At 73.5% G+C, this 55,517-nt stretch carries 53 protein-coding genes (2 of these 53 only partly in view); 22 read left to right on the top strand and 31 right to left on the bottom strand.

Annotated elements, in window-relative coordinates:
- The 5 genes from ACJ9NR_RS33810 to ACJ9NR_RS33790 form a co-directional block, all read right to left on the bottom strand.
- Nucleotides 1-391 carry the 5' portion of a NeuD/PglB/VioB family sugar acetyltransferase gene (locus ACJ9NR_RS33810; RefSeq protein ID WP_412490871.1) on the bottom strand. 323 nt of this gene lie to the left of the window's left edge, so only the first 391 of its 714 coding nucleotides appear in the window; its start codon is at nt 389-391; its stop codon lies off the left edge, out of view.
- A complete protein-coding gene (locus tag ACJ9NR_RS33805; RefSeq protein WP_412490872.1) occupies nt 388-1,527 on the bottom strand; it encodes a DegT/DnrJ/EryC1/StrS family aminotransferase in 1,140 nt (379 codons plus the stop codon). The genes ACJ9NR_RS33810 and ACJ9NR_RS33805 overlap by 4 nt, the downstream gene beginning before the upstream one ends.
- Entirely contained in the window at nt 1,524-2,510 is a 987-nt protein-coding gene (locus ACJ9NR_RS33800; protein ID WP_412490873.1) for an NAD-dependent epimerase/dehydratase family protein, read from the bottom strand. The genes ACJ9NR_RS33805 and ACJ9NR_RS33800 overlap by 4 nt, the downstream gene beginning before the upstream one ends.
- A gap of 82 nt (nt 2,511-2,592) precedes the next feature.
- Nucleotides 2,593-3,648: a Gfo/Idh/MocA family protein gene (locus tag ACJ9NR_RS33795; protein ID WP_412490874.1), complete on the bottom strand. Its 1,056-nt coding sequence runs from the start codon at nt 3,646-3,648 to the stop codon at nt 2,593-2,595.
- 23 nt (nt 3,649-3,671) lie between these two features.
- Nucleotides 3,672-5,078 (bottom strand): sugar transferase, encoded by a 1,407-nt coding sequence (locus tag ACJ9NR_RS33790; RefSeq protein WP_412490875.1) that lies wholly within the window; start codon nt 5,076-5,078, stop codon nt 3,672-3,674.
- A 318-nt stretch (nt 5,079-5,396) separates the two neighbouring features.
- Here ACJ9NR_RS33790 and ACJ9NR_RS33785 point away from each other — a divergent pair, with 318 nt between their 5' ends.
- Genes ACJ9NR_RS33785 through ACJ9NR_RS33775 form a run of 3 tightly spaced genes read left to right on the top strand, consistent with a single transcriptional unit; the run spans nt 5,397 to nt 8,834 of the window.
- Nucleotides 5,397-6,248, top strand: a complete 852-nt coding sequence (locus ACJ9NR_RS33785; protein WP_412490876.1) for a glycosyltransferase family 2 protein — start codon at nt 5,397-5,399, stop codon at nt 6,246-6,248.
- A gap of 25 nt (nt 6,249-6,273) precedes the next feature.
- A complete protein-coding gene (locus ACJ9NR_RS33780; RefSeq protein WP_412490877.1) occupies nt 6,274-7,779 on the top strand; it encodes an MFS transporter in 1,506 nt (501 codons plus the stop codon).
- A gap of 32 nt (nt 7,780-7,811) precedes the next feature.
- Nucleotides 7,812-8,834 (top strand): TolB family protein, encoded by a 1,023-nt coding sequence (locus ACJ9NR_RS33775; protein ID WP_412490878.1) that lies wholly within the window; start codon nt 7,812-7,814, stop codon nt 8,832-8,834.
- 126 nt (nt 8,835-8,960) lie between these two features.
- On the opposite strand, the gene ACJ9NR_RS33770 is transcribed toward ACJ9NR_RS33775, so the two are convergent.
- Together ACJ9NR_RS33770 and ACJ9NR_RS33765 are read right to left on the bottom strand one after the other, a co-directional pair.
- On the bottom strand, nt 8,961-9,395 hold the full coding sequence (locus ACJ9NR_RS33770) for a VOC family protein (protein WP_412490879.1): 435 nt from the start codon (nt 9,393-9,395) through the stop codon (nt 8,961-8,963).
- A 155-nt stretch (nt 9,396-9,550) separates the two neighbouring features.
- Nucleotides 9,551-10,192: a TerD family protein gene (locus tag ACJ9NR_RS33765; RefSeq protein WP_412491837.1), complete on the bottom strand. Its 642-nt coding sequence runs from the start codon at nt 10,190-10,192 to the stop codon at nt 9,551-9,553.
- A gap of 218 nt (nt 10,193-10,410) precedes the next feature.
- On the opposite strand from ACJ9NR_RS33765, the gene ACJ9NR_RS33760 reads away from it, so the two are divergent.
- A complete protein-coding gene (locus ACJ9NR_RS33760; RefSeq protein ID WP_412490880.1) occupies nt 10,411-10,893 on the top strand; it encodes a CBS domain-containing protein in 483 nt (160 codons plus the stop codon).
- 50 nt (nt 10,894-10,943) lie between these two features.
- Here the strand turns inward: ACJ9NR_RS33760 and ACJ9NR_RS33755 are convergent, their stop codons facing one another.
- The 6 genes from ACJ9NR_RS33755 to ACJ9NR_RS33730 all read right to left on the bottom strand — a co-directional run bounded on the left by ACJ9NR_RS33755 (nt 10,944) and on the right by ACJ9NR_RS33730 (nt 21,445).
- Entirely contained in the window at nt 10,944-12,242 is a 1,299-nt protein-coding gene (locus tag ACJ9NR_RS33755; protein WP_412490881.1) for an ArsB/NhaD family transporter, read from the bottom strand.
- Entirely contained in the window at nt 12,239-13,522 is a 1,284-nt protein-coding gene (locus ACJ9NR_RS33750) for a cation:proton antiporter (protein WP_412490882.1), read from the bottom strand. Before ACJ9NR_RS33750 ends, ACJ9NR_RS33755 begins: the two co-directional genes overlap by 4 nt.
- Before the next feature lie 166 nt (nt 13,523-13,688).
- A complete protein-coding gene (locus tag ACJ9NR_RS33745) occupies nt 13,689-13,889 on the bottom strand; it encodes a hypothetical protein (protein WP_412490883.1) in 201 nt (66 codons plus the stop codon).
- Nucleotides 13,886-18,766: a DNA repair ATPase gene (locus tag ACJ9NR_RS33740; RefSeq protein WP_412490884.1), complete on the bottom strand. Its 4,881-nt coding sequence runs from the start codon at nt 18,764-18,766 to the stop codon at nt 13,886-13,888. Before ACJ9NR_RS33740 ends, ACJ9NR_RS33745 begins: the two co-directional genes overlap by 4 nt.
- Nucleotides 18,767-18,840: 74 nt before the next feature.
- Nucleotides 18,841-20,874, bottom strand: a complete 2,034-nt coding sequence (locus tag ACJ9NR_RS33735; protein ID WP_412490885.1) for a flotillin family protein — start codon at nt 20,872-20,874, stop codon at nt 18,841-18,843.
- Nucleotides 20,875-20,965: 91 nt separating this feature from the next.
- Complete coding sequence (locus ACJ9NR_RS33730; protein WP_412490886.1) at nt 20,966-21,445, bottom strand: hypothetical protein; 480 nt, start codon at nt 21,443-21,445, stop codon at nt 20,966-20,968.
- Between the two features lie 238 nt (nt 21,446-21,683).
- Between ACJ9NR_RS33730 and ACJ9NR_RS33725 the strand changes: the two genes are divergently transcribed.
- Complete coding sequence (locus ACJ9NR_RS33725; RefSeq protein ID WP_412490887.1) at nt 21,684-22,742, top strand: PucR family transcriptional regulator; 1,059 nt, start codon at nt 21,684-21,686, stop codon at nt 22,740-22,742.
- Between the two features lie 147 nt (nt 22,743-22,889).
- Here ACJ9NR_RS33725 and ACJ9NR_RS33720 read toward each other — a convergent pair whose 3' ends face one another.
- Nucleotides 22,890-23,570: a DUF2202 domain-containing protein gene (locus tag ACJ9NR_RS33720; RefSeq protein WP_412490888.1), complete on the bottom strand. Its 681-nt coding sequence runs from the start codon at nt 23,568-23,570 to the stop codon at nt 22,890-22,892.
- A gap of 239 nt (nt 23,571-23,809) precedes the next feature.
- Between ACJ9NR_RS33720 and ACJ9NR_RS33715 the strand changes: the two genes are divergently transcribed.
- The 5 genes from ACJ9NR_RS33715 (at nt 23,810) to ACJ9NR_RS33695 (ending at nt 28,076) form a co-directional block, all read left to right on the top strand.
- On the top strand, nt 23,810-24,136 hold the full coding sequence (locus ACJ9NR_RS33715; RefSeq protein ID WP_412490889.1) for a rhodanese-like domain-containing protein: 327 nt from the start codon (nt 23,810-23,812) through the stop codon (nt 24,134-24,136).
- Between the two features lie 92 nt (nt 24,137-24,228).
- Nucleotides 24,229-25,458 carry an NAD(P)/FAD-dependent oxidoreductase gene (locus tag ACJ9NR_RS33710; protein WP_412490890.1) on the top strand — a complete coding sequence of 410 codons (1,230 nt, stop codon included), beginning with the start codon at nt 24,229-24,231 and terminating at the stop codon, nt 25,456-25,458.
- A 120-nt stretch (nt 25,459-25,578) separates the two neighbouring features.
- Nucleotides 25,579-26,964, top strand: coding sequence for an MBL fold metallo-hydrolase (locus ACJ9NR_RS33705; protein ID WP_412490891.1), 1,386 nt, complete (start codon nt 25,579-25,581; stop codon nt 26,962-26,964).
- 103 nt (nt 26,965-27,067) lie between these two features.
- Nucleotides 27,068-27,355, top strand: a complete 288-nt coding sequence (locus tag ACJ9NR_RS33700; RefSeq protein WP_412491838.1) for a metal-sensitive transcriptional regulator — start codon at nt 27,068-27,070, stop codon at nt 27,353-27,355.
- Between the two features lie 115 nt (nt 27,356-27,470).
- Entirely contained in the window at nt 27,471-28,076 is a 606-nt protein-coding gene (locus ACJ9NR_RS33695; RefSeq protein WP_412490892.1) for a class I SAM-dependent methyltransferase, read from the top strand.
- A gap of 12 nt (nt 28,077-28,088) precedes the next feature.
- Here ACJ9NR_RS33695 and ACJ9NR_RS33690 read toward each other — a convergent pair whose 3' ends face one another.
- The 4 genes from ACJ9NR_RS33690 to sqr are packed head-to-tail and all read right to left on the bottom strand — an operon-like array spanning nt 28,089 to nt 30,875.
- Entirely contained in the window at nt 28,089-28,772 is a 684-nt protein-coding gene (locus tag ACJ9NR_RS33690) for a PIG-L deacetylase family protein (RefSeq protein ID WP_412490893.1), read from the bottom strand.
- Between the two features lies 1 nt (nt 28,773).
- Entirely contained in the window at nt 28,774-29,247 is a 474-nt protein-coding gene (locus ACJ9NR_RS33685) for a DsrE/DsrF/DrsH-like family protein (RefSeq protein WP_412490894.1), read from the bottom strand.
- A gap of 34 nt (nt 29,248-29,281) precedes the next feature.
- Entirely contained in the window at nt 29,282-29,599 is a 318-nt protein-coding gene (locus ACJ9NR_RS33680) for a TusE/DsrC/DsvC family sulfur relay protein (protein WP_412490895.1), read from the bottom strand.
- A gap of 34 nt (nt 29,600-29,633) precedes the next feature.
- Nucleotides 29,634-30,875, bottom strand: a complete 1,242-nt coding sequence (gene sqr, locus ACJ9NR_RS33675) for a type III sulfide quinone reductase, selenoprotein subtype (protein ID WP_412490896.1) — start codon at nt 30,873-30,875, stop codon at nt 29,634-29,636.
- Between the two features lie 277 nt (nt 30,876-31,152).
- On the opposite strand from sqr, the gene ACJ9NR_RS33670 reads away from it, so the two are divergent.
- The 5 genes from ACJ9NR_RS33670 to ACJ9NR_RS33650 all read left to right on the top strand — a co-directional run bounded on the left by ACJ9NR_RS33670 (nt 31,153) and on the right by ACJ9NR_RS33650 (nt 34,739).
- On the top strand, nt 31,153-31,605 hold the full coding sequence (locus tag ACJ9NR_RS33670; protein WP_412490897.1) for an OsmC family protein: 453 nt from the start codon (nt 31,153-31,155) through the stop codon (nt 31,603-31,605).
- Nucleotides 31,602-33,296: an aminotransferase class V-fold PLP-dependent enzyme gene (locus tag ACJ9NR_RS33665; protein ID WP_412490898.1), complete on the top strand. Its 1,695-nt coding sequence runs from the start codon at nt 31,602-31,604 to the stop codon at nt 33,294-33,296. The genes ACJ9NR_RS33670 and ACJ9NR_RS33665 overlap by 4 nt, the downstream gene beginning before the upstream one ends.
- Nucleotides 33,297-33,343: 47 nt before the next feature.
- The gene (gene trxA / locus ACJ9NR_RS33660) at nt 33,344-33,715 is read left to right on the top strand and encodes a thioredoxin (protein WP_412490899.1); all 372 of its coding nucleotides are present in this window, start codon (nt 33,344-33,346) and stop codon (nt 33,713-33,715) included.
- 126 nt (nt 33,716-33,841) lie between these two features.
- Nucleotides 33,842-34,138: a metal-sensitive transcriptional regulator gene (locus ACJ9NR_RS33655; protein ID WP_412490900.1), complete on the top strand. Its 297-nt coding sequence runs from the start codon at nt 33,842-33,844 to the stop codon at nt 34,136-34,138.
- Nucleotides 34,139-34,334: 196 nt separating this feature from the next.
- Complete coding sequence (locus tag ACJ9NR_RS33650; RefSeq protein ID WP_412490901.1) at nt 34,335-34,739, top strand: DUF302 domain-containing protein; 405 nt, start codon at nt 34,335-34,337, stop codon at nt 34,737-34,739.
- A gap of 71 nt (nt 34,740-34,810) precedes the next feature.
- On the opposite strand, the gene ACJ9NR_RS33645 is transcribed toward ACJ9NR_RS33650, so the two are convergent.
- Nucleotides 34,811-35,317: a MarR family winged helix-turn-helix transcriptional regulator gene (locus ACJ9NR_RS33645; RefSeq protein WP_412490902.1), complete on the bottom strand. Its 507-nt coding sequence runs from the start codon at nt 35,315-35,317 to the stop codon at nt 34,811-34,813.
- Nucleotides 35,318-35,465: 148 nt separating this feature from the next.
- On the opposite strand from ACJ9NR_RS33645, the gene lgt reads away from it, so the two are divergent.
- A complete protein-coding gene (lgt, locus tag ACJ9NR_RS33640; protein ID WP_412490903.1) occupies nt 35,466-36,371 on the top strand; it encodes a prolipoprotein diacylglyceryl transferase in 906 nt (301 codons plus the stop codon).
- Nucleotides 36,372-36,634: 263 nt separating this feature from the next.
- On the opposite strand, the gene ACJ9NR_RS33635 is transcribed toward lgt, so the two are convergent.
- From ACJ9NR_RS33635 to ACJ9NR_RS33600, 8 genes are all read right to left on the bottom strand, one after another.
- Entirely contained in the window at nt 36,635-38,092 is a 1,458-nt protein-coding gene (locus ACJ9NR_RS33635) for an MFS transporter (protein WP_412490904.1), read from the bottom strand.
- 122 nt (nt 38,093-38,214) lie between these two features.
- Nucleotides 38,215-39,636 (bottom strand): NADH-quinone oxidoreductase subunit N, encoded by a 1,422-nt coding sequence (locus ACJ9NR_RS33630; protein WP_412490905.1) that lies wholly within the window; start codon nt 39,634-39,636, stop codon nt 38,215-38,217.
- Nucleotides 39,633-41,138, bottom strand: coding sequence for a complex I subunit 4 family protein (locus ACJ9NR_RS33625; protein ID WP_412490906.1), 1,506 nt, complete (start codon nt 41,136-41,138; stop codon nt 39,633-39,635). Before ACJ9NR_RS33625 ends, ACJ9NR_RS33630 begins: the two co-directional genes overlap by 4 nt.
- Nucleotides 41,139-41,143: 5 nt before the next feature.
- Nucleotides 41,144-43,018, bottom strand: coding sequence for a proton-conducting transporter transmembrane domain-containing protein (locus ACJ9NR_RS33620; RefSeq protein WP_412490907.1), 1,875 nt, complete (start codon nt 43,016-43,018; stop codon nt 41,144-41,146).
- Nucleotides 43,015-43,320, bottom strand: coding sequence for an NADH-quinone oxidoreductase subunit NuoK (locus ACJ9NR_RS33615; protein WP_412490908.1), 306 nt, complete (start codon nt 43,318-43,320; stop codon nt 43,015-43,017). The genes ACJ9NR_RS33620 and ACJ9NR_RS33615 overlap by 4 nt, the downstream gene beginning before the upstream one ends.
- Nucleotides 43,317-43,886: an NADH-quinone oxidoreductase subunit J gene (locus tag ACJ9NR_RS33610; RefSeq protein WP_412490909.1), complete on the bottom strand. Its 570-nt coding sequence runs from the start codon at nt 43,884-43,886 to the stop codon at nt 43,317-43,319. Before ACJ9NR_RS33610 ends, ACJ9NR_RS33615 begins: the two co-directional genes overlap by 4 nt.
- 19 nt (nt 43,887-43,905) lie before the next feature.
- On the bottom strand, nt 43,906-44,835 hold the full coding sequence (locus tag ACJ9NR_RS33605) for an NADH-quinone oxidoreductase subunit H (RefSeq protein ID WP_412490910.1): 930 nt from the start codon (nt 44,833-44,835) through the stop codon (nt 43,906-43,908).
- On the bottom strand, nt 44,828-45,631 hold the full coding sequence (locus tag ACJ9NR_RS33600; protein WP_412490911.1) for a hypothetical protein: 804 nt from the start codon (nt 45,629-45,631) through the stop codon (nt 44,828-44,830). Before ACJ9NR_RS33600 ends, ACJ9NR_RS33605 begins: the two co-directional genes overlap by 8 nt.
- A gap of 21 nt (nt 45,632-45,652) precedes the next feature.
- Between ACJ9NR_RS33600 and ACJ9NR_RS33595 the strand changes: the two genes are divergently transcribed.
- Nucleotides 45,653-45,997 carry a hypothetical protein gene (locus ACJ9NR_RS33595; RefSeq protein WP_412490912.1) on the top strand — a complete coding sequence of 115 codons (345 nt, stop codon included), beginning with the start codon at nt 45,653-45,655 and terminating at the stop codon, nt 45,995-45,997.
- A 293-nt stretch (nt 45,998-46,290) separates the two neighbouring features.
- Here the strand turns inward: ACJ9NR_RS33595 and ACJ9NR_RS33590 are convergent, their stop codons facing one another.
- Both ACJ9NR_RS33590 and ACJ9NR_RS33585 read right to left on the bottom strand, forming a co-directional pair.
- Nucleotides 46,291-46,641, bottom strand: coding sequence for an NADH-quinone oxidoreductase subunit A (locus tag ACJ9NR_RS33590; RefSeq protein ID WP_412490913.1), 351 nt, complete (start codon nt 46,639-46,641; stop codon nt 46,291-46,293).
- Nucleotides 46,642-47,504: 863 nt separating this feature from the next.
- A complete protein-coding gene (locus ACJ9NR_RS33585; protein WP_412490914.1) occupies nt 47,505-48,725 on the bottom strand; it encodes a S53 family peptidase in 1,221 nt (406 codons plus the stop codon).
- A 375-nt stretch (nt 48,726-49,100) separates the two neighbouring features.
- On the opposite strand from ACJ9NR_RS33585, the gene ACJ9NR_RS33580 reads away from it, so the two are divergent.
- From ACJ9NR_RS33580 to ACJ9NR_RS33570, 3 genes are all read left to right on the top strand, one after another.
- Nucleotides 49,101-50,525, top strand: a complete 1,425-nt coding sequence (locus ACJ9NR_RS33580; protein WP_412490915.1) for an amidase — start codon at nt 49,101-49,103, stop codon at nt 50,523-50,525.
- 109 nt (nt 50,526-50,634) lie between these two features.
- Complete coding sequence (locus ACJ9NR_RS33575; RefSeq protein WP_412491839.1) at nt 50,635-51,948, top strand: MFS transporter; 1,314 nt, start codon at nt 50,635-50,637, stop codon at nt 51,946-51,948.
- A 342-nt stretch (nt 51,949-52,290) separates the two neighbouring features.
- Nucleotides 52,291-52,737: a type II toxin-antitoxin system PemK/MazF family toxin gene (locus ACJ9NR_RS33570; protein WP_412490916.1), complete on the top strand. Its 447-nt coding sequence runs from the start codon at nt 52,291-52,293 to the stop codon at nt 52,735-52,737.
- A 208-nt stretch (nt 52,738-52,945) separates the two neighbouring features.
- Here the strand turns inward: ACJ9NR_RS33570 and ACJ9NR_RS33565 are convergent, their stop codons facing one another.
- Both ACJ9NR_RS33565 and ACJ9NR_RS33560 read right to left on the bottom strand, forming a co-directional pair.
- The gene (locus ACJ9NR_RS33565) at nt 52,946-53,377 is read right to left on the bottom strand and encodes a hypothetical protein (RefSeq protein ID WP_412490917.1); all 432 of its coding nucleotides are present in this window, start codon (nt 53,375-53,377) and stop codon (nt 52,946-52,948) included.
- Entirely contained in the window at nt 53,377-54,072 is a 696-nt protein-coding gene (locus ACJ9NR_RS33560; RefSeq protein ID WP_412490918.1) for a helix-turn-helix transcriptional regulator, read from the bottom strand. Before ACJ9NR_RS33560 ends, ACJ9NR_RS33565 begins: the two co-directional genes overlap by 1 nt.
- 106 nt (nt 54,073-54,178) lie before the next feature.
- Between ACJ9NR_RS33560 and ACJ9NR_RS33555 the strand changes: the two genes are divergently transcribed.
- Nucleotides 54,179-54,580 (top strand): hypothetical protein, encoded by a 402-nt coding sequence (locus ACJ9NR_RS33555; protein WP_412490919.1) that lies wholly within the window; start codon nt 54,179-54,181, stop codon nt 54,578-54,580.
- Between the two features lie 701 nt (nt 54,581-55,281).
- A protein-coding gene (gene egtA / locus ACJ9NR_RS33550) for an ergothioneine biosynthesis glutamate--cysteine ligase EgtA (RefSeq protein WP_412490920.1) crosses the window boundary here: on the top strand, nt 55,282-55,517 show its 5' end (the start). It continues 1,117 nt past the right edge of the window; the window shows 236 of its 1,353 coding nt (coding positions 1-236); its start codon is at nt 55,282-55,284; its stop codon lies off the right edge, out of view.

Raw genomic sequence — 55,517 nt, 5'->3', positions numbered from 1 at the left:
TCACGGCCACGTGCGCGCCCACCCGCACGGCGGCGGTCAGCACGCAGTGCGCGAGCAGCACCGAGCCGCGGCCGACCCGCGAGGTCGCCGACACCGCCGCCGTCGGATGGACGACGGTGGCGTAGCGGTCCTCCGGCAGGGCGAGCCGGCTCACCAGGCGGGCGCGGGCCGCGTAGTCCCGCGGGTTGCCGACGCAGACCACCACCCGGGCGGCGGGCAGTTCGCGGACCAGGTCGCAGCCGCCGAGCACGGGCACGCCGTCCACCTCGGTGCCGTGCAGGGCGGGGTTGTCGTCGAGGTGGCCGAGCAGCCGGAACCGGCCCGCGTCGGCCACGGCCTGAGCGGTCTCCCGGGCGAAGCCGCCCGCCCCGACGATCACGAGTTCGTTCATCCACCGGCCTGTTCGCGCAGTACGGCCACGACGCGGTCCTGCTGGGCCTCGGTCATGGTGTGGAACAGCGGCAGGATCAGCGAGTCGCGGCTGATGCGCTCGGTGACCGGCAGCGGCGCGCTCGGGTGGCCCGCGTAGGCGGGTTCGAGGTGCGCGGCCATGATCCCGCGCCGGGCGGAGACGCCGGCGTCGGCGAGTGCGGCGAGCAGGTCGTCCCGGCCGACGGGGAAGTCCTCGGCCGGCAGCACCCAGTACGACTGGAAGTTGCCCTGCCCGTACGCGGGATCACGGACGGGGGTGAGGCCGGGCACGTCGCCCAGCAACCGCTCGTAGCGGGCGGCCAGTTCGCGGCGGCGGGCGATCATCGCGTCGAGCTTGCCGAGCTGGACCAGGCCGATCGCGGCCTGGACGTCCGTCATGCGGTAGTTGAAGCCGACCTCCAGGTAGCTCTCCAGGACGGGCTTGTCGCTGGCGTGGCGCTCGGCCGCCGAGGCGTTCATGCCGTGCTCGCGCAACCGGCGCAGGCGGGCCGCCCATTCGGCGTCGTCGGTGGTGACCATGCCGCCCTCACCCGTGGTGAGGAGCTTGCGGGGGTGGAAGGACCAGGCGGCCAGGAGCGCGCCGTGCCCGACGGGCTTGCCGCCCACGGTCGAGCCGATGGCGCAGGCCGCGTCCTCCACCAGCGGCAGGTCCCACTCGGCGCAGGCGGCGCGCAGCGCGTGCACGTCGGCCGGTACGCCGCCCTGGTGGACGGCGAGGACGGCCTCGGTGCGCGGGGTGCGCACCGCCTCCACGGTGGCCGGCGTCAGGTTGCCGGTGACGGGGTCGACGTCGGCGAACACCGGCTCGGCGCCGACGTGGCGGACGGCGTTGGCGGTGGCGATGAACGACAGCGAGGGCACCACGACCTCGTCGCCGGGCCCGATGCCGAGCGCGACGAGCGAGAGGTGCAGGGCGGTGGTGCAGGAGCTGACGGCGACGGCGTGCTCGGCGCCCACGCGTTCGGCGAAGGCCTTCTCGAAGGCGGCCACCCTCGGGCCCTGCGCGACCCACCCCGAGAGCACGGCGTCGGAGGCGGCCTTGGCCTCCTCCTCGCCGAGCCAGGGGATCATCACCGGGATGCGGTCGGTGCTCACCGGGCCGCCTCCTCGGTGGCGGACCGCTCCGCGCGCCACCAGTCGACCAGGTCCTTCAGCCCCGTACGCAGGTCGATCCGCGCCGTGAAGCCGAGCCGGTCGGCGGCCCGCGAGGTGTCGGCGAGGCGGCGGGTCACGCCGTTGACGGCGCGGGCGGGCCCGTGCACCGGCTCCAGACCCGTCGCGCCCATCGCCTCCAGCAGGCCCTCGGCCAGCTCCTTCAGGGAGGTCTCCGTACCGCTGGCGATGTTGAACACCTCGTCGGTCAGGTCCGATTCGGCGGCCAGGACGTTGGCGCGGGCGATGTCGCGGACGTCGACGAAGTCCATGGTCTGCGTGCCGTCGCCGAGGATCAGCGGCGGCTCGCCCGCCTCGATGCGCTCCATCCAGCGGATCAGCACCTCGGTGTACAGGCCGTGGATGTCCATGCGGGGGCCGTAGACGTTGAAGTAGCGCAGCGCCACGTAGTCCAGGCCGTACATGGCGTGGAAGCTGCGCAGCATGCCCTCGTTGAAGGCCTTCGCCGCGCCGTAGAAGGTGTCGTTGTTGTAGGGGTGGTGGCGTTCGGTGGTCGGGAAGTCCTCGGCCATGCCGTACACGGACGCCGAGGAGGAGGCGATCACCTTGGCCACGCCGGCCTCGGCCGCCGCCTCCAGGACGTTGAAGGTGCCGTCGACCAGGACCTCGTTGGCCAGCCGGGGCTCCTCCGCGCACTGGGTGATGCGGATCGCGGCCAGGTGGAACACCAGGTCGGCGCCCTCGGTGACCTTCCGTACGGTGCCGGCGTCCCGGACGTCGCCCTCGACGACCTCCACGACCCCGCTGGGCAGGGCCCGGGCGAGGTTGGCGCGCCGTCCGCGCACGAAGTTGTCCAGGACGACGACCTCACGGGCGCCGCCCTCGGCCAGGAGGTCGACGAGGTTGGAGCCGATGGTGCCCGCTCCCCCGGTGACCAGGATCTTCTTGCCACGTACGCTGCTCAACTGCTGTGCCCTCTCAGGGAATCGCATCGCTGACTCGGCTCGTCGGCCCGGCTCGCCGGCCGGCTCGCCGATGTGGTTCCGCTCAACGTCCGGCGCGCAGGCCGACGACCGCGCCCTTGAACTCGAGGCTGCGGGAGGCCGCTTCGAGGATGTCCAGCACCCGCAGGCCCGCCCGGCCGTCGGTCAGCGGGGCCCGGCCCTGCCGGATCGCGTCGCCGAACTCGTCGACCATGCTGCGCAGCGCCTCCTTCTCGCCGATCGCGGGCGCGACCATGTCGCCGGAGCGGTAGGAGATGAGCATGTCCCGGCGCTCGTCGGCGCCGATCTCCTGCGGCGAGGCCAGGTCCACGCCCCGGTCGAAGATCGCCACTCGCTGGGCGGGGTTGAGGTCGTCCCAGACGAGGGTGCGCTTGGAGCCGCCCACCATGGTGGTGCGCACCTTGGTCGGCGACAGCCAGTTGACGTGCACGTGGGCGATGGCCCCGGTGTTGAGCTGAAGCGTCAGATAGGCCACGCAGGCCTGGCCGGCGCCGATCGGGTCGGCCCCGTGGGCGGCGACGGCGACCGGCTCGACGCTGTCGGGGAGGATGAAGTCCAGGATGGACAGGTCGTGCGGGGCCAGGTCCCACATCACGTCGATGTCCTTCTGGACCAGCCCGAGGTTGATGCGGACCGAGTCGACGAAGTGGATCTCGCCGAGTTCGCCGTCGCGGACCAGCTCCCTGATGCGGCCCACGGCGGGCGTGTAGCAGTAGGTGTGGTCGCACATCAGGGTGAGGCCGCGCTCCTCCGCCTCGGTCACCAGGCGCTGCCCGTCGGCATAGGTCGCCGCGAGCGGCTTCTCCACCAGGACGTGCTTGCCGGCGCGCAGGGCGGCCAGCGCGATGTCGAGGTGGGTGCCGGCCGGGGTGGCCACGGCGACGGCGGCCACCTCGGGGTCGGCGAGTACGGACGTGTAGTCCGAGGTGGCCTCGACCGTCGAGTAGGCGCCGAGCACCCGCTCGGCCCGCCGGACGTCGAGGTCGCACAGCCACCGCAGCCGGAAGCGGTCGCTGGCCTGGAAGTTGCGCACCAGATTGGGGCCCCAGTAGCCGGCCCCGACGACCGCGACCCCCAACGGCTGCGTGGTCTGCGTCACGTGCTTCCTCTTTCCTCGGTCCATCAGTAGGCCCCCGTTCCCCGCACCACCGCGGACCCGGTGCGCGCCAGGATCGACAGGTCCAGGCCCATCGACCAGTTGTCCACGTATCCGAGATCGAGCCGGACCGCCTCGTCCCAGGGCAGGTCGGAGCGTCCGCTGACCTGCCACAGCCCGGTGAGGCCGGGCTTGACGAGCAGCCGGCGCTTGATGTCCGGGGTGTACTCCTCGACCTCCTCGGGCAGCGAAGGGCGCGGGCCGACGAGCGACATGTGCCCCTTGACGACGTTGATGAGCTGCGGCAGTTCGTCCAGCGAGCTGCGCCGCAGGAACGAGCCGACACGGGTGACGCGCGGGTCCTTCTTCACCTTGAACAGCAGGCCGTCGCTGTTCTCGTTGAGGTGCTCCAGTTCCGCCCGCAGGGCCTCGGAGTCCACCCGCATGGTGCGGAACTTCAGCATGGTGAAGTGGTCGCCGAAGCGTCCCACGCGCTCCTGCCGGAACAGGGCCGGGCCGGAGCTGTCCAGCCGCACGATCAGGGCGATCAGGAGCATGGGCAGCGAGAGGAGCAGCAGCAGGCCCGCGGCGAGGGAGCGGTCCAGCACCTCCTTGGGCAGCCGGGAGAGCCGGGACAGGTCGGGCGCCTTGATGCGCACGAGCGGCACCCCGTTGGTGGGCCGTACCGCCAGCCGCGGGGCGGACACGTCGGTCAGCACCGGGGCGAGCAGGAAGTCGACGCCCTGGGCGGCCGCGCTCCAGGACATCCGGCGCAGCACCGTGGGGTCGGCTCCGGGAACCGGCAGCGCCACCAGGGTGTTGATGCCCAGGGCGTGGATGACGTCGTTCATGCCGCCGATGCCGCCGAGGAAGGGCAGGCCCAACTTCCGTATCTCCGCGGCGTTCTCCGGGTCGCTCAGGCAGACGCCGGCGACCTGGAGTTCCTGTGCGCCGGCGCGCCGCAGCACGGAGACCAGTTCCACGATGCCGCGCGAGGGCCCGATCAGGAGCGTCACGCTGCGGTCCCGGTCCCGCCCCCAGCGGCTGTGCAGCCGGCGGCGGAGCGCGCAGCGAACCAGCACCGCCGCGGCGGCCAGCGGTACCGCCGCCATGATCATGTCATGAAGGAGGTCCGAATCGCGGGCGAACAGCCCGTACGCGACCGCCGCCAGCGCCGGCAGTGCGACGGCCCCGCGCAGCACTCTGCGGTACTCCTCGCCCCCCAGCCCCAGGGCGCTGCGTTCGTAGCAGCGGTGGGCGAGCAGGGCGACGATCCAGGCCGGCGGCAGCACCAGGGCCACCGCCCACCGGCCGTAGACCGCGTGGATCAGGAAGGCCGCGGCAGCTGCCGCGCAGCCGTCCGCGACCAGCAGTGCAATCCGGTACTTGTGCTCCCAGCGTCTTCGGCGAGCTCGTGGACGCCTGTGTTCCACTTGCACTCGCTCATGCGTGACCTCAATGGCCATGCCCCCCCCACCATGTGCGCGGCTACCCCTGACCGAAGTGCCCTGGACCGAGCGGCACCGGAAAGCGACGGGAGCGTCAGCGGTTCCCCAACCGCCTCATGCCCCAGCACGCCGGCTACAGACTGATCAGAATTGTTCACCATGCCGCACCGTGACACGCAATCAAGAACTCGTTCCCCACCCAAACCGGTCCGGCGAAGCTCAATCTAGACCACGGCCCGCAGTCTCGGGAACAGTTGGACGAAACACATGTCGCAATAACGACACCGGCGGCATACTGCCCGCGTGACCAGCATCGTGATCCCGGCCCACAATGAGGCGTCCGTCATCGGGAGACTCCTTGACGCACTGTTGGCCGATTCCGACCCCGGAGACGACACCGACATCCTGGTCGTGTGCAACGGCTGCACGGATTCGACCGCGGACGTCGCGGCCGGCCGTGGCCCACGCGTGCGGGTGGTGGAGACCCCGGTCCCGTCCAAACACGCCGCGCTGCGCGCGGGCGACGACCACGCGCGCGGCTTCCCGCGGGTCTACGTGGACGCCGACGTCGTGATCACGGGTGCCGCGGTGCGGGCGCTGGCCGAGCCGCTCCGGGACGAGGCCTCGGGCATCCTCGCCACCGCCCCGGAGCGGCGGATTCCGCTCGATTCGTGCGCCTGGCGGGTCCGCGCCTACTACCGGATCTGGCAGCGGCTGCCCGCCGTACGCGAGGGGTTGTTCGGACGGGGCGTCATCGCGGTCTCCAAGACCGGACACGAGCGCATCGCGGCGCTGCCGCCGCTGATGGCGGACGACCTGGCGGCGTCCCTGGCCTTCGGGCCCGCGGAGCGCCGGGTGGTCGACGCGGCCGCGGTCGTCGTCCAGCCGCCCCGAACCTGGCCGGATCTGATCAGAAGGCGCATCCGGGCGGCCGTGTCCACCGCACAGATGGAACAGAATCAGGGGCCGGACGAAGCATCGGCGCGCACGAGCACGGCGGACCTGAAAGCCATGCTCCGGGAGGAGCCGAGGCTCCTGCCCGGCGTCGTGGTCTTCCTCGCGGCAGCGGTCAGCGCCCGGCGCAGGGCCCGCAAGGCCGTCCGCGCCCAGGACTTCGGCACCTGGCTGCGGGACGAGAGCAGCCGGCGGAACTGACCGCACCACACCTGGAGTTCCCGACGTGTACCTCACCGACCGATCCGCGCCCGTCCGGGCGGGGACCGACCAGGGTCCGAGACGCGGGCCGGGGCGCGGGGTCGCCCCGGTCGTCCTCGTCCTGGGCACGGTCAGCCTCATCACCGACATCTCCTCGGAGATGGTCACCGCCGTACTGCCGCTCTACCTCGTCACCACGCTCGGCTTCAGCCCCCTGGGGTTCGGCACCCTCGACGGCGTCTACAACGGCGTCAGCGCGCTGGTCCAGCTGACCGGCGGCCACCTCGCCGACCGGGTTCGCAACCACAAACTCATGGCCGGTCTCGGCTACGGCCTGTCCGCGCTGTGCAAGCCCCTGCTCCTGCTCGCCGGCAGCGTCGGCACGCTCGGCACGGTCCTCGCCCTGGAGCGGACCGGCAAGGGCCTGCGCACCGCCCCGCGCGACGCGATGATCTCCCTGTCCACGCCACCCGGGAAGCAGGGCCGCGCCTTCGGCGTGCACCGCGCGATGGACACCACCGGCGCGATGCTCGGCCCGCTCGCGGCCTTCCTCATCCTGCGTGCGGCGGTCGACGGCTACGACGCGGTGTTCGGGGTGAGCGCGTGTGTCGCCGCGCTCGGGGTGCTGGTGCTGGTGCTGTTCGTGCCGGGCCGGCGGCGGGGACCGGACCGCCGGCAGCCACCGGGCGGGCGGCTGCGCCCGGCGAGCGACGAAGCGGCCCCGGCGGAGCGAGCGGCCGATTCGGAGGGTGCCGGCGGTCCGGACGGGGCCGCCGCGCCGGAGGCCGTCGCGATCGCGGAACACGCCGCGGTTCTGCGGCAGGCCGCGGTTGCGGACGGAGGAGGTGCGGGAGAGGAGGGGGCCACGGCGGAGGGAGGAGCCGTGGCCGACGCGGACGCCACGGCCGATACGGAAGCCGCGCCGGGCGGCCGGCAGCCCGTTCGCCTCCGTGAAGCGCTGGCGCTCCTGCGGGTGCCCCGGATGAGGGCGCTCGCGGGGTGCGCCGCCCTGCTCGGCCTGACGACCGTGAGCGACGCCTTCGTCTACCTGCTCCTGCAACGGCGGGCGGGCATCGCCGAGGAGTGGTTCCCGCTGCTGCCGCTGGGCACCGCCGCGGTCTTCCTGCTCCTGGCCGTGCCCTTCGGCGCCCTGGCCGACCGGATCGGCCGCCGTACCGTGTTCCTCGCCGGGCACGCGGTACTGCTCAGCGCCTACGCCCTCCTGCTGTGGGCCCCGGCCGCGCCGGCCCTGCCCTGTCTCGTCCTCGCCCTGCACGGCACGTTCTACGCGGCCACCGACGGCGTGCTTCCCGCCGCCCTCGCCGGCATCGTCCCCGCCCATCTGCGCGCCAGCGGCCTGGCCATCGTCGGCACCGGCCAGGCACTGGCCCGGTTCTGCTGCTCGCTGGCCTTCGGCGCCGCCTGGACGATGTGGGGAGACGGCCCGGCACTGGCCGGCTCGGCGGCCGGCCTGCTGTGCTGCGCGGCCGTCGCGGGCGTCGTCCTGCGGCCGGCCGACGGACCCCGATGACCACCTCAGCGACCAGAACCACAAGGATCCGGATGACCTCCATGCGCCGCCGCCTGCTCGTACTCGTCGCGGCGGTCCTGGTGCTCGCCGGCGTCGGCACCGGCGTCGTCCTGCACGCCGCCGCCCGCGCCGACCGCGCGAACCGGCCCCAGGCGGGCGGTCCCGCGGTGGGCGAGGGCACCCTGACGCTCCGCCAGAAGCACCGCATCGCCTTCGTCAACGGGGCCGCCGGTCCGCACCGCACCGCGGTCGCCGCCGTCCCGTCCACCGACCCCGGGGCCACGCGGACCGCCACGCACCTGAAGTGCGCGCGGTTCTACGCGGCGGGCGGCACGGGCATCTGCCTCCAGTCCACGACCGGCGTCCTCAAGCAGAGCAACCGCGCCCTGCTGCTGGACGCCGACCTCCGCACGCGGCGCACCTTCGCGCTCGCGGGCACGCCCAGCCGGGCCCGGATCTCGCCCAGCGGCCGCCTGGCCGCCTGGACCGTCTTCGTCTCCGGCGAGTCCTACTCCTCGGCCTTCTTCTCCACCCGCACGTCGATCCTGGACACCCGCACCATGCGGCTGATCCCGAGCCTGGAGACCTTCTCGGTCATCCGGGACGGCAAGCCCTACCACGCCTCGGACATCAACTTCTGGGGTGTCACCTTCGCCCACGACGACGACACCTTCTACGCCACCCTCAACACCGCCGGCAAGACCTACCTGGTGCGGGGTTCGCTCTCCCGCCGTACGGTCACGACGCTGGCGGAGAACGTGGAGTGCCCGTCCCTCTCCCCCGACGAGACCCGCGTCGCCTTCAAGAAGCGGATCCTCTCCCGTACCGATCTCTGGCACGAATACGTCCTCGATCTCAGGACGTCGAAGCAGACACCGCTGGCGGAACGCCACAGCGTCGACGACCAGGCCACCTGGCTGGACAACCGCACCGTCGCCTACGCGCTGCCGTCCCAGGGCAAGGTCGGCACCAGCGACTTGTGGAGCGTGCCCGCGGACGGCACGGGCGCGCCCCGCCTGCTGATCACCGGCGCCTCCTCGCCCGCGCCGTTGTAGCACCGGTTCAGCGGTCGTAGCACCTCCGCCCGGGACAAGAGCGGCTTCCGGCCGTGAGCGGAGTCCGACCCGCGCGCCCGGTGGTGATCAGCCGGGTGGAGCCGCCGGGCTCCTGCCGGCAGGAGGTCAGCCGCCGACGGCGCCCGGCACCTCTTCCGTGACGCCGTTCAGCGGTGAGCGCGGATCGCTGCCGTACGGGCGGGTGATGACCTCCATGCCGTGGCCGGCGGGGTCGAGGAAGTACACGCCGCGCCCGCCGTCGTTGCGGTTGATCCGGCGCGGGTGCCGGCCGTGCGGGTCGGCCTGGATCGGTACCCCGTCGGCCACGAGCCGGGCGAGGACCTGCGTGAACTCCTCCTCGGAGACGAGGAACGCGTAGTGCTGGACGGGAATGTCGATGTCGACGGTGGCGAAGTCCAGGGTGACGCCGTTGGCGGTGGTCACGGGCAGGAACATGCCGGCCGGTTCCCCGACCTCCAGGCCGAGGACCCCGGCGAGGAAACGAGCGGACTTCTCCCGGTCGGGGGTGAGCACGATGGTGTGGTTGAACTCTACTGACACGGGTCAATGCCTCCACGGGCATCTCCGCGGCGCCTCCATGCCTCACCCGGCCGGTGACCGGCACGCGATGCCGCGCGGGAGAGCGTAGAAGCACTCCCGCGCCCGCGTCGAGCGGTTTTCGGCCGCCCGGCACCGCCGACCGGGCGGGCCACCGGCTAGAGCGTCCCTCCCTGACGGGTCGGCGGGGTGTGGTCCGCTCGCACCGTGCCCATCTCCATGGCGAAGACGGCGGTGTCGCTGTCGAAGCCCCTGATCACCTCGCGCAGGTCCCACTCACCGGAGGCGTTCCGGGTGAACTCCACCACGGTCGTGGCGGTGGAGCCGGCGACCCGCGCGAAGTCGTCCGCGAGCAGCTCCGTGTACTTCTCCACGACCACGACCGCCGCGTTCGCGATGTCGCCGAAGGTCCGGTGCCCGCCGTCCTGGTGGATGCTCACGCCCACCACGACCCGGCCGAAGGACGGCGCCAGCCGGTCGAGCTCCAGCACCATCACCTCGACGAAGCCGTAGCCCTGGCCGGTCCGGCTGTGCCGGTTCATGTTGATGGTGCCGTCCGGTGACCGGCTGTCGTAATGCACGACGTACACCGGCCGCCCGTGAGGATCGTCCGCCGCGTAGGTCGCGGCGATGATGTCGAGGTGCCGTGGGGGCTCCCCGAGGGGACTCGGGTCCCACTTCAGCCGCACCTCGACCTTCCGTGGCCCCTTGTCGGCACTGCTCACCGGACGTCGCCTCCCCCGTGTCGGACCGCGGCGGGACCGACGTGGCCCCGCTCGACAAGTATCGCCCCTGACCAGCCACTTGATTCCTTCTTGACGCGCTTCTTGCCGAACCGGGCGCCGGCGGCGGCGCCGGCCGGCACCGCGCGCGCCGGCGCCGCGCCGGTGAGCGGGCCGCCTCCCGTCGCGCCCCCGGCCGCACCGGTCGCGTATGTTTCCCCCCGGTGACCTGGCGCGCGGGGCGGGAACGTACGACGCTGGGCGCGGGGACGATTCAGACGGACGGGAGCCGGACGGTGCGGGCACGTGACCTGGCGGTGGAGTACGAGTCGGTGAGCGTCGACAGCGACGCTCTGGACGCGGCGCGGCTGATGGCCGAGCACAAGCTGCCGGCCCTGCTGGTGCTGGACGAGCGCGGCGAGCCGAAGGCTGTTCTGCCCGCCTCCCAGATGATCAAGGTGCTGGTTCCGGCCTACGTCATCGACGATCCCACGCTGGCCGCGGTGGTGGACGAGCGGCACGCGGACCGGCTGTGCCAGGCGCTGGCCGGCCGCCGGGTCGGCGAGTGCCTGTCCCATACGGCCGCGCCGCCGCCGATCGCCGACCCGGACGACACCGCGCTCGAGGTCGCCGCGCTGATGGCGCGGGTGCGCAGTCCGCTGGTCGCGGTCGCCCGCAAGGACAAGGCCGGCACCCGTCTGCTCGGCGTCATCACCGCCTCGCACCTGCTGCACGAGCTGTTGAGCAGGGCGGGAGCACCGGACACGCCGACCACCTGAAATCCCGTGCACCCGGGCACACCCGGGCACCCGGGAGCGGGCGCCCCGCCTCACGCCAGCGCGAAGTACCGCAGCCACACGTAGCCGAGCGCGACGGTCACCGTCGCCGCCGTCACGACCAGCCCGTACTTGGTGAACTGCCAGAAGGAGATGGGCTGGCGGCTGCGCTCGGCGATGCCGAGGACGACGACGTTCGCGGAGGCGCCGATGGCGGTGGCGTTGCCGCCCAGGTCGGCGCCGAGGGCGAGGGCCCACCACAGGACGTGATCGCTCGCCCCGCCCATGTCGTGCACGAGGTCGGCGGTGATGGGGGCCATGGTGGCGACGTACGGGATGTTGTCGACGATGCCGGACAGCACCGCCGAGCCGCCGAGCAGGGTCAGGGAGCCGCCGAGTTCGTTGCCGCCGATCGCGTCCGCCAGCCGCTGGGAGATCTGGTCGACGACGCCGGTGTCGATGAGGCCGCCGATCATGACGAACAGGCCGGCGAAGAAGGCCAGGGTGGGCCACTCCACCTCGGTCAGGACCTCCTGGGTGTCGACCTGGGAGACGGCGACGAGGAGTCCCGCGCCGAGCAGGGCGACGATGCTGGGCTCGTAGTGCAGCACCGGGTGGAGGACGAAGCCGGCCACGACCAGGGCCAGGACGACGAGTCCCTGGACGAGCAGGCGCGGGTTCCTGATGGCCTCGCCCTCCTCCAGCGCCATGATCTCGGCGGCGCGGTCCCCGTCGTAGACGAAGGACTTGCGGAACATCACCCGGCACAGGGCGATCAGGACGAGCACCAGGACGGTGGCCAGCGGGGCGAGGTGGACGAGGAAGTCGTTGAAGGTGAGGCCGGCCCGGCTGGCGATGATGATGTTGGGCGGGTCGCCGACCAGGGTGGCCGTGCCGCCGATGTTGGACGCCATCACCTCGGCGATGAGGAACGGCGCGGCGGGCAGCGCGAGGCGCTCGCAGACCAGCAGGGTCACCGGGGCGATCAGCAGGACGGTGGTGACGTTGTCGAGCAGCGCCGACGCCACCGCGGTGATCACGACGAGCATGACCATGACCCGGAAGGGTTTGGCCCGGGCGCGCTTGACCGCCCAGATCGCCAGGTACTCGAACAGGCCGGTCTTCTTCAGCACGCCGACGATCATCATCATGCCCATGAGCAGGAAGATGACGTTCCAGTCGACCCCGGAGTCCTCGGAGTAGAACGCCGAGACGTCGTCGGTCGCCCCGATCGCCAGCATCAGCCCCGCGCCGCCGAGGGCCACGGCGACGCGGTGGATCTTCTCGCTGATGATCAGGGCGTACGCGCCGACGAAGACGGCGATCGCTGCCCAGCTGTGCCAGTCGTTCACGTTCCTCCGGTCTTGCCGTGGGCCCGCGAGGCCGCGGGTCGGGGGGTTCGGGGGGCGTCCGTGCCGCCGGGGCCGCCGGGCCCGTCGGGTCCGTCGTCGGGGATGCCCGCCAGGTCCTCGACGTCGAAGGCGCGGGCGATCGGCACGTCCGTGGAGCTGTGCGCGACGATCGAGAAGGCGATGCAGACGGCGATCAGCGTGAACGCCTCCTCGGCCCGCGGGATGCCGGACTGCAGCACCAGCAGCCCGTACACCACCGACGCGAAGCCCTTCGGGCCGAACCAGGCGGCGACGAGCTTCTCCCGCCGGGAGATGCCGGTGCCCAGCAGGGACAGCAGCAGCGATGCCGGGCGGATCAGCAGGATCGCCAGGACGACGGCCGCGTATCCGCCGAGCGACAGGTCGCCGAAGAGGCTCGGGGTCAGCAGCGCGCCGAAGACCAGCAGCGCCGCGAACTTCGCCAGTTCGGCCAGTGCCTCGCCCAGCGGCTCGAAGGACGCCTTGGCCTCGGGCGAGACGTGCCCGAGGACCGCGCCCGCCGAGAAGGCCGCCAGGTACGGGTTGGCGTGCGTGAGGTGACAGGTGGCGTAGAGGATGATCCCGGTGGCCAGCGGCAGCAGCGGCTGCAGCTTGGGCTCCGCGCCCAGCAGCGGCAGCCGCACCAGCCCGTTGACGAGCAGGGGGAGCACGACGCCGAGCAGCAGCCCGAGCAGCAGCTCCAGCGCGATCTTCCCGGGCGACGCCTCCAGGCCCGGGGCCGTGGGACCCGCGGCGGCGATCAGGAGCATCACGACCGGCAGGGCGAGGCCGTCGTTGACGCCGCTTTCGACGTTCAGCAGCTGGCGCAGTTTGGCGGGGACCTCGGCGCGCCCGACGATCGCCGAGGCGAACACCGGGTCGGTCGGCGCCAGCACCGCGCCCACCAGGAACGACGTCGTCCAGTCCAGGCCCACCAGGTAGTGCGTGATCAGGGCCATGAAGACGAACGCGAGCGGCATGCCCAGGCCGAGGGCCCGGGCCGGGTTCTTCCAGTGCGCGCGCAGGGTCGGCAGCGACACGTGCATGCCGTCGGTGAACAGCACCGCGAAGAGGGCCAGGTCGGCCGTCACGGACACGATCCCGCTGTCCGGCGTGATGTGGATCAGCCCGAGGAATCCGTCGCTGACGAGCGCGCCGCCGGCCAGGAAGAGGAACGACGTGGACAGCACTGTTCGCGCCGCGAGGCCCGACAGCAGCACCGCCACCAGCAGCGCGACACCGAACACCACCACAAGCACCATGGCCGCAAGCCCCGATCGGAAGAGAGATCTGTCCTCGACTCGCCGACCAGGCTTCCCGGCACACCGGATGGAACCTTACCTGTTCTTGATACATCTTTGACAGGTTGCCCATACGCACCTGTCCGGCGCGTACGTTGCCGGGTCCCGGCAACGTACGGACCGTGCCTCACCCATGCCCGCGCGGGAACCGGTTCCGGTGGGCGCGGGCCCGGCGCCGGGCGGCGCGGAGACCGCGGGGGGCGGCCGCCCCGGTCCGCAGGGTGTCCGCGCCCGCGTCCATGCGGCGCCGGTCCCGCCGGACGAGCACCAGTGTGCCGGCCGCGACGATCAGCAGGGCGGCGGCCAGGGGGATCAGGAAGGACGTCACGGCTGCTCCTTCCGCCCGGCCGCGTGCCGGGCGCCCGGCTCGACGGGGACGGCCGGTGCATCGACGGCGCGGCTGATCGCCGTCTCGACGGCGGCCACCCGGTCGGCGACGAGGCCGAGGGCCGCGACGGCGCGGACCAGGGGGTCCTCCTGCGGGCCGCCGAGCGTCCGGGTGCGGACGTAGGCGGCTTTGAGCTCCGCCCAGCGCCGGGCCTGCGCGGGCGTCAGCGTGCCGCGCAGTTCGGCCAGTTTCAGCAGGTTGGCCTCGGCCCCGCCGGTCAGGGTCCGCGCCTCCGCGGTGAAGTGGTCGTCGAGGACGGCGGCGAGTTCGGCGTCGTTCATGACCGGCCGCAGCCGCTGGGCGATCCTGTTCATGGTGCGGTACGAGCCCTGGAGGCGGAACGGCGGTTCGGTGCGCGTGGCCTCGGACTGCGCGGCGGAGGCGATGTAGGCGGCGTTGACCGCGAGGACCGTCTCCCGCGCGGCGAGCAGATGGCGCAGGACGGCGACGATCTGTTCCACCTCGGCGGGCGCGCAGGGGTGGACGAGACGGTCCGGCCGGGCCGTGGAGTCGTGTGCGGCGAGCCGGACGAACAGGTCGAGGTCGGCGCGGTCGCGCCCGGCGAGCGGGGCGAGGACCGGGTTCGAGGTGAGCGCGTTCTCCAGGAAGCTGTGGGCGAAGGCGTCCTCCTTGCCGGTGAGGACGTCGCCGAGGTTCCAGACGTCGGCGCGGCTGGCGAGCATGTCGGGCACGTGGAAGCGGGCGCCGGACTCGGTGTAGGGGTTGCCGGCCATGCAGACGGCGAAGCGTTTGCCGCGCAGGTCGTAGGTGCGCGGTTCGCCGTCCCACACGCCGTCCACGCGCCGGGTGGCGTCGCACAGCGGGATGAACTTCTGCAGCAGCTCGGGCGAGGTGTGCTGGATGTCGTCGAGGTACAGGAGGGTGTTGTTGCCCGCCGCCAGGGCGAAGTTGATCTTCTCGATCTCCTGGCGGGCGGTGGCGTTCGGGGCCGCGGCGGGGTCGAGTGAGGTGACGGCGTGTCCGAGCGCCGGGCCGCTGATCCTCACCAGCAGCAGGCCGAGGCGGTCGGCGACGTACTCCATCAGCGTCGTCTTGCCGTAGCCGGGCGGGGAGACGAGCAGCAGCAGCCCGCCGGTGCCGGTGCGCCCGCTCTCGCCGGCGGTGCCGAGCTGCCGGGCCAGGCTGTCCCCGACGAGCGGCAGGTAGACCTCGTCGATGAGGCGGCCCCGCACGAACCCGGGCATGGCGCGCGGGCGGTGGTCGTCCAGGCGCAGGCGGGCGCGTTCGGCGGCCACCAGGGCGGTGCGCCGGCGCTGGTGGGCGCGGAACGCGGGAACGTCCTGTTCGGCGAAGCGCCCGGTCCGGGCGAGGAACTCGTCGAGCCGCAGGGTGAGTCGGCGGGCGGTGATCCGCGGATGCGTGCCGAGCAGGCCCTCGACCGTGGTCACCGGCACGACGGCGGACACGTGGCGGGTCAGGTCCGGGCACAGCTCGGCGGCCACCGCCTCGGCCAGGTCTCCCGGGGCGAGCTCGGTGCCGGTGGCGCGGGCGTACGCCGACAGCCACGCCTGGGCCAGCTGGCGGCGGGCGCCGAGGTCGCCGAGCGCGGCCAGGTCCTCGCGGTAGGCCGGACCTCCCGCCGTGCGGCGGAACGTGTCGAGCAGGGTGCGGGTGGTGGCGCCGAGCACGAAGCCCTCGGGACCGGTCGTCAGTTCCTCGAAGAGGTACGACGCCGCCGCCCGGCCGGGCTGCCCCGACCAGGCCCCGACCGCCTCGGCCAGCTCGCCCTCCAGGTCGGCGATCGCGCCCGCCGGGCCGAAGGTGTCGCGGGCCCGGGCGAGGGACACCGCCCGCCGGGTCCAGGCCGCGCGCTCCTCGGCCGTGGTGCCGTGGGCCCAGAACAGCTGCGCTGCGGCACGGGCGCCGGGCTCGTGGCGCAGGCATCCGGCCCGCTCGTACAGGGGCAGGAGGGCGGTGAGGATCAGCGTGGCGTCGTGGTCGTGGACGCCGCGCTCGTAGCCCTCGTCGTACGCCTCCCGTGCCGCCTCGCGCACCACGGCGGTCAGGTCGGCCTCCGCCAGGCCGGCGGGGCCGTGTGCGGCGAGCAGGCGGGCGGCGAGGTGTTCGGCGCGGTAGACCTCGGGTGACTCCGAGGGCAGGTGCCGGTCCGCGTGGGAGCCGGTGCCGGTGAGGCCGGGGTCGGTGACCGGGGAGCGGTAGTCGGTGCCGGTCAGGGCGAAGGCGAGGCCGTCGCCGTGCGGCACCAGGGTGAGGTCGGGGAGCTGGGTGGTGACGGCGAAGCGGTGGGCGCCCAGGCGGAGGGTACGGCCGTCGTCGGCGTACAGGTCGGTGCGGTCGCGCAGGGCGCGGGTGGCTTCCTGCTGTGCGGACCTCAGACGGCCGTCCAGCTCCTGCGCCCGTACCGGGTCGCCGAGCTCGCGCAGTTCACCGGCGGTGCGGCGGACCTTGGCGGTCATGGGGTCGGAGGCGAAGTACGTGGCGACGGCGTCGGCGTCGGCGAGCGTGGCCGCGCGCCGGGCGATCGTCTCCAGGACACGGTCGGCGGAGGCCGCGAGTTGCCCGGCGCGGCGGGCGCGGGCGTCCAGCAGGGCCTGCTTGCGCGCGGAGAAGGCCTCGTAGACCTCGGCGCGCTTGCCGGCGAGCTCGCCGAGGAAGTCGTCGAACTCCGCGAACCGCGCCTCCAGGTTCTCCAACCGGACCAGTAGCAGGGCGAGTTGCTCGTCGCAGGCGTCGTGGTCCGCCGCGGTCGCGAGCGCGCCGGTGACGGCCTGGCCGAGCAGGGCGAACTCGGCGGCGAACTCGGCTCGTCCCTCGCTGTCGCGCAGCGTGCGGCGGCGCGCGTCCAGAAGTGCGCGGGCCCGGTTCACGCCGCCCAGCACCTCGGCGATGTGCTCCAGGACGGACGTGCGCACGGTGGCGTCGCCGGTCTCGAGGCCGGTGACGACCTCGGTGACCGTACGCAGCGTGCCGGCGAGGTCGTCCAGCCGGGCGGCGACGGGCTCCGCCTCGGCCACGCTGCCGATCGACCCGGCGTCCGCGGCCAGCCGCTCGACGTCGGTGTGCTGCGGGGCGAAGGCGTCCTCGCGGGCGAGGAACGTGACGGCCCGCTGCCCGAACGAGGCCAGGTCCGCCTCGGCCCGGGCGGCGAGTTCGTCGATCCGGGCGGTGTCGGCACCGCGCATCTCCTTCAGGGTCAGCACATGCCCCTGTGCCTGCCGCAGTTCGCTCAGCCCGCGCACCCAGGCGGCGGCCTCGCGCGGGGTCTCGCCCCGCAGCCGGCGCACCACCGCCGCGAGCCTGCCGGCGGCCTCGTCGAGGGCGTCCTCGGCCTGCCGGGCCAGCGTCCGCACGGTCCGGAACTCGCTCAGCACCTGACGCGCGGTGTCCAGCACGGCGTCCAGCGGGGTACGCAGGTCGCCGAGTTCCCCCTCGCCCAGCCAGTGGTGGCTGTCGGCCGCCCGGACGCAGGCGGCGACCAGTGCCTCGTAGACCTCGACCGTCGGCGTGGTCCCGGCGACCGCGCGGCTGATGGCCAGGCAGTCCGCGATGCCCCGCACCAGGTCGGCGTTGCCCACACGGCCCAGGGGGCCGCTGCCCGCCAGGGTGGCATGGGTGTCGCGGACGTAGGGGGAGGACCAGAGCTGAAGCGGGTGGACCCGGGCCGGTTCCCCGTCCCCGGCCCGCAGGACCATCAGCGTGCCGTCGTCGAACAGGGCCCATCCCCGGCAGGGCAGCGGTGCGGCGGCCTCCTTGCGGATCGTGTTGTACGACAGCAGCAGGCTGCGTCCCTCGGCGCGGGCGTGGAAGGCGTACAGCACGTCCTCGCCGTACGGCGAGCGCACCTCGCGTTCGAACTCGAGCCCCGAGCAGTCGAGTTCGTAGGTCTTGTGGTCGCCCGTGGCCAGGCAGTAGCCGCCGGCGAAGACGATCCCCTGGTCCTCGGGCAGGCGGCGGCACGCCTGCCCGATGCCGTCGAGGCGGACCACGGTCCGGGTGAGGGTGCTGAGGACCAGATGGCGGCGGGTGTCCTCCTTGTAGGGGCGGATCCGCAGCAGGAGCAGGTCGCCCACCCGGGCGTGCGCGACGTCCGCGTCGGCGAGCGACTGCAGCGGCTCGTCGACGGGCTCGTCGTACAGTTCCTCGCCCTGCCGCGTGGTGACGGTGAGCCTGCCGCCCACGGTCGAGACGAAGGCCTCGCCGCCCACGGAGACGCGCGGGTGGCCCTCACCCAGGACGTGGTCCTCGCGGGTGGCCTCGGTCCAGGTGAAGTCGTGGGCGGGCGGGAGCACGTGGTCGCGTTCGCCGCGCGCGTCGAGGAAGGCCGCCCGCCCGTCCTCGGTCACCGTCCAGCGCAGCACCCGGACGTCGTCGGTGGTGTCACCGGTCTGGAAGACGGCCAGCAGCCTGCCGCCGGTGCGACGGGTGTGCAGCAGGCGCGCCTGCCGGTAGTAGCGGTGCAGGTCCGCGAACTCCCGCTGGAATGCGGGGTCGTCGAGCAGACCGGGCACGGCGTCCTGGGGCAGCCGGTTCAGGTCGCGGTCGTACAGGGCGAGGACGTCGTCCGCCCGCGGCTCGGGCCGGCCGGCGTGCCGTCCGAACAGCAGCCGGTCGCCGACCGCGACGACGTCCCGGGGCAGGCAGGGGTGCTCGGTGCGCAGCCGGCCGGTCCCGGTGAGTTCCAGGCGCGGGGCGCCGAACTCCTCGACGCGGCGGGCGTTGAGGAGTTCGGCGCCCCGCGCCAGCTCGGCGGCCCGGGCGGTGAGCCGGTCGCGCAGCACCTCGTACGTTCCGCTGTCGAGGGTGTCGCTCGACGTCTTCTCCAGGGCCGTTGCCATGGATCGTGCATCCCTTCGAAAGGCGCGGGCCGGAGCCGCCGTCCCCTGTGCGGCGGCTCCGGCACCGCGGGTCATCAGGCCCCGGCCGTGCCGTCGAGAGCGGTGAGCGGGGTGTCGGCGAGGCCCAGCTCGCCCGCGCGGTCGAGGAGTTGCTGCAGCTGCCCGGCGTCGGTGCCACCGGACTTCATGAGCTTCATCAGCAGTGCGGACACGGTCAGGTTCTGCACGTCGGCCGTGGAGAATCCGCCGAGGATGCCGCTGAGGTCGGCGGTGAAGCTCGACGCGCCGTCCAGCCAGGGCTTCGCCAGCGCCTGCACGGTCCCGGAGTGCTCCACGAAGCCGTCGACGCCCTTGCCGAGCGTGATCGCCCCGACCAGCCGGTCGAAGAAGACCGAGTCGCCGCCGACGATGTCGATGTCGGCCTTCTCCAGCCCGGTCGCCAGCACCGTGGCCTGGGCCTCGGCGACCTGGCGCTGCACGTCGAGACCGGCCAGCCGGATCTCCTTCTCCGCCTGCAGCCGCAGCCGGTACTCCTCGTGCCCGCGGGACGCCTCGTCCAGGGCGGCCATCGCGGCCGCCTTCTCGGTCAGGCCGGCCGCCTCGGCCTTCAGCTTCTCGCCGATGGCCGTCGCCTCGGCGAGCGCCCTGGCCTGCGCGCCCTCCGCCTCGGCCCGCATCCGTGCCCCGGTGGCGGCGGCCTCGGCACGTCCGGCCTTCTCGATGACGTCGGCCTCCTTGTCCCGCACCTGGACCACGGCCAGGCCCTCGGCCGCCGCCTCCGCCTGGGTTCCCTCGGCGAGCCGCAGCTTGGCCCGGGCGTCGAGGTCGGCGCACTTCAACCGGGCGTCGGCCAGGGTGAGTTCCTCGGCCGCCCGGTGGGTGGCCGCCTGCTCCGCCGCCTCCGCGGCCTTGATGTCCTTGACGAGCTTCTCCTGCGCCTCGGCCTCGGCGGCGATGACGACGGCCTGCCGCTCCCGTTCCGCCTCCTCCACCGCCCGCAGCCTCTTGATGGCCTCCTCCTGCTCGGCGACCGTCCGGTCCACGGCGACGCGCTCCCGGATGACCTCGGCGATCTCCCGCTTCTCCGCCTCGACCTCCTTGTCCTTGGCGATCCGGGTCAGTTCGGTCTCCCGCTCCCGGGCGATGACCTCCAGCAGCCGGTCCTTCTCGATGCGCTCGTTCTCCACGGCGATGACGCGCTCGCGGTTCTTCTGCGCGACGGCGACCTCACGGGCCTGGTTCTCGCGCTGCACGCCGAGCTGCTCCTCGGCGCGCAGGAAGGCGCTCTGGGCCCGCTGCCGTTCCTCCTCCACGACCCGGGCGGTCTCGGCCTCCTCGCGGGCCCGGGACGTCTCGATCTCGCGGCGCTGCTTGATCTCGGCGTCCGTCTGCCGCCGCTCCAGCTCCAGGATCGCCTCGCGGGCGTCGACGTTCTGCCGGGTGATCTCCTTCTCCTCGGTGCGCTGCGCCTCGTTGGTGCGCACGTGCTCCACGACCGTCAGCTCGGTGATCTTGCGGATGCCCTGGGCGTCGAGGACGTTGGCCGGGTCCAGCTGCGACAGCGGCGTCTGCTCCAGGTAGTCGATCGCCGCGTCCTCGAGGTGGTAGCCGTTGAGGTCGACGCCGATCAACTCGATGATCTTGTACCGCAGTTCCTCGCGCTTGGTGTAGAGGTCGGTGAAGTCCAGTTGCTTGCCGACCGTCTTCAGCGCCTCGGAGAACTTGGCGTGGAACAGATCCTGCAGCGTGCCCGGGTCGCTGGCGCGCGCCGTGCCGACGGCCTGGGCGACCTTGATGACGTCCTGCACGGTCTTGTTGACCTTGATGAAGAACGAGATCCGGATGTCCGCGCGGATGTTGTCGCGGCAGATCAGCCCGTCCCGTCCGGCCCGGGTGATCTCGATCGTCTTCACCGAGATGTCCATCACCTCGGCCCGGTGCAGCACCGGCAGGACGACCTGTCCGGTGAAGGTCACGTCGACCTTGCGCATCTTCGACACGATCAGTGCCTTGCCCTGCTCCACCTTCCGGAACAGACGCGAGACGACGAACAGCGCCGCGACGACGAGAAGCAGGCAGGCGGCGGTGAGCACGCCGATGACATTCATGGCATACGTCCTTGCTGCACAAGGCAGTTGAAGTAGGAAGGGAGAAAGGTGGAGCTGGGCGGGGCGGGCCCCCGGCCGGGAGCGGCCGGGCTCAGGTGGCGCGATCGCGCGCCGCGGCGCAGGCGGGCCCGGGTTCGTCGGGGACGGCTCGCCGCTCCCGCCGGACGGACGGGCGGGCCGGCGGCCGGCGGGAGGCGCGGAGGCGGGCCGGCGGTCGGCGGGAGACGAGCAGGCGGGAGACGAGCAGGCGGGTCAGCCACCAGCCGGCGAACAGAGCCGCCGCGGCTCCCACCGGACGCGCCAGCCCGGTCACGACTCCCGCCGGCGCGAACCAGGTGAGCAGCACCGCCGTGCCGACGCCGAGGATCCAGCAGAGCGCGGTCAGCAGGGACAGCGCGACCGCCACCGGCACCCCGCCCATCCCCCACGCGTCCAGGTCGAGGTCGGCGTCGAAGCTGCCGGAGTGCGTCACGCCGGCCGCGACCAGCAGCCAGAAGACGACGACCACGACGAGGGCGGCGGTGAACAGGATGAGCGGAAAGCCGGTGGCGGCCTCCATGAGCGTCCGCATGCTCCGCCCCCCTCCCGTGTACGCGCCGTGTCGACGAGGCACCGCCCGCGTTCGGGTTCCGGTGCCGGGGACCTGCCGGTGCCCGGCACCGGAACCGTCCGCAGTGCTCCCCGCACGGCATGATGCACGGCCGGAGCGCGTGCGCGCATTGCCGGTTCCCGGCAGCGTTGCGTAGGGTCTGCATGCCGGTGAGCCGCTAAGAAACCATCACCGGGGCATCAGGATTCCGGGGGACGGCGTGACACAGCGGGAGATACCCGATCAGTATTTGGACGGCTATGCCCGGATCCTGGCCGAGGTCTCGGCCACCGGCCGCCGCCTCACCCGTGAGGAGATCGAGTCCCGGCGCGCTCTCGGGGAGCAGGCCGCCGACGCCGGCCACGGGCTGCGCGCCCTGGTCGGCGCCCACCTGGCCGCCGCCCGGGCCGTGTGGCCCGACACCCGTGGTTCGGCCGACAGCACGCTCGCCGCGGTGCAGCAGGTCGTCGACGCCTTCGCCGAGGGATACGAACGCGCCCAGCGGCTCGCCGTGCGCCAGGAGGAGGCGGCCCGCCGGGAGTTCATCGACGACCTGCTCTACGGCCGCAGCGACCTCGGCCGGCTCTCCGAACGCGCCGAACGCTTCGGCCTGCGCCTGTCCCACGCCCACGCCGTCGCCGTGGCGCAGGGCCCGGCCGCCTACGACGAGGGCAGCCCCGTGTCACGGCAGGTGGAGCAGGCGCTGATCGCGCGCTTCGGCAACCGCAACGTCCTGCTCACCACCAAGGACGGCCGGCTGCTGTGCGTCGCGCCGGGTCACGAGAGCGAGGTCCTGCCCTACTTCGCCAAGCAGGCGTACGCCGCCACCGACGGCGGCCGGGTCGCCATCGGCCGCCCGCAGCCGGGACCCGGCGGGGTCGTTCAGTCGTACGAGGAAGCCCTGAGCGCCCTGGAGATGGCGGACCGTCTCGGTTTCGACGAGCCGGTCCTGCGCACCACCGACCTGCTCGTCTATCCCGTTCTGACCCGTGACCGGCAGGCCATGGCCGACCTCGTGGTCAACACGCTGGGCCCCCTGACGGGCGCCCGCGGCGGCGCCCAGTCCTACCTCGACACCCTCACCGCCTACTTCGACTCCGGCTGCGTCGCCACCGAGGCCGCCCGCCGCCTGTCCCTGAGCGTGCGGGCCATGACCTACCGCCTGGACCGCATCCACCAGCTCACCGGCGCCAACCCGGCCGACCCGGCCCACCGCTACATGCTCCAGACCGCGGTCATCGGCGCGCGGCTGCTGAACTGGCCGGCCGAGGAGTTGTGATCCGCCTGCCGTGAACGGGCCGGGCCGGCCCTTCCACCGGGCCGGCCCTCCGCTTCGGCCGGCGGAGCCGTGGGGGGACGCACCGCGAGCGATGGTCCCGCCCGGCACCGGGCGGGACCATCGCCTCCGGCTCGCCCTGCTCACGGTCTACTCGTCGGCGATCCAGTGCTCGAACGCCGCCAGATGGCGCTGGGAGGCGTCGAGCAGATTGCCGTACACCTGGCGGGTGTCCGGGGCGGTGAGCCCGGACAGCGCCCCGGTCAGCGCGGCGACGTCGTCCTTCTCGACCGTGCGGCCCGCCTTCAGGGCCCCGGCCAGGCTGTCCTCACCCTGGCGCAGGAGCCGGTCGTAGGTGGCCCGGACGGCCGGGTCGGTGAACTCGCCGGCCTGCTTGCCCGCGGTCGGGTCGGTGATGCCGTAGCGGTCCAGCAGGGTGCGCACGGCGCTCAGGTGCTGGGTCTCGGCCGCCGCGATCCGCTGGAAGATCCGCACGTCGTAGCGCTGGGCGAACACCGTGTAGAGGTCGTGGGCCAGCTTCTCCTCCTCGGCCATGCCGGCCAGCGTGGTCTTCTGCGCGGCCGTCAGGGTGCCCTGCGGGGCGAGCGCGGTCGCGGCGCAGTTCCCGTCGTGCCGGAAGCCGGAGCCGTCCGTGTCGCCGCCGTGGTGGCGCGCCTGGTACCGGGACTGCGTGAGCACACTCTGGGAGGCGCTCTGCGCCGCCGGAGCGGCGCCGCCCGGGTCCGCGGTCACCGGGCCGACGGCGAGCACTCCGCCGACGGCCAGGGCGCCCGCTGCGACCGCCGTCGCGATCTTGGTGTTGCGCTTCATGGCGAACCTCCTCGGTTCCGCGGGAGCCTCCCTGTGTTCCCGCACCGTCACCGTCGCGCCGGGGCCTGCAGTCGCCGTGCCGTGCGTGTGGAGACGGGATGGAGAGCACCACCGGGCGTCGGCACCGGGCCGGGTGTTGCCTCTGGGGTAAATACCCCAGGGGGTATTTGACGCTCCCCCTCGGACCGTCGTACGCTCGCCGGCAAGATACCCCCCGGGGTAATTGAGGAGGCAACGAAGTGGCTCGTGAAGTAACACAGGAGGCGTTCGCGGCGGCCTGGGCCGACGGTGCGCTCGTCGTCGACGTCAGGGAGACGGACGAATACGCGGCCGGGCACGTGCCCGGCGCACGGCTGATGCCGCTGCGCACCGTGCCCGTCCGCCACGAGGAACTGCCCTCCGGCGGGCCGGTCTTCGTGATCTGCGCCAGCGGCAACCGCAGCAGGACCGCCGCCGACTGGATGAACTCCCGCGGCATCGACGCCTACTCGGTCACCGGCGGCACCGGCGCCTGGGTCCGTGCCGGGCGGCCGATCGCAGCCGGGCGCCACGAGCGCGCGGCCTGAACCCATCCCCGTTCGGGCTCCGCCCGGCACCCGACCGCCGATCCTTCGGCCCGTACGACACCGGCAGCGACCACTTGGAAAGGAGCACCGCCATGGCCGCCACCCCCTCCCCCACCGACGCACCGATCTCCGGGCGTCACCGCGTCGCCGTCATCGGCGGCGGCAGCGCCGGAATCAGTGTCGCCGCCCGCCTGCGCCGCGCCGGCCTCACCGACATCACCCTGATCGAACCGTCCGACACCCACTGGTACCAGCCACTGTGGACCCTGGTCGGCGGCGGGCAGGCACCCCTGCGCACCACGCGCCGCCCCGAGGGGTCGGTGATACCGGACGGCGTGCGCTGGATCCGCCGCCGGGCCCTGGCCGTCGATCCCGAGGCCCGCACCGTGACCCTGTCCGGGGACGCCGAACTCGCCTATGAGTACCTGGTCGTGGCGCCCGGGATCCAGCTCGACTGGAACGGCGTGCCGGGCCTGGCCGAGGCCGTCGGCCACGACCGGGTGAGCAGCAACTACGCGCCCGAGTACGCCCCGCGCACCTGGGAGCTGATCCGCCAGATGCGCTCGGGCACGGCCGTCTTCACCCACCCGGCGACCCCGCTGAAGTGCGGCGGCGCCCCGCAGAAGATCGCCTACCTGGCCGCCGACCACTGGCGCCGGCGGGGGGTCCTCGACGACATCCGGATCGTCCTCGTCATTCCCGACCCGGCGCTGTTCAAGGTGCCCGCCTGGACGCGGGTCCTGGAGCAGGTGGCCGACCGCTACGGCATCGAGGTCCGGCTGCGCTCCGAGATGACCGGCGTCGACGGTGCGGGCCGCGAGGTCACGATCACCGACCACGCCGGCGGCACCAAGGAGACCATCGGCTACGACCTCCTGCACGCCGTGCCGCCGCAGAGCGCGCCCGACTGGATCAAGACGGGCCCGCTCGCCGATCCCGCCAGTCCGCAGGGCTTCGTCGCCGCCGACAAGCACACCCTCCAGCACCCGCACCACGACAACGTCTTCGCCCTCGGCGACGTGGCGAACCTGCCCACCTCCAAGACCGGCGCGGCCGTGCGCAAACAGGCCCCGGTCGTGGCCGCGAACCTGCTCGAGGTGATGAAGGGACGCTCCCCCTCGCACCGTTACGACGGCTACACCTCCTGCCCGCTGGTCACCGCCCGCGACCGGATGCTGCTCGCCGAGTTCGACTACGACCTCAATCCCACGCCCAGCTTCCCGCTGATCGACCCCTTCAAGGAGCGGCGCACGATGTGGGCGTTCAAGCGGTACGGCCTGCCGCCCGTGTACTGGCACGGCATGCTCACCGGCCGTCTGTGACCGTCGCCGGCCCGGGCACCCCCCGCCCGGGCCGGCCACCCCGCTCTCCGGCGAGGGCGGGCCGACCCCTTCCGCACACCCCCGCGTGACCCAACCTTCCGATACGGAGGTCTTCCGACCATGTTCTTCGCCCAGTACTACCTCGACTGCCTCTCCCAGGCGTCGTACATGATCGCCGACGAGACCACGGGCAAGGCCGTCGTCGTCGACCCGCGCCGCGACGTCTCCGAGTACCTCACCGACGCGGCCGCCCACGGCTTCACCATCGAGGCCGTCGTCAACACCCACTTCCACGCCGACTTCCTCGCCGGCCACCTCGAACTCGCCGACCGCACCGGCGCCTGGATCGGCTACGGGCAGCGCGCGGAGGCCGAATACCCCATCCACAAGCTGGTCGACGGCGAACGCATCGTCCTCGGCGACGTCCAGCTGCAGATCCTCGAGACCCCCGGCCACACACCGGAGTCGATCAGCGTGCTGGTGTACGAGCACAAGGACGACACCGTCCCCTACGGGGTCCTCACCGGCGACGCGCTCTTCATCGGCGACGTCGGCCGCCCCGACCTGCTGGCCTCGATCGGCGTGACCGCCGACGAACTCGGCAGCATGCTCTACGACACCATCCAGCACAAGCTGATGGCGCTGCCGGACGCCGTCCGCGTCTTCCCCGCCCACGGCGCCGGGTCCGCCTGCGGCAAGAACCTCTCCACCCAGCGCCAGTCCACCATCGGCGAGCAGCGCGCCACCAACTACGCCTGCCGGCCGATGAGCGAGGAGAGGTTCGTGGAACTGGTCACGGCCGGACAGCCCTCCGCGCCCGCCTACTTCGTCTACGACGCCATCCTCAACCGCAAGGAGCACGGCCTGTTCGACGCCGCCGCCGCACCCGTGCCGCTGTCCGTGGAGGAGTTCATGCGGCGCCGCGCGGCCGGGGCGGTCGTGCTCGACGCCCGTTCGCCGCAGGACTTCGCGCCGGGGCACCTGCGCGGTTCTGTCAACGTGCCCGCGGACGGCCGCTTCGCCGAGCAGGCGGGCATGGTCGTCGCCCCCGAGCAGGACGTGATCGTCATCGCTCCCCAGGACCGCGAGGAGGAGGTCGTCACCCGGCTGGCCCGGATCGGCTTCGACAAGGTCGGCGGCTATCTGCGCGAGCCCGAGGGCGCCTTCCCGGACCTGGCCGGCGAACTGGAGCCGGCCAGCCGCCTGACCGCCGAGGAACTGCGCCGGCTGCTGGACGGGGACGAACCGCCGCTGGTGCTCGACGTGCGCAACACCGCCGAGCGCGAGGAGGGCCTCATCGAGGGCTCGCTGCACATCCCGCTGGCCGAACTGGCCCGCCGCGGCGACGAGATCCCCGCCGGGCGGCCCCTGGTCGTGCACTGCGCGGGCGGTCACCGCTCCTCCATCGCCGCGAGCCTGCTGCGCCACCAGGGGCGTACCGACGTCTCCGACCTGCTCGGCGGCTACGGCGCCTGGCTCGCCGAGCCCGCGCCGGCCGGCGCCTGACCCGTCCGTCGCCGGAGCATGCGAGCCGTTCACCCGCACCACGCAGCGATCCGGCACCAGCAGGAGCGACAACCCGGCCCCGAGGAGGCATCCGGTGGACGACATGGACGTCGTGAGCGTCGTGAACGGGGAAGCGGAATCGTGGGCCGAGGTGCTCAACCGGCTGCGGCGGGCCCAGGGACAGCTCGCCGCGGTCATCACGATGATCGAGGCGGGGCGGGACCGCAAGGACGTCGTCACCCAGTTGGCCGCGGTCTCCCACGCCCTGGACCGGGCCGGCTTCAAGATAGTGGCCGAGGGCATCCGCCAGTGCCTCACCGAACGGCAGCAGGGACACGTCCCGCCGCTGAGCGAGGCCCAGCTGGAGAAGCTGTTCCTGTCGCTCGCCTGAGCCGCCCGTACCGGCTCCCGTGCGTCGCGGCCGGGTTCTGGGGGACGATGCTGAGGACCGTACGACGGCGGCAGCGGCGGTGCGGACACGCGCACGGCAGGATGAGGGGAAGAGCATGGACGCGGCGAGCTGGGACGAGCGCTACCGGGGCGGCGAACTGGTCTGGAAGGCCGAACCCAACCGGTTCGTCGCCCAGGAGCTGGCCGGTCTCGAGCCGTCCGGGCGGGCGGTGGACCTGGCCGCCGGCGAGGGACGCAACGCCGTCTGGCTCGCGGAACGGGGCTGGGACGTGGACGCCGTCGACTTCTCCGCCGTGGCGCTCGAGAAGGCGCAGCGGCTGGGCGCCGAGCGGGGCGTCCGGCTGCGCACCGTCCACGCCGACCTCACCCGCTGGGCGCCCCCGGAGGCGGCGTACGACCTGGCGGTGATCGCCTATCTGCACCTGCCGTGGCCGAGGATGGCCGAGGTGCTGCGCCGGGCCGCCCCCGCCGTGCGCGAGGGCGGGCACCTGTTGCTCGTCGGCCACGACGCGGCCAACCCCGAGCACGGCCACGGCGGACCGCAGGACCCGGGCGTGCTGTACAGCGCCGGACAGGTCGCCGACCTGTGGCGGCCGTACGCCGACATCCTGCGGGCCGAGACGGTCGTCCGGCCGGTGACCGACTCCGAGGGCGTCGGCCACGACGCCCTCGACGCTCTCGTCCACGCCGTGCGGAGGTGACGGCGGCCGGGGTCACTCCAGGGGCCGCAGGTACTCCCGGTCGCCCAGGAGCTCCAGACGGCGCCAGAGCACCGGGTTGGCGGACGACTGACTGGCGTGACAGGCGATGGCGCGGCGCTGGCGCTGCCGCGGCACCGGCTCGACGACCTGGCACTCGGCCGGGTCCCGCCCGGTGAAGGCGGTGCCGAACTCGGTGTTCAGCCGGTCCGCCACGGCCCGCGGCAGGGTCCAGCCCAGCAGGGCGACACCGGCCCGGTGGGCGGCGAGCAGCGCGGCCCGGGTGGCCTGCTGGTGATCCCGGTGCCCGGTGACGCCTCCGGTGTCGAACACGAGCAGGTGGGTGGGGTGCTGCTCGCCGATCAGGCGGGTCACCTCCGCCGCGAGGCGGGGCACCGGGACGTCGGCGAGCGCGCCGTCCGGATGTCCGGTCAGTTCCACCTGCCCGACGCCGAGTTCCCGTGCCGCGTGGGTGAGTTCGTCCACGCGTACGGTGCGCAGGTCGCCGGGCCTGCCGTGCAGGGTGGACGCCTCGCCGTGGGTGAAGCAGAGGACGGCCGTCGGCACTCCGGAGTCGGACAGCATGGCCAGGAGGCCGCCCAGCCCGAACGACTCGTCGTCGGGATGGGCGACCACCGCCAGCACGCGCCCGATGCCGTCCGGCAGACCGCCTCCGGCGCCTGTGCCTGTGCCGGTCATCTCAGGTGTAGATGATCTGGCTGCCGGCCGCGCGCTCGTAGAACTCGCCGACCGTGATGATGCCCTGGACCTGCTCGACGAGGTCGTCCTTGTCGAGTTCGAAGAGGTCGACGGACGCCTTGCAGGCGTAGATGCCCGCGCCGGTGTCGGCGATCATCTCGATGAACTCGGGGATGGGCGGGATGTCGAGCTTGTCCATCTTGCGTTCCATGTAGTGGGTGACCAGGTCCGGCACGCCGGGCAGACCGCCCAGCAGGGTGGGCAGGTGCAGACCGGGGTTGCCCACGGTGGCCAGCTTGATGTGCTCCCAGTGCTTCTTCGTGATCGCCTCCAGGCCGAAGAAGGTGAAGAACAGATCGGCTTCGATGCCCTCGGCGCGGGCCCCGTTGGCCATGATCAGGGCCGGGTAGATGCCCTCCAGCGAACCCTTGGAGACGACGATCGAGACCTTCTCGATGGTTGCGGTGTCGGCCATGACGGCTCGTACTCCTTCTGGTTGCGGCCGCGGCTCAGATGCAGCCGCGGGGCTTGGGGATGCCGGCGATCCTCGCGGCGGTCTTCGCGGGTCCCTTGGGGAAGAGCTGGTAGAGCTCCTTGACGCTGACACCGGAGGTCTTGCCGAGCACCCGCACGGTGGGGCCGGTGCCCTTGGCCGCGTACTGGGCGCGCATGAAGCGGATGACCGTCCAGTGCCGGTCGGTCAGCTCGCCGATGCCCTGCTCGCGGGCGATCTGCTCGGCCATCGGCTCGGTCCACCGCGCGGGGTCGGTGAAGAAGCCTTCGTCGTCGACGGGGACGTCGGTGTCTGCGTAGGTGGCGGTGGGCATGGCGGGGTCCTCTCCCCTCGTCGGATGCGTGCTCTCAGGCGGGCACGTGGGTCTTGCCGCGCTCGGGCATCGCCGAGCCGATGCCGGGCACGTCCCGGCCGGGCAGCAGGCTGTGCCAGTACAGCCACTCGAAGGCGAGCTTGCCGAGGTGGCTCGCGTGCGACTCCTTCAGCAGCGGCAGGCCCACGGGGCCCGGGTAGTGGCCGGGCAGCGGTTCGGTGTCGTAGTTGAAGTCGATCAGCAGGGCCTTGTGGAAGCCGGTCTCCACGAAGCAGCTGGCATGCCCGTCGAAGGAGGCGTCCAGCGGCTGTCCGGTGAGGAAGCGGCCGATGTTGTGCACCAGCACCTCCCCCTCGAAGTGCGCCACCGAGCCGGCCTTCGAGGCCGACAGGCCCGCCGCGTCGCCGATCGCGAACACCTCGGGGCGGCCGGGGAGTTGGAGGGTGTGCGGGTCGACGGGCACGAAGCCGAGTTCGTCGCCCAGCCCCTCGGAGCGGTCCACGTAGGCGGCGCCACCGTGCAGTGGCACCACCACCGCCAGGTCGAACGGCACCTCGCGTTCGTCGTACGACACCAGCCGGCCGCCGGCCCCGTCGACCTCGCCGAGCGTGAACTCGGTGATCAGCTCGATCCCCTTGTCCTGCAGCAGCCCGCCCAGCGCCTTCGCGGCGACCGGCTTGGTGAACGCGCCGTCGAGCGGCGTGGCGTACGCCAGCTCGACCCGGTCCCGGATGCCGCGCCGCTTGAAGTACCAGTCCGCCAGGAAGGCGAACTCCAGGGGCGCCACGGGGCACTTGAGCGGCAGGTCGGCCACGTCGATCACGATGCGGCCGCCGTCGAAGCGCTCCAGTGCCTCGTGCAGAGCGGTCGCGCCGCGCAGGTCGTAGAAGGTGAAGACCCGCTCGCCCCAGCCGGGCCCGGTCAGGCCCTCGGTCTCCTCCGGCAGCAGCCGGGATCCGCTGGCGACGACGAGGACGTCGTAGGTCAGGTGGATGCCGCCGGCCAGGTGCACCGTCCGCCGGTCCAGGTCGACCCGGTCGATCCGCGCGCTCTTGTAGTCGACGGACGCGTCCAGCTGACGCGGCCGGGAGCGCACCAGGTGCCGCGGTTCGGCGAGCCCGAACGGCACGAACAGCAGACCGGGCTGGTACAGGTGGTCGTCATCCTGATCGACGACCGTGACGCGGTACTCGTGCGCGTCGTCCGCGCGGCACAGGCGGTTCGCCGTCATGGTGCCGGCCGTTCCGCCGCCCAGAATCACGATGTGTTTGGCCATGCCCCCACTGTGGTGCGGGGGATGACGGCCGGACATGGGCCGCTGGTCCCCACTGCCGTACCCACCCGGGTATCACTTCGGCCCGCCCACCGGCCCTCCCGGTCCTCACCGTCCGACACGAAACCCCTGGGCAAAATACCCCGCAGGGTAGATCTCCGGGCCGGCGCCCACGAGGGCCGAACGGCCCCGTCCGCACCCCGTCGGCCTCTCGATACCGGGCCCGGCGCGCGGTCGACTGGAACGCGGAGCAGCCGACACCACCGAGAAGGGCCCGGCCATGACCGCCAGCGCACCACAGACCCTCGGCACGAACCAGTCACGGGCCGGGGAGGTCCATCGTTTCGAGGTCGCCCATGTCGAGCGGGACACCTACACCGTGGACGTCCGCGGGCACCGCGTCCAGGTCGACCAGCCCGCCGAGCTGGGCGGCACGGACACCGCGCCGACGCCCACCGAGCTCTTCGCCGTCTCCCTGGCCACGTGTGTCGCGTTCTACGCGGGCCGCTATCTCCACCGGCACGGCCTGTCCCGCGCCGGGCTGCGGGTCCGCACGGGGTTCACCATGTCCAGCGACCGCCCGGCGCGGGTCGCCTCCGTGCGCCTGGTCGTCGTCCCGCCGCCCGGGCTCTCCGAGCAGCGGCGCGCGGCCCTGCTGGCCGTGGCCTCGCACTGCACGGTCCACAACACCCTGCATCAGCCGCCCGAGATCGATATCGAGCTGGAGCCATGAGCACGGCCTCGGCGCCGGCCGTGCCGGTGCTGGTGGAGCGCGTCCGGAGCGGCCTCATCGGCGACGACGAGGTGCTCGACGGCCCCTACGGCCCGAAGCGGATCGTCTACGCCGACTACACCGCGTCCGGCCGAAGTCTCGACTTCATCGAGGACTTCGTCCGCGAGCAGGTGCTGCCACGCTACGGCAACACGCACACGGAGAGTTCCAGCACCGGTCTGCAGACCACCCGGCTGCGCGAGGACGCCCGCGGGATCATCCGCGAGGCGGTGGGCGGCACCGAGGACGACCTGGTGATCTTCTGCGGCTCCGGCGCCACCGCCGCGGTCAACAAGCTGGTCGGCATCCTCGGACTGCGCCGCCCGGACCGGCCGCCGCCGGCCGAGCGGCCGGTGGTGTTCGTGGGCCCCTACGAGCACCACTCCAACGAGCTGCCCTGGCGCGAGTCCGTCGCGGACGTGGTGGTGATCGACGAGGACGCGGACGGCCACATCGACCCGGCGGGGCTCGAAGCGGCGCTGCGGCGCCACGCCGACCGCCCGCTGCGCATCGGCAGCTTCTCCGCCGCCTCCAACGTCACCGGCATCCTCACCGACACCGACCGCGTCGCGCGTCTGCTCCACGCGTACGGCGCCCTGTCCTTCTGGGACTACGCGGCGGCCGCACCGTACATCCCGATCCGGGTGGCACCGAGCGCGCCGGGCGCCGGGGACCACAAGGACGCGCTGTTCATGTCCCCGCACAAGTTCGTCGGCGGCCCGCAGACGCCCGGGGTGCTCGTGGTGCGGCGCGAGCTGGTGCACAACCCGGTGCCCACCGCGCCCGGCGGCGGCACGGTCGCCTTCGTGGACCCGCTCGGTCACCGCTACCTCGACGATCCGGTGGCCCGCGAGGAGGGCGGCACCCCGGCGATCGTGGAGTCCATCCGGGCCGGACTGGTCTTCGCCCTCAAGCAGGCCGTCGGCACCGACGCCATCCAGGCCGCCGAGGAGCGCCACTGGCGGCGGGCGCTGACGCGCTGGGACCGCAACCCGGGCATCGAGATCCTCGGCAACCACCACGCCCGCCGCCTGTCCATCGTCTCCTTCCGCGTCCGCCACGGCGAGCGCGCCTACCTGCACCACAACTACGTCGTCGCCCTGCTCAACGACCTCTTCGGCATCCAGGCCCGCGGCGGCTGCTCCTGCGCGGGCCCCTACGGCCACCGCCTGCTCGCCATCGACTCCCCCACCTCGCACGCCCTGCTCGACGAGGTCGCCCGCGGCTGCGACGGCATCAAACCCGGCTGGGTCCGCGTCAACTTCAACTACTTCATCAGCGACACCGTCCGCGACTACCTCATCGACGCCGTCGACCTGATCGCCGTGCACGGGCACCGGCTGCTGCCCGACTACCGCTTCGATCCGCACACCGGGCAGTGGCGCCATCACCGCGGCCCCGCGCGACCCCCGCTGCGGCTGACGGACGTGCGCTTCGGCGCCGACGGCCTGCTGACCGCCCCGCTGCCCGGCCACCGGCGGCTGGGCGAGGAGGCGCTGGCCGGGCAGCTCGCCCGCGCCCGCGCGGTGCTCGCCGCCGGCCGCGGCCTCCTGGACGACGGTCCCACCGGGCTGCCGGCCGACTTCGAGCGCATGCGCTGGTTCCCACTGCCTCCCGTCTGCGTGGAACAAATCCGGACCGGCACCGGTTGAACCGAACGTATACCCCTCCGGGTATAGGAGAGGAAAGGGAAACCCCCATGCCGACCGTCGAACTGACCAAGGACAACTTCGAGGAGACCGTCACCGGCTCCGACATCGTGCTGATCGACTTCTGGGCGGCCTGGTGCGGGCCGTGCCGGATGTTCGGGCCCGTCTACGAGAAGGCGGCCGAGCGCCACCCGGACATCGTCTTCGGCAAGGTCGACACCGAGGCCCAGCCCGAACTCGCCGCGACCTTCCAGATCTCCTCGATCCCGACCCTGATGGCCGTCCGCGAGCGCACCGTGCTCTACGCGCAGCCCGGCGCCCTGCCGCCGCAGGCTCTCGAGGAGCTCATCGGCAAGATCCGGGCCGTGGACATGGAGGACGTGCGCCGGCAGACGGCCGCGGGTCCGGCGGCCGCGGGCTGAGCGTCCGGCCGGAGCGCCCGCCGTGCCGCGGGTGCTCCGCACCGGGCATCCCGGCACCCACTGGTCGACGCCGCCCCGAATCGGGACGTACAGTACCCCCAGGGGTATATTTTTCGAGGAGTGAACGTGGACATCGAACTTGCGGGCGCCGAGCTGAAGGCCGTACTGAACCGGCTGCGCCGCGCGCAGGGTCAGATCTCCGGGGTGATCCGGATGATCGAGGAAGGACGCGACTGCGAGGACGTCGTCACCCAGCTCGCCGCCGCCTCCCGGGCGCTGGACCGGGCCGGCTTCACCATTATCGCCACCGGTCTGCAGCAGTGCGTGAGCGACATCGACTCCGCCCGCGCCACCGACGCCGACGGCGAGGACCCGCAGGCCGTCCGCGCCCGCCTGGAGAAGCTGTTCCTCTCGCTGGCCTGATCACACCGGCCCGCCTCCGCGCCCCGGCCACCCCGATCGCGCCGGCGAGGAACACGCGGTACTCCTTACGGCCCCATATGTACCCCGGGGGGTATTCTCGGGGGCAAGGACGATCCGGGACGACACGAAACGAGCACCCCGTTCGCGGCCGGGCCCACGTCCCGCCCGCGAGCCGGAGAGAAAGGGTCCACCCCCCATGCGCTACGACCGCACCGTGCAGCTCGACGCCGACTTCGCCACCGCCCTCACGCGCACCCGCGACGCGCTCGCCGGGCAGGGCTTCGGCATCCTCACCGAGATCGACGTCACCGCCACCCTGAAGGCCAAGCTCGACCACGACATGGAGGACTACGTCATCCTCGGCGCCTGCAACCCCTCACTCGCCCACCGCGCCCTGGACACCGACCGCGGCATCGGACTGCTGCTGCCCTGCAACGTCGTCGTCCGCCGCGAGGGCGAGCACACCCTCGTCCAGGCTCTGGACCCGAACACCATGGTCGCCCTCACCGAACTGGACGCCCTGCGCCCGGTCGCCGAGGAGGCCACCCGCCGCCTCGACGCCGCCCTCGCCGCGCTCGCCAGGCCCGGCACCACCGACTGACGGAGCCGCGCGCCGACGCGGGCGCCCGGGACGCGCGCGCCCGTCGGCGCTCACCGCGCCGCGGCCGCCGGTCACCGCCCGGGCGCGCCCTCACCCGGCTCCCCGAGGTTCTCGGCCAGCCGGAACAGCGCGGGCAGCGCGTTCGCGATGGCGGCCCGGGCGGTGTCGTCGAGGCCGGCCAGCGCCGCGTCCATGCGGCGCTCGTGGGCGGTGGTCCACGCGGTGAGCTGCTCGCGCCCGGCGGCGGTGAGGGTGACGACGGAGGCGCGCCGGTCGGCGGGGTCGACGTCGCGGGCGACCAGCCCCGCCGTGATCATCTGGCCGATCAGACCGCTGACGGTACTGGGTGCCAGGCGCTGGCGCGCGGCGAGGTCGCTGACCCGGGCCGGGGAGTGCTCACCGAGGACCTGCAGCAGTTCGACCTGGGCCATGGGCAGGGTCTCCCACGGGTAGTCGGTGCGGATGGAGGCGCGCAGCGCGCGACGCAGCCGGGTGACGGCCTCGGTGAGCAGCCGGGCGTCCGGCACCTCGTCGGCGGGCCGGGACACAGAGACGTCGGAGCGGGGCTGCGCGGGCATGCGGCAAGGGTAGCCGGGCAGCCGCGGGCGACGACCGCCGCGCGCCGCCGGGCCGGCCGGATACCGAAAGCTTCGGTGTCCGATGTATTGTCGGGCCAGTCCCCCGGCCCCGCGGCCGGTCCCCGTGCACGTGAGAACGGTCGAGCCCATGCAGCTGGCGTACCTGCCCAGTCCGTCCCAGGGGGTGTGGCACCTCGGCCCGCTGCCGATCCGCGCGTACGCGCTGTGCATCCTGGCCGGAATCTTCACGGCCGTATGGCTGACCGGCCGCCGCTGGGAGGCCCGTGGCGGACGCCGGGAGGACATCGCCGACATCGCGCTGTGGGCGGTGCCGTTCGGCATCCTCGGCGGGCGCCTGTACCACGTGATCACCGACCCCGAGCTGTACTTCGCACCCGGCAGGCAGCCCCTGCACGCCCTGTTCATCTGGGACGGCGGTCTGGGCATCCCCGGCGCGGTGGCCCTCGGCGCGGTCGGCGCCTGGCTGGGCTGCCGCCGCCACGGCATCAGGCTGGCCGACTTCGCCGACGCCACCGCCCCCGGACTGGTCCTGGCGCAGGCGATCGGCCGCTGGGGCAACTACTTCAACCAGGAGCTGTACGGCCGTCCCACGCACCTGCCCTGGGCGCTGTACATCGACCCGGCCAACCGGCCCGCCGACAGCCCGACCGTCGCCCTCTACCACCCGACCTTCCTGTACGAGTCGCTGTGGGACCTCGGGGTCATGGCCCTCCTGCTGTGGCTGGACGCCCGGCACCACGGCCGCCTGCGCCGCGGACGGCTGTTCGCCTGCTACGTGCTGGCCTACACCACCGGCCGGGCCTGGATCGAGGCACTGCGCATCGACCACGCCAACCACTTCCTCGGCATGCGGCTGAACGACTACGTCTCCCTCGCCCTGTTCACCGGGGCGCTCGTGTACCTGATCGCCAGCCGGCATCCGCGCCCGGGCGACAACGCCCCGTACGCCGGCGCCCAGGACGGCGAAGAGGACGAGGAGGCCACGGCCGCCGCCACCGCCACCGCCGGGGAGGCGGGCGGGAAGGGGGCGTGACGCCGGCGCCTCCGGACACCGGCGCGCCACCCGCCACCACCCGGCTCCCGCGCCCCGGCCCCCTGTACCGGGTCCACGCCCTCACCCGCACCGCCGTGCCCGCCCACCCCGCCGCCGCCCTGCACCGCGCGTACGCCGCCCGGCACCCACGACCGCACCGCACCCGCCACCGAGGCACCCGCGCCACCCACGCCCAGGACGACCACCCGACGCCACGCACCCACACGCCGCCCGCCCGGGTCAGCACCCCGGCACTCGGCCCCTCACCGTGTCTCCGGTGCGGTGCCCTGGCCGTCGCGCGGGCCCAGCCAGGCGGAGACGGCCGCGAGGACCGAGGCCGCCAGCAGGACGGCGGCGGCCCACCGGGCACCCGCCCGGACACCGCCCCCGGCGACGAGGTGCAGGGCGAGAGTGACCAGGGCGACGCCCAGAGCGGTGCCCAGGCCGCGGGTCATGTTGACCAGCCCGCCTCCCGTACCGGAGGAACGGGCCGGGATCGCCCCCATGATCATGGTGTTGTTGGCCGGGGTGAAGGTGCCCAGGCCCAGGCCGGTGAGCGCCAGCAGCGGCACCAGCGGGCCCGTGGTCAGCGGCACGAAGAGCAGCGCGGCCGTGGCGAGGGCGAACACCCCGGCTCCGGCCAGGCACCGCCCGCGGTCGGTCAGGGAGCCCGGCAGCAGCCGGTCCCCGCCGGTCGCGGCCAGGGCGAAACCGGCGGGCAGCGCGGTCAGGACCGCACCGGCGGTCAGCTCCGAGGAACCCCGGGCGGTCAGGACCACGGGGACCAGCACCAGCGGTCCGAACAGCACCAGGTACCCGCTCAGCGCACCGATCAGCCCGGTCGCCACGGCACGCACCCGCAGCAGGTCCAGATCCAGCAGCGGTGCGGCCGTCCGCCGCTGCCGCCGCACGAACTGCCGGCCGGCCACCGCGGCCACCACGAAGAGCAGCGCCACGCCCCAGCCCGGTACCGCGAGTCCGGAGGCCGCCGACACGCCCAGGAGGGCGCTCGTGGTCGCCACCGCCAGCAGGGCGAGCCCGCTCCAGTCGAAGCGCGCCACCTTCGTACGGGCCCGGGTACGCGGCAGCAGGTAGTGGCCGCCGACCAGCGCGACCAGCCCGACCGGCACGTTCACGAAGAACACCCAGCGCCAGCCGAGCGTGGACACCAGCACCCCGCCCACGGTCGGCCCCAGCGCCAGCCCCAGCGCCTGCGCGGCGGCCTGCACCCCGAGGGCGCTGCGCATCCTCTCCCGCGGCGCGCTCGTGGTCACCAGCGCGACGCTGTTGGCCTGCATCATGGCGGCCCCGGCGGCCTGCACCACCCGGAAGGCGACCAGCGCCCACAGGGACGGGGCGAACCCGCAGGCCGCGGAGGCCAGGGTGAAGACGGCGAAGCCGTACAGGTACAGCAGCTTGCGGCCGTGGGCGTCGGCCAGCCGCCCGGCCGGCACCAGCAGTGCCACCAAGGTCAGCAGATACGCCAGCGACACCCACTCCACGGCCGCGAGCGAGGCGTGGAACCCGGTGCGCAGGCTGCCGTAGGTCAGCGTCACGATGCTCGCGTCCAGCTGCCCCATGAAGGCCCCGAAGCACACCGTGCCCACGGCCAGCCACCAGGCGTCGGGCCGCGAGCGTATGACCTCCGGGCGGGCGCGCTCACGCGTGAGCGCGGCGGGCCAGCGGCTCCGGTCCCGGCGGGGCGTCATGTTCGCGACCATGACCCCACAATACAACGGACACCGAACTATTCGGCTACCGTCTCATTCCGCGGCCCGGCAGCACCGCGGGCGCCGCCCGCCCCGGCACCACGAACCGCGCGGGCCGGCGCGCCCGGCGGCGGTCACGGCAGCAGCGGGCCCGTCGCGAAGGGAAGGACGGTGCCGCCGGCGACGCCGAGCGCGAGGGAGAGGGCGCCGGCGGTGTAGGCCGTGGCGGCTGCCCAGCGGCCGAGCACGGCGTGCGCACCGGCGGGCGCGGGGTCGGCGGTGGTGAACAGGGGGGCGAGCCAGCGCAGGTAGTAGAAGAGGGAGGCGACGGTGTTGGCGACGGCGAGGGCGGCGAGCCAGGTGTAGCCGCCGTCGATGGTGGCGCTGAAGATCTCCAGTTTGCCGAGGAAGACGCCGGTGGGCGGCGTGCCGACCAGGCCGAGCAGGCAGACGACCAGAACGGCGGCCAGGCCCGGGTGGCGGCGGGCCAGGCCGCGGTAGTCCGCCAGGTCGCGGGCCTCGGGCAGTTCGGTGACGACGGCGAAGGCGCCCAGGTTGGTGGCCGCGTAGGCGGCCAGGTAGAACAGCAGGCCCTTCTGGGCCAGGTCGGTCCGGGTCGCCACGGCGAGGGCCATGAGGAGATAGCCGACCTGGCTGATGGTGGAGTAGGCCAGCAACCGTTTGACGGAGGTCTGGAAGAACGCGGCCAGGTTGCCCAGGGTCATGGTGGCGGCGGCGAGGATCGCCAGCAGCAGCGGCCAGTTGACGCCGCTGTCGGCCAGGGCCTGGTGGAGCAGCCGGTAGCCGGCGATCAGGCCGCCGATCTTGGGCAGCGTGGTGACGTAGGCGGCGACGGGGGTGGGCGCGCCCTGGGTGACGTCGGGGACCCAGAAGTGGGCGGGTACGGCGCCGGCCTTGAACAGCAGCCCGGCCAGCACGGCCACCAGGCCGACGGTCACCAGGGCGTACGGCGCGGAGGGCAGGGCGGCGCGCAGTTGCGGGTAGAGGGTGGCGTGGCCGGCGCCGTAGAGCAGGGCGGTGCCGGCCAGCATGGTCGTGCCGAGCAGGGCGCCCATCAGGTAGTACTTCAGGGCGGCTTCGGTGCCCGGCGCGTCCTTGGCGAAGGCGGACAGCGCGTAGGCGGGAATACTGGCGAGCAGGTAGGCGGCGAACAGCATCAGCAGGTCGTTCGCGCCGATCATGGCCAGGGTGCCGGCGCCTGTCATCAGCAGCAGCACCCAGTACTCGCTCTCGCGCTTGTGGCCGCGGACGGTCTCCACCGACATGGCGACGACCAGCAGCAGCGCGCCCAGCACGATCAGACGGCCCGCGTCGGTGGCCGTGTCGACGGCGAACGCCTGGGAGAACACGGCCTGTTCGCCCCGCGTCGCCATGGTGACGGCGGTCGCGGCCAGCCCGGTGACACAGGCGGCGACGGCCAGGGCCGCGACGGCCCACTGCCGGTGGCGCGGCAGCCACGAACCGGCCAGCAGGCCGATGACGGCGCCGCCGGCCAGGGCGAGTTCGGGCAGCAGGGCGGAGAGGTTCTCGTTCACCGTGCCACCAGCCCGGTCACGGTGCGGCTGGCCGGCTCGATGACGTCCAGCAGCCACCGGGGGGCGACACCGATGATCAGGGCCATGCCCAGCAGCGTCACGGCGGGTGCCGCCTCACTGCCGCGCAGATCGGCGATCCCCCCGGTGGGGATCGTCTCCGGCAGGCGCGGGGCGCCGAGGAACATCGTCCGCAGGGCGCGCAGGAAGAGGGCGGCGGTGATGAGGATGCCGGTCAGCGCGATCGCGGTGGCGACGGCCTGGGAGGCCAGGCTGCCGGTGAAGATCTGGAACTCGGCGATGAAGCCGGAGAAGCCGGGAATGCCCAGGCTCGCGAACGCGGCGACGGCGGTGGCGGCGGCGAAGCGCGGGGTGTGCGCGGCCAGCCCCGAGTAGGCGTCGATGGCGTACGTCCGGCCGCGGTCGTAGAGGACACCGCAGAGCAGGAACAGCGCGCCGGTGATCAGGCCGTGGCTGACCATCTGGGTGACCGCGCCGGTCACCGCGAGCGAGCGGGCCTGGGCGTCGCTGCCGGCCAGGGTCCCGGCGGCGCCGACGGCGAGGATGATGTAGCCCATGTGGTTGACCGACGTGTAGGCGATCATGCGTTTGAAGTCGGTCTGCGCCAGTGCCACCAGCGCCCCGTAGACCACGGAGACGGCCCCGACGACGACGATGACCAGGGCGTAGTGGCGCCAGGAGCCGGGCAGCAGGGGCATGGCGATGCGGACGAACCCGTAGGTGCCCATCTTCAGCAGCACCCCGGCGAGGATCGCGGAGCCGGCGGCGGGCGCGTCGGTGTGGGCGGGCGGCAGCCAGGTGTGGAACGGGACGGTGGGCGTCTTGACCGCCAGGCCCGCCCCGATCGCCAGCAGCACCAGGCCCGCGTAGAGCCCGCGCCCGGCCAGCGGGTCGGCGCGGGTCAGGTCGGTGATGTCGAAGGTGTGCGGGTCGGCGGCCAGGTACAGGCCGATGAAGCCCAGCAGCAGGGCGAGGGAGCCGACGAAGGTGTAGAGGAAGAACTTCAGCGCCGCCGCCCGCGCGCGCTCGCCGTGCCCCCAGCCGGCGATGACGAAGAACATGCCGACGATCGACAGGTCGAAGAAGACGAAGAACAGGATCAGGTCCAGGGCCACGAACAGCCCCAGGCACACGGTCTGCAGGAAGAGGAACAGGCACACGTACGAGCGCACCCGCCGCGTCTCGCGCAGCGAGTACACGGCGACGGCCAGGAACAGCAGGCAGGTCAGCGCCACCAGCGGCAGGGAGAGTCCGTCCACGCCCACGTGGTAGCCGACCCCCGCGCCGGGGATCCACCGCGTCCGCTGCTCGTACTGCATCCCGCCCCCGGCGTCGAACCCGGCCCACAGGGCGAGGACCAGGGCCAGGTCGGCGGCCGCGGCGGCGATCCACACCCACACGGCCGTCCGGTCGGGCAGGGTGCGCGGCAACAGCAGCAGCACCGCGCACACCACCAGCGGCAGGAACACGACGACGCTCAGCACAGGGATTACCTCACCAACAGCACGATCAGGACGAGCACCGCGAAACCGACCGCGGCTTGGGCGTAGTACTGGTGCAGCAGCCCCGTCTGCGGGCGGCGCGCCCACCGGCCCAGACTCCGGGCGCCCGCCGCGACGGCCCGGACGGCGGCGTCGATGCCGCCGTCGTCCGCACGGCCGGCGAGCCGGGCCGCGGTCAGACCTCCGCGCGCCACCTGCCGCACCGCGCCGTCGACGACCCGGTCGTCGAAGACGGCCAGCGCCCGCGCCAGCCCGAGCACGGGCCGCACCACCACCGCGTCGGCGGCCTGCTCCAGGAAGAGCCACTGCCGCGCCCAGCGCACGGCGCCGGCCCGGGGAGCAGGCTCCTCGCGGGCGGCCCACCACCAGGCGGCGCCGGCGGCGGCGAGCGCCACACCGGCGGACAGCCCGAGCTCCCACGGCACGGGCGCCGGCTCACCGGAGGCCCCGACGAGCCGCTTCAGCCAGGACGCCGGGCCGGGCAGGGCGAGCACGCCCAGCACCGCCGCGGCCCCCGCGAGCGTCCACAGGGGGGCGGGGGCCGCCCGCGAGACGCGGCGGGTGCCCCGCTGCTCGGTGTCGTAGCCCGCCTCCGCGTCCTCCGGCAGGGGCCGGGTGACGTACCAGAGGGCCTTGACGCTGTAGACGGCCGCCACCGCCGCGGCGGCCAGCCCTACCGCGTACAGGGCCGTGTTCTCGGCCCGGGCGGCCGCCAGCACCTCGTCCTTGGCCGCCCACAGCGACAGCGGCGGCAGGCCCGCCAGCGTCAGCGCGGCGACCACGAAGGCGGCGCCGACCACGCGGTGGCGGCGGGCGGCGCCCCGCAGGGCGGGCAGTTGCCGGGTGCCCAGCGCGGTCAGCCATGCTCCGGCGGCCAGGAACAGCGCCGACTTCGTGGCGGCGTGCGCGACCAGCTGCGTCACGCCGCCCGCCACCCCGCCACTGCCGGCGGCCAGGACCATGTAGCCGATCTGCGCGGACGTGGAGGCCGCGAGCAGTTGCTTCACATCGCGCTGGGCGACGGCGACGACCCCCAGGGCCAGGGCCGTCAGCGCACCGGTCCAGGCCACCAGCGGGCCCGCCCAGGAGGTCGCGGCCAGCAGCGGGTGCAGCCGCAGCAGCAGGTAGGCACCGGCGGCCACCATGGTCGCCGAGTGCAGCAGGGCCGAGACCGGGCTGGGCCCCTGCATGGCCCTGGACAGCCAGAAGGAGAACGGCAGCTGGGCGGACTTGCCCAGCGCCGCGGCGACCACGCCCGCGGTGACCACGTGCAGCCACGGGGAGTCCGCCCCGGGCAGCGCCGCAAGCCGCAGCGAACCGACGCCGCCCGCGAGCGCGGCCCCGGCCGCGAGGTACAGACCGAGGTCGGCGGTACGGGTGGTGAGAAAGGCGACGTCCGCCGCGTACGCCCGCTCCGGCTGCTGCCACCAGTAGCCGATGAGCGCCCAGCTGGTGGCGCCCATGATCTCCCAGGCCATCAGCAGCAGCGGCAGTGTGGTCGCCGTGACGGTGACGAGCATGGCCCCGGCGAAGAGCAGCATCAGCCCGAAGAACCGGCCCCGGTTGTCGCCCTCGCCGAACTCCCCGGTCGAGAACAGCAGGACCGCCAGGGTGACGGCGGCGACCGTGACCACCATGACCGCGGACAGCCCGTCCACCGCGAACCCGGCCCGTACCCCGGCGAACAGCGGGGTGCTCGCCCCCGGCCTGGTCACCGCCGCGGCCACGGCCAGGCCCAGCGTCACCAGGGCCGCCGCCACGCCGAGGAGCGGGGCCGCGCGCCCGGCGCCCCGGCCCGCCAGGGCGAGCAGAGCCCCGCCTCCGAGGGGCACGGCGATCAGCAGCCACAGCAGCGCGCTCACCCCTTCAGCTCCTCGGCCATGTCGGTCATGTCGACCTGCCGGGCCCGGTAGATGGCGGTGGTCACGGCGAAGCCCATGGCCATCTCCACCGCCATCGCCACCACCGCCGCCACGATCACCACCTGGCCGCCGGCCGCGGCCGGGGCCAGGAAGTGCCAGAAGTCGGCGCCGGCCACGATCACCCCGCCGATCATCAGCTCGATCCCCATCATGATCATGACGATGGACTGCTGGGACAGCGCGCCGAACAGACCGACGCAGAACAGACCGGAGGCCAGCACCAGGAGCAGCTGGAAGGTCATCGGCCCACCCCTCCGCCGGCCGGGTCCTTCGCGGGCCGCCGGTCGAGGCCGTCACCGAAGCGGTCGTAACGGCCGCGGTGGGTGGCCAGCACGGTGGCGCCGACCATGGTGGCCAGCAGGACGAAGCCCAGCGTGATCATGGTCAGCATCTGCGGGCCCATCAGCGACATGCCGACCTGGAAGGTGGTGTCCTTCGGCCGGGCCTTCGCGTGCTCCGGCCAGGGGACCGCGAAGATCCCGGCGACCAGACCGGCGAAGAGCACCGCGCTGATGAGCAGCGAGCCGCGCTTGTTGTGCAGCATCGACATCGGCATCAGACCGGCCGGGTTCATCATGTAGGCGATCATGAACACGGCCATGATCACCATCTCCATGACCATCATCAGCACGATCACCACTCCCAGGTACGGCAGCCCCAGTACGGTCACCACGCCGCCGACGCAGCACAGGGAGGCCAGCAGCGCGAAGGTGACGCGGGCCATCGAGTCGAGGGTGAACACCAGTACGCCGCTGATCAGGGCGAGCAGGCCCAGCACCCCCAGCACTACGAGGCTCGTCGTACTCATGACGTGATCCCCTCACTCGTCATCGGTTCAGGTCCACCAGGGCCGGGACCAGCACCTGCACGATCGTCAGCGGGATGAGCACCACCCAGGCCAGTTCCACGTACCGGTCCGCGCGGACCACCGGCAGCCGCCGCAGCGCCACCACCAGCAGGGCCAGCACCAGCAGCGTCTTGACCAGCGACCACGCCCAGGCCGGCAGCCCCGGCCCGGCGCCGCCGCCCAGGAAGAGCGGCACCGCCATCGCCGCGCCGGCGGCCAGCCACAGCCACCGCCCGGCCTGCAGCAGCAGCCGGTCCGGCCCGGAGGCCTCGCTCAGCACCCCGCCGGCGAGGTCGCGGCCCGCGGGATAGGCGAACGGGCCCAGAAAGCTGAAGGCGAGCACCCCGGCGAGGTAGACGACGAAGGCGACCGGCATCCACACCGCGTACCACAGACCGTGCTGGGCGGCCGCGATGTCGCCCACTCGCAGCGACTGCGCCCCGGTGGCCGTCGAGATCAACGCGAACATCAGCGGCAGCTCGTAGGCCAGGCCCTGGGCCAGGAAGCGGTAGCCGCCGACGAGGGAGAAGGCCGAGTTGGGGCCCCACCCGGCCAGCCACAGACCGGCCCAGGTCAGCACCTCCATGGCGTTGAACCACACCAGCCCGACCGACACGTCGGCCACCGCCGTGCCGCCGAACGGGATCACCAGCGTGGCCAGCACCGCGGCCACCGGCACGGTGACCACCCCGGCCCGCCACAGCAGCACATCCGGCGCGGGCAGGCGCCGCGGCCGCGCCAGCAGCGACCGCGGCACACCGGTGAACGGCCGTGCCACGGCAGCGGCGGTGAGCGGCCGGCCCGCGTCGCGCGCGTCGAGCAGCGCGTCGGCGGCGACCGCCAGCACGGCCAGGGCGCACAGGATCGCGGGTGCCGCCAGCAGCGTCCACCACGCTCCCGTCTCAGTCATGGACGCTCACCTCCCGCCGCACGGCGGCGAGTTCGTCCAGGTCGGGGTCGAGGCTGGCCACGACCAGGCGGGCCGCGGCCAGCTCCGCCCCGGTCAGCAGACGCGGCAGCAGCGCCACCAGCGCGGCCGACGGCGGGTCCCCGTCCGCCCAGCGGCCGCGAGGGCTCTCCTCGTCCTCGGGCCGCAGCGGTGACGGCTCCTCCAGCCGCCCCACGTCGCGGCGGACGTCGGCCAGCCACTGCCGGTAGCGGTCGGTCACGTCCCCGCCGGCCCGCGCGGCCGGCCCGCTCACCCCGGCCTCCCGTGCCTCCTCGGCACTCAGCCCGCCGATCCCCCGGGTCAGCCACGCCAGTGTCCGCGACCGGCCGACCCGGCGGGAGAAACGGTCCAGCCGGGGGGCGATCACCGTTCCGGGGGCACCGTCGAGCAGATCGTCGCGCAGCCGGCGCGCCGCGACCGCCTCGGCGGGCCAGCCGGCCACCGACAGCAGCCGGGCCAGGCTGTCCAGGTGCGCGGCGGCCCGCCGCCGGGCCGCCGCGCCCACCGGCACCGGTTCACCCGCCGCCGCACGCAGCCACGGCCGCACCCAGAACGCCGTGTCCGGCCCGCCGGTCGGCGTGAGCGGCTCCTCCACCTCGGCCTGCTGGATGACGTCGCCCTGCAAGGTGAGCCTGACGGTCAGCCCGGCCGGCCAGTCGGCCAGCAACGGCCCGAGCGGCACGTGCAGCTGGTCCAGCGTCAGACCGTCGCGGTCCTCGCCCTGCCCGGCCATCGGCAGCCCGCCCGGCATCTCCATGTCCCCACCACCGTGACCTTCGTGGTCGCCGTGACCTTCGTGGCCCCCGTGGCCGTCGTGACCTTCGTGGCCATCCCCGTCGTCGTCGCCCTGGCCGTCACCGCCGTCGCCTTCTTGCTCGCCTTCTTGCTCGTCGTGGCCGCCGCCGTTCCCGTGACCGCCGTCGCCCGCGCCGCCGTGAACCTCGTGCTCCTCGTGGCCGCCGCCGTCCCCGTGACCGCCCTCGCCCTCGCCCCCGTCCTCGTGCCGCTCGTGCGCGCCCCCGGCGCCGCCGTGCTGTCCGTCGCCGTCCTCCGCGCTCTCGCCGCGAGCGTCGACCCCGGGTGCGGCAGCCGCTCGGGCCTGCTCGCGCTGAGAGGCCGGTGAGCCGAGCCGGGTCCGCCCGGACTCCAGCGCGGCCTCGACGTCACCGGCGTCCGGCGCGTGTACGCGAGCGCGGGGCGCGGGCAGGTCCTGCCAGAGCCGGTCCACCGCCGCGTGCAGACGCGGGCAGTCCGGTCCGGCGACGAGCAGCAGGTCCGCCTGGGCCGGCGTGGCGGCCGGCGGCCAATCCCGCAGCCGCAGCAGACGCTCGGCTGCCAGCCGTGCGGCCGTTCCGCCCGGCAGGGTGGCCAGCAGCACGCGAGGCCGCGCGGCAGCGGCGCGCAGGAGGAGGCCGGTCACGTCCATCGCAGCGCACCCTCCCGCCAGGCGTAGAGGACACCCGCGACCAGGACCGCCAGGAAGACGAACATCTCGATCACGGCGCTGGGCCCCATCACGGAGATCACCCGCGTCCACGGGTACATGAAGACCATCTCCATGTCGAAGGCCAGGAACAGCATCGTCACGGTGTACCAGCGCACGTGGAACCTGCTCACCGCGTGCTCCACGGGTTCCAGCCCCGATCCGAACGGCGCGGCGGCCACGGGATCGGAGGACAGACGCGCCGCCCAGGCCGCCCCGTAGACGGCGGCGACGGCCAGTGCCGCCACACCCAGCAGCGACAGCGCCGCGGTGATGCCGGTCATCGGGCCCCACCGTCCCGGTGGGCGGCGCGCGGACACCCGGGGCCGCCCGGGCCCGGGAAACCGGCGGGTGCCGGACCGCCGGAGGCGACGGGCTGCGCGGTCATCGCCTGGTCCTCTCCTGCTGCCATGGAGTCCCTCTGCCGTACGGTGGTTCTGCCGTGCAGCCGATCATGTACCCCTGGGGGGCATATGTAACCCCGGAAGCGCAGCGGCGTCCCGTCGAGGATTCCCGCCGCGGTCCCGGCGAGGGTCCGCGGCGCGCCGCGCCGTACCGGGTTTCGCTGTGGTGGCGGATGATGCCCGGCCGTAGTAGCCGCGGGCCTTCGGCGGAGGTGCACGGCGGCGAGGTCCCGGCCTGCGCCCGTGGCGGCGTGCCGCCACGGCCCGCGGTCGGTCTTCGCCGGCCTCGGTCGGGCGCGCTGTGGACGCCGGCTTCGTACAGCGAGCGTCCCCCAGCCGCTGCCGCGCTCGATGCCGTGGCCGCGAACGCGGACGCGGACGCGGCGGCCCGGTGTGCCGGCGAATGCGGCCGTGTCGAGGCCGCCGCCCCCGCCCCCGCCCCCGTCGCCGTCGCCGTCGCCCTCGACGTCGACGGCCCGTCCGGGCCGGTAGCTGGTGACGGGGTTCCCGATGAACGGGCGGGGTGGCCGCCCCGGCGCGTGAACCGACGGGGAGCCGGCGCGGAAGACCGGAACCGGCGTGCGGAAGACCGGAACGGGCGTGCCGAAGCCCGGAACGGCCGTGCGAAAGGCCGGAACGGGCGTCTTCGCCCGCTCCGGCCTCGCGGCGGAGGACCGTGCCGCTACGGGACAGCGGCCCTCCACGCGGTACCCATGGGGAACCGGCCTACCTCACAGGCGGGTTCAGCCGGTGAAGGCGGCGGTGCCGTTCGGCACGCCGAGCCCGGACGGGCCGTCGTACCCGGTGGCTCCGGTGCACAGGTAGGAACCGCCGCAGCTGCCGTTGGAGCCGCTGGTGACGTCGTACAGCGCCGAGGTGTGCGCGTACGGGAAGGACGCCGGATCAGAGCCGGCGGACGGGGCGCCGGCCAGCGCGTAGGTCGCCGCGATCAGCGGGGAGGAGGCGCTGGTGCCGCCGAAGACCATCCAGCCGGTGGCCGAGCGGAAGGTGTCGTAGACCGCGACACCGGTGTTGGGGTCCGCGACGGCCGACACGTCCGCCACCGTGCGGTTGGCGCAGCCGGTGTCCTTCTGCCAGCCGGGCTTGGCGTCGTAGGCGGAGCATCCGGAGCCCGCCCCGCTCCAGACGGTGTCGGTCCAGCCCCGCGAGGTGGAGGCGGTCCTCAGGGACGTGCCGCCCACCGCCGTCACGTACGCGGATGCCGCCGGGTATTCGACGCCGTAGCCGTTGTCGCCGGAGGAGACGGTGATCGCCACGCCCGGGTGGTCGAAGTAGCTGGAGTCGTAGGTGGCGTCGCTGGAGGACTCCGAGCCGCCGTAGCTGTTGGAGACGAACTTCGCGCCCAGCCGCACGGCGGTGTTCACGGCCGTGCCGAGGTTGGTCATGGTGGCCGAACGGGCCTCCACGAGCAGGATCCGGCAGTTCGGGCAGGCCGCGCTGACCATGTCGAGGTCGAGGGATATCTCCTCGGCCCATCCGGAGTCTCCGCGCGGGTAGCCGGTGCCGCCGCTCTGGTCCACCTTCTGGAAGCAGCCGTTGGCCGTGGTGCAGGCGGGCAGGCCGTACTGGGAACGGTAGACGGCGAGGTCGGACTCGGCGTTGGGGTCGTCATAGGCGTCGACGATCGCCACCGTCTGTCCCGAACCACCGCTCGCTGAGGGCAGGTTGTACGCCGCCTGGAGCGAGGCGGGCCCGTAGCCGGAAGGAGCGGCCGCCGCGGTCAGGTCGCTCTCGGCGTGTGCGGACTTCGGGGTGCCGGCGGTGACCTGCAAGGCGTTGCAGGCCATCTCGCCCTTCTTCGTGGGGGTGGCGCAGGCGTGGGCGACGGTGACGCCGTGGGAGGTGGAGGTGGTGGCCTGGGCCGCCTGGCCGACCGGGGCGGCCAGGGCGAGGGCGGTCGTGGCAAGTGTGGCCACGGCGGCGAGGGAAACGGTTCTGCGCAACGTACGTCCTCCGCATGGTGGATGAACCGGGAAGGGCTGTGGGGGGTGCGCGGTACGACCTCGGCGCGGGGTGTGCGCCGTGGCCGCGCAGAACGTACGAATGTCGGGGCCACGTCAACAAGGAGGGAAGTTGAACCAGGAACGTTCCTTTGCGTTCCTGGGAAGATCATGTTCCGTTCTTGGCGGGATCATGGGCGAAACCCGACCCGATCATGGCTTGACCGGCCCGGCCGGCACCCGTCCCGCCGCCGCCCGCACTCCCGGCCCGCACCCCGCCCCCCGCTCCACCCGCTCCGTCCGTTCCCCCCTCCGCCCCACGGACGTTACTGTTCGGTAGTGGACGTGTCGCACGAGCCGCCCCTCGGAGGTGCCCGCATGACGCCCGACCGTGCCGCAGGTCTGGTGGAGTCCGCCCGAGCGCTGGCCGAGGGGCAGGTGAGCTCCCGGGCGCTGGTCGAGCGGGCCCTGACGCGCATCGAGGCGAGCCGGTCCACCGTCAACGCCTTCCGGATCGTGCGGGCCGAGGCCGCCCTCGCCGAGGCCGACGCCGCGGACCGGGAACTCGCCGCCGGGGTGCGGAAACCGCTGCTCGGCGTGCCGGTCGCGGTCAAGGACGACATGGACGTGGCCGGTGAGCCGACCGCGTTCGGCTGCGACGGGCGGTTCCCGCCGCTCGCCGAGGACGGGGAGGCCGTACGGCGGTTGCGGGCGGCCGGGGCCGTGATCGTCGGCAAGACCAACACCTGCGAGTTCGGTCAGTGGCCCTTCACGGAGGGGCCCGCCTTCGGCGCGACCCGCAATCCGTGGAACCCGGAGCACACGCCGGGTGGCTCCTCCGGCGGATCGGCCGCCGCCGTCGCCGCCGGGCTCGTGCCGGCCGCCCTCGGCTCCGACGGCGCGGGCTCCGTGCGCATCCCCGCCTCCTGGACCCACCTCATCGGCATCAAGCCGCAGCGCGGCCGCATCTCCACCTGGCCGCGCGGCGAGTCCTTCCAGGGGATCACCGTCAACGGCACCCTCGCCCGCACGGTCGCGGACGCGGCCCTGCTGCTCGACGCGGCGAGCGGCAACCACGAGCGCGACCCGGACCGGCCGGCCGCCATCCGCGCCGCCGAGGCGGTCGGGCGCGAGCCCGGGCGGCTGCGGATCGCGCTCGCCCTCAAGCCGCCGTTCACCGCCCTGCCCGCGCGCCTTGGGCCCGAGGTGCGTGCGCGTGTGGTCCGACTCGCCGACGAACTGGCCCGGTTGGGGCATGTCGTGGAGGAGGCGGACCCGCCCTACGGGCAGATCGGGCTGACCTTCGTCCCCCGTGCCACCGTCGGCCTCGCCGAGCGCGTGGCCGAGGCGCCCTTCCCCGCGCTGCTCGACCGGCGCACCCGCGAAGCCGCCCGGCTCGGCCGGCTGCTCGGCGGAGCACCGCTTCGGGCGGCGCGGCGGGCCGAGCCGGCCCTGCACCGCCGTATCGGCGGCTTCTTCGAGTCCTACGACGTCGTCCTCGCGCCGACGACGGCCGCTCCCCCGCCGCGCATCGGCTCGATGCTGCCGCTGAGCGGCTTCGCCACCGACCGCGCGATGATCGCCGCCTGCCCGTACGCCTGGCCGTGGAACGTGCTCGGCTGGCCCGGCGTCAACGTGCCCGCCGGATTCGTGAGCGGCGGGCTGCCCGTCGGGGCCCAGCTGCTCGGACCGGCGGACAGCGAACCGCTGCTGATCTCGCTCGCCGCGCAACTGGAGGCCGAACTGCGCTGGCACGAGGCGTGGCCGCCGCAGCGGGCGGTCGGCGACACCTCGGCGGCCTGACCGCCCGGCCCCTGACGGAATCGCCGGCGCGCCGGGCGTCGCCGGCCCGCGGGTCTCGTCTCCGGTCCTCCGAAAGGTCCTTGTGCCGTCCCCGCCCTCCTTGCCGTCCCTGCCTCCCTCGTCCTCCGCCGGGTCCGGTACCGGTCGGCCGGCCCCGTCGAGCCTGTGGCGGGACAGCGACTTCCGCCGGCTCTGGGTGGGCCAGACAGCCTCCCAACTGGGAGAGCACGCGAGCCTGGTGGTCCTGCCGCTCTTCGCCGTCCTGGTGCTCGGCGCCGGTGCCGGCCGGTTGGGCGTCCTGCGCGCGGTCGGGCAGGCACCGATCCTGCTGCTGTCGCTCGTCGCCGGCGCGTGGGTGGACGGGTGGCGCACTCGCACGCTGATGGTGCTGGCGGACGCCGGCCGGGCCCTGGTCCTGGGCGCCACCGCCGTGGCCGGCCTCCTCGGACTGCTCGGCCTGCCGGCACTGTTCGTGGTGGCCTTCACCGTCGGGGCACTGTCCGTGTTCTTCGACGTGGCCTACCAGTCCTGTCTGGTGCGGCTGGTCGGCCGTGAGCAGCTGGTGCGGGGCAACAGCGCGCTCGAGGGCAGCCGGTCCGCCGCGCAGATCGGGGGTCCCGCCCTCGGCGGTGCGCTGGTGTCCGCGCTGTCGGCGCCCATCGCCGCCGCATCCGCCGCCGTGTTCTTCGCGCTGTCGTTCCTGTCGATCCGGCGGATCGCCTCCCGCGAAACCGTCCCGGAACGCTCCGGACGTCCACCCCGGCTGTGGCGGCAGATCCACGAGGGCGTCCGCTTCGTCGCCGGCGACGCCTCGCTGCGGACCGTGTGCCTCGCGTCGGCCGCCTTCCAGTTCTCCTTCGCCGCCGTGATGACGGTCTATCTGCTGTTCCTGCCACGCGAACTGCACCTGTCGGGCACCGCCGTCGGGCTGGCACTCGCGGCCACGGGGCCCGGCGCGCTCCTCGGCTCGCTGCTGGCCGCCCGCCTGCCGGGCCGCTTCGGGCACGGGACGGTCCTGGTGTCCGCGGCGGCTCTCGGCGACGGCGTGTTCCTGTTCGTGCCCGCGCTGCACAGCTCGTCCGTGGCGGCCGTCAGCGCGCTCCTCGCCGTCAACCTCGTCTTCGGCACCTTCGGCCAGCTGGTGAACGTCACGGTCATGGCCGTGCGGCAGGCCATGACCCATCCCGGGATGCAGGGCCGGGTCGCCGCGACGATCAACTTCGCCGGCATGGGGCTGACCCCGCTCGGCTCGCTGCTCGGCGGCTTCCTCGCGGAGGCGTGGGGGACGCGCGCCGGCCTTCTGGTGGCAGCCGCCGGCATGCTGCTGTCACCGGCGCTGATGGCTCTGTCCCCCCTCGCCCGCCTGGGCCGGACGCCGCCCGCCCGGCCAGACCCGGGCCGTCCGCCCGATGGCACCCTATGAGCTCGGCTCCACGCAGGTGAGGGCCTGTTGACCGATTCCACGCAGGTGAGGGCCTGTCGACCGATTGCGCGTCGAGAAGTCGACCGATTGCGCGTCGAGAACACGACAAGGTCGCCGCAGCACCTTCGCCGTGACTCGGCGCAGGAGCAGGTGCCGGCGGAGCGGGAGGCGTGGCAGAGGCGGCGGCGCGGACAGGGACGGTGCGGACAGGGACGGTGCGGGCAGGGACGGTGCGGCGGGTCCGGGGCGGCGGGCCCGGGGCTCTCGGTTCGGCCGATGGGCCCCGGGCTTTTCGCACGGGGCCTGCGAGGGGCCGGCACCCGCTGCGTCTAAGGTGCCCCCGTGACCGCCTTTACCGATGAGAACGTCCCCGGCCGCTACGGCCCCTCCGCCACCACCGAGGCCGACCCGCGCCGGGTCGGCAGGGTGCGTACCGAGTACGCCCCCGCGCACGACGGCGACCCCGACCCGGGCGAGATCGTGTGGACCTGGGTGCCGTTCGAAGAGAACGACGGCCGTGGCAAGGACCGCCCGGTGCTCGTCGTCGCCCGTGAGGCCACCGGCACGCTGCTCGCGGTCCAGCTCTCCAGCAAGCGCCACGACGGCGACCGCGAGTGGGTGGCCATCGGCAGCGGCCCCTGGGACCGTACCGGCCGCGACTCCTGGATCGATGTCGACCGTGTGCTGCGCCTGCACGACGGCGGGATGCGCCGCGAGGCCTGCGCCCTGGACCGCGGCCGCTTCGACCTCGTCCGGCGGCGGTTGGCGGAGCGCTACGGCTGGAGCTGAGTACGCGCTGCCGCTCCGGTCGGCCGGGGCGGAGAGGCACCGGCACCGGGCACCGCCCTCCGGACGCCGCGCGGCGGTCGCGCGCACGCCGCCGCGGCCGCCGGTGGGGACCGGTCACCGCCCGCGGAACGGGCCCCTCCGGGCCGGCGTGCCACCGGCCACCGGCACGGCCGGGAAGGCCCTCCCCGGCTCACCGGCCGTGGTCCCGTCAGCCGAGGGTCAGCAGGCCCACGCCCAGCGTGATGAGCGCCGCGACCTTCGCCAGCTCCAGGCCGACGTAGAGGAAGTGCTCGTGCGAGCGGGGCAGGTCCTCGCCCGCCAGGATCCGGTCCGACCTGCGGTTCAGGCGTGGACGCACCACGAGAAGCTGCGCCAGCAGCAGGACGACGGCGGCGACGACCGGTGCCACGACCGGTGTGGAGGCGTCACCGACGAAGACGGCGACGGCCACCGCGACGGCGAGCGCGGCCTCGACGAGGTTCAGGGCCCGGAAGACCAGCCGCCCGATCCCCAGCCCGAGGGCGATCGTCACACCGGGGGCGCGGAACTTCAGCGGCGCCTCCAGGAAGGAGATCGCCAGTACCATCCCGAGCCAGACGAAGGTGATCGCGACCGCTGCCGCGGCCCACGTGGGGTACATCAGGAGTGCCTTTCTGCCGGCTGCTGCGGTGCGGGCGCCAGGTGGGCCACGCACAGGTCGGGTTCGGCGAACGGTTCGAGATCCGTCACCGTCAGCGGGGCCCGCATCCCGGCCAACGCCCCCCGCATCAGGGCCAGATGGAGAGGGCAGACCAACTGGCCGTATTCCTCGGCGAGTTCGAGGAAGGGGCAGTGCCGCAGCCCGATCCGCGGCGGAGCCGCGCCCTCCTCGCCGGCGCTCGCGGGGGCGGGGGCGGGGTCGAAGCCGAGGTCGTCCAGCAGCTCCACGAGCCTGGCGGACGACACCTCGGCGGTGGGCCGCCCGGACGGCGGCGAGGCGGCGACCAGTGCACGCCCCCAGGCCTGCCCCGCCTCCACGGCCGTGGACCGTGCCCCGGCCCCGGCCGCCGCGAGCCGGCCGAGCAGCATCTGCGCGAGGAGCCGGTAGCGGCGGGTCCCGCCACGGTCCATACCGGGCCGTGGCGCGTAGACCGTCCGCGGCCGTCCGGGTCCTGAGGGCTCCAGCGCCGCCGGCTCGACGAGTCCCTCGCCGACCAGCGCCTCCAGGTGGAACCGCACCGTGTTGGGGTGTACGCCGAGACGCTCGGCCACCTCCACGACACCGAGCGGAGCGGAGGCCGCGCGCAGCGCATCGAGGACCTCGCGGCGGCGCGGGCCGAGGCGACCACGCGACACGGACCCACCTCCTTCCCTCCACCTGCGCAGATTTTCTCCAAAAGACAGCTGTAAGAATTCTACGGCAAGCTGTGTGACAGATGAGGAAGAGGGAAGGGGCACCCCCATGGCCATCGCCGACACCCCGGACGACCAGGCACCGGACGAAGCGAGCGCGCGCGTCCTGTGCGACACCGCCCTGGTGGCCGCCGCGGCACCGACCGAGGCCGCCGTGGCGTGGAAACTCGCCGAGAGCGGACGGCAACTCGACGCCAACGTCGTCAGGTTGACCCCCGGCCGCCACGTCGCCCCGCACGCGGAACCGGACCTGGACGTCCTGCTGCTCGTCGTCTCGGGCGGCGGCGTCCTCGGCGGCCGGGACGGGGACGAGGCGCAGCCTCTGGCTCCGGGCGCGCTGGCCTGGCTCCCCCACGGTTCGACCCGCAGCATCACCGCGGGCGGCGACGGCCTCGCCTACCTGACCGTCCACCGCCGCCGCGACGGCATGCGGATCGGCCGCGCCCGCTGACGAAAGTCATGGCGCCGGTCTGGAACTCCTTGCGCCTTTCGTCCGTCTACCTGGACGAGGCCCCCGCCGCATCCCCCGTCTGCGGGGGCCTCGCCACCCGCCGCGCCGTTCCGGAACCGCGCGCGCGAAGGCCCCCGCACCGCGCTGCCCGCCCACGGTCCAGGATCCCGGACGTCACCTGCACGAAGGCCCCGGCGAACCGACCGCCCGGTCCGGGCAGTCCCCGGAAGCCGCCCGCCACCTGCGCCGGGCCGTTCCGGAGAACCCCGCACCCCCGGGCCCCCAAGCCCAGCCGCCGGCAGCCAGGGGCACGGGCGGTCTCCAGCACCCGTTCCGCCGCGGTCGTCGCGGAAGACGGGCACCGCGGGTGAGTGGATGACGGGGTCGGTGTGCCGCGCGGGCGCGCGCTCACGGCGCCACCCCCGTGAGCGCCGTGAGCGCGCGCCCGCGCGTTCTCCCCCGTCGTGCTCATGAACCGATCCTGGGCGATGCTGGACAGGCGGTGCAACAGAGTTTCCGCGTGTGCGAACGGCCGGAAAAGCCCTGGCGAACGCCTGACGTGAGGAGATTACCGACTCGGAACGCGCCAATACGCACCCTTGTGCGATACGGCATGAGGGTCTTGGGTTAGACGGGTGCCGCCGCCCGGGTACCTGACGGTCCGGGCCGACGGCACGTTCGAATCTCAGGAGGTTCCTGGCATGTCCGATACGCCGAGTGCGACTCCGGCGCCCGACCGTACGGAGCCCCGGACCGCCCTCACCCCGCCCGAGGTGGAGGCACTGGTCCGGGGCATCTGCTTCAAGACCGGCCCGCCCCGCAGCATCGGGGTCGAGGTGGAATGGCTGGTCCACGAGCTGCGCACGCCGCGGCTCCCCGTCACAACCGAACGACTCGAAGCGGCCTACGCCGCACTGCGGAACGTACCTCTGAGGTC

The sequence above is a fragment of the Streptomyces sediminimaris genome (genome assembly GCF_047049295.1).
Taxonomy (GTDB): domain Bacteria; phylum Actinomycetota; class Actinomycetes; order Streptomycetales; family Streptomycetaceae; genus Streptomyces; species Streptomyces sediminimaris.
The sequence above is the reverse complement of the archived record's forward strand: the minus strand, read 5'-3'. Positions and strand labels throughout refer to the sequence as shown.

Excerpts from the sequence above, each read along its gene's own strand:
- ACJ9NR_RS33565 (WP_412490917.1), bottom strand. The coding sequence starts at position 53,377 with ATGTACCCCACGTGGGCCGCGGCAGCGGTCGCGATCACCTTCGTCTGG.
- ACJ9NR_RS33600 (WP_412490911.1), bottom strand. The coding sequence starts at position 45,631 with ATGGAGATGCCGGGCGGGCTGCCGATGGCCGGGCAGGGCGAGGACCGC.
- ACJ9NR_RS33680 (WP_412490895.1), bottom strand. The coding sequence starts at position 29,599 with ATGCCCACCGCCACCTACGCAGACACCGACGTCCCCGTCGACGACGAA.
- ACJ9NR_RS33685 (WP_412490894.1), bottom strand. The coding sequence starts at position 29,247 with ATGGCCGACACCGCAACCATCGAGAAGGTCTCGATCGTCGTCTCCAAG.
- ACJ9NR_RS33730 (WP_412490886.1), bottom strand. The coding sequence starts at position 21,445 with ATGCGGACGCTCATGGAGGCCGCCACCGGCTTTCCGCTCATCCTGTTC.
- ACJ9NR_RS33750 (WP_412490882.1), bottom strand. The coding sequence starts at position 13,522 with ATGGTGCTTGTGGTGGTGTTCGGTGTCGCGCTGCTGGTGGCGGTGCTG.
- ACJ9NR_RS33735 (WP_412490885.1), bottom strand. The coding sequence starts at position 20,874 with ATGAATGTCATCGGCGTGCTCACCGCCGCCTGCCTGCTTCTCGTCGTC.
- trxA (WP_412490899.1), top strand. The coding sequence starts at position 33,344 with ATGCCGACCGTCGAACTGACCAAGGACAACTTCGAGGAGACCGTCACC.
- ACJ9NR_RS33720 (WP_412490888.1), bottom strand. The coding sequence starts at position 23,570 with ATGAAGCGCAACACCAAGATCGCGACGGCGGTCGCAGCGGGCGCCCTG.
- ACJ9NR_RS33775 (WP_412490878.1), top strand. The coding sequence starts at position 7,812 with ATGACCTCCATGCGCCGCCGCCTGCTCGTACTCGTCGCGGCGGTCCTG.
- ACJ9NR_RS33615 (WP_412490908.1), bottom strand. The coding sequence starts at position 43,320 with ATGACCTTCCAGCTGCTCCTGGTGCTGGCCTCCGGTCTGTTCTGCGTC.
- ACJ9NR_RS33555 (WP_412490919.1), top strand. The coding sequence starts at position 54,179 with ATGGCCATCGCCGACACCCCGGACGACCAGGCACCGGACGAAGCGAGC.
- ACJ9NR_RS33650 (WP_412490901.1), top strand. The coding sequence starts at position 34,335 with ATGCGCTACGACCGCACCGTGCAGCTCGACGCCGACTTCGCCACCGCC.
- lgt (WP_412490903.1), top strand. The coding sequence starts at position 35,466 with ATGCAGCTGGCGTACCTGCCCAGTCCGTCCCAGGGGGTGTGGCACCTC.
- ACJ9NR_RS33635 (WP_412490904.1), bottom strand. The coding sequence starts at position 38,092 with ATGGTCGCGAACATGACGCCCCGCCGGGACCGGAGCCGCTGGCCCGCC.
- ACJ9NR_RS33695 (WP_412490892.1), top strand. The coding sequence starts at position 27,471 with ATGGACGCGGCGAGCTGGGACGAGCGCTACCGGGGCGGCGAACTGGTC.
- ACJ9NR_RS33710 (WP_412490890.1), top strand. The coding sequence starts at position 24,229 with ATGGCCGCCACCCCCTCCCCCACCGACGCACCGATCTCCGGGCGTCAC.
- sqr (WP_412490896.1), bottom strand. The coding sequence starts at position 30,875 with ATGGCCAAACACATCGTGATTCTGGGCGGCGGAACGGCCGGCACCATG.
- ACJ9NR_RS33665 (WP_412490898.1), top strand. The coding sequence starts at position 31,602 with ATGAGCACGGCCTCGGCGCCGGCCGTGCCGGTGCTGGTGGAGCGCGTC.
- ACJ9NR_RS33705 (WP_412490891.1), top strand. The coding sequence starts at position 25,579 with ATGTTCTTCGCCCAGTACTACCTCGACTGCCTCTCCCAGGCGTCGTAC.
- ACJ9NR_RS33690 (WP_412490893.1), bottom strand. The coding sequence starts at position 28,772 with ATGACCGGCACAGGCACAGGCGCCGGAGGCGGTCTGCCGGACGGCATC.
- ACJ9NR_RS33605 (WP_412490910.1), bottom strand. The coding sequence starts at position 44,835 with ATGACTGAGACGGGAGCGTGGTGGACGCTGCTGGCGGCACCCGCGATC.
- ACJ9NR_RS33740 (WP_412490884.1), bottom strand. The coding sequence starts at position 18,766 with ATGGCAACGGCCCTGGAGAAGACGTCGAGCGACACCCTCGACAGCGGA.
- ACJ9NR_RS33580 (WP_412490915.1), top strand. The coding sequence starts at position 49,101 with ATGACGCCCGACCGTGCCGCAGGTCTGGTGGAGTCCGCCCGAGCGCTG.
- ACJ9NR_RS33590 (WP_412490913.1), bottom strand. The coding sequence starts at position 46,641 with ATGACCGGCATCACCGCGGCGCTGTCGCTGCTGGGTGTGGCGGCACTG.
- ACJ9NR_RS33700 (WP_412491838.1), top strand. The coding sequence starts at position 27,068 with ATGGACGTCGTGAGCGTCGTGAACGGGGAAGCGGAATCGTGGGCCGAG.
- ACJ9NR_RS33645 (WP_412490902.1), bottom strand. The coding sequence starts at position 35,317 with ATGCCCGCGCAGCCCCGCTCCGACGTCTCTGTGTCCCGGCCCGCCGAC.
- ACJ9NR_RS33670 (WP_412490897.1), top strand. The coding sequence starts at position 31,153 with ATGACCGCCAGCGCACCACAGACCCTCGGCACGAACCAGTCACGGGCC.
- ACJ9NR_RS33610 (WP_412490909.1), bottom strand. The coding sequence starts at position 43,886 with ATGAGTACGACGAGCCTCGTAGTGCTGGGGGTGCTGGGCCTGCTCGCC.